This is a genomic window from Kitasatospora sp. NPDC057936, assembly GCF_042887525.1.
In the GTDB taxonomy this organism is placed as follows: Bacteria; Actinomycetota; Actinomycetes; order Streptomycetales; family Streptomycetaceae; genus Kitasatospora.
The window spans coordinates 26,947-82,731 of sequence record NZ_JBHVPD010000030.1 but is presented as its reverse complement, the minus strand read 5'-3'; the positions used below and the strand labels follow the sequence as shown (position 1 = coordinate 82,731).

Annotated in this window: 50 protein-coding genes (1 of these 50 only partly in view); 24 read left to right on the top strand and 26 right to left on the bottom strand. The window is 74.5% G+C overall.

The window, feature by feature from the left end; translation table 11 throughout:
• The 4 genes from ACFVU9_RS18070 to ACFVU9_RS18055 form a co-directional block, all read left to right on the top strand.
• Positions 1 to 1,423, top strand: partial view of an acyl-CoA synthetase gene (locus ACFVU9_RS18070; RefSeq protein WP_387594289.1) — the 3' portion only. It extends 32 nt beyond the left edge of the window; 1,423 of the gene's 1,455 nt are visible here — the last part of the coding sequence; its start codon lies off the left edge, out of view; the stop codon is at positions 1,421 to 1,423.
• A 226-nt stretch (positions 1,424 to 1,649) separates the two neighbouring features.
• Positions 1,650 to 2,534: a C40 family peptidase gene (locus ACFVU9_RS18065; RefSeq protein WP_387594287.1), complete on the top strand. Its 885-nt coding sequence runs from the start codon at positions 1,650 to 1,652 to the stop codon at positions 2,532 to 2,534.
• Between the two features lie 563 nt (positions 2,535 to 3,097).
• A complete protein-coding gene (locus tag ACFVU9_RS18060; RefSeq protein ID WP_380445643.1) occupies positions 3,098 to 4,165 on the top strand; it encodes an NUDIX domain-containing protein in 1,068 nt (355 codons plus the stop codon).
• A 146-nt stretch (positions 4,166 to 4,311) separates the two neighbouring features.
• The gene (locus ACFVU9_RS18055) at positions 4,312 to 5,325 is read left to right on the top strand and encodes a DUF4184 family protein (protein WP_387594285.1); all 1,014 of its coding nucleotides are present in this window, start codon (positions 4,312 to 4,314) and stop codon (positions 5,323 to 5,325) included.
• Here the strand turns inward: ACFVU9_RS18055 and ACFVU9_RS18050 are convergent.
• Positions 5,276 to 6,640: a dipeptidase gene (locus tag ACFVU9_RS18050; protein ID WP_387594283.1), complete on the bottom strand. Its 1,365-nt coding sequence runs from the start codon at positions 6,638 to 6,640 to the stop codon at positions 5,276 to 5,278. The genes ACFVU9_RS18055 and ACFVU9_RS18050 overlap by 50 nt on opposite strands.
• A 389-nt stretch (positions 6,641 to 7,029) precedes the next feature.
• Between ACFVU9_RS18050 and ACFVU9_RS18045 the strand changes: the two genes are divergently transcribed.
• Complete coding sequence (locus ACFVU9_RS18045) at positions 7,030 to 8,241, top strand: geranylgeranyl reductase family protein (RefSeq protein ID WP_387594302.1); 1,212 nt, start codon at positions 7,030 to 7,032, stop codon at positions 8,239 to 8,241.
• A 64-nt stretch (positions 8,242 to 8,305) separates the two neighbouring features.
• Here the strand turns inward: ACFVU9_RS18045 and ACFVU9_RS18040 are convergent, their stop codons facing one another.
• From ACFVU9_RS18040 to ACFVU9_RS18020, 5 genes are all read right to left on the bottom strand, one after another.
• A complete protein-coding gene (locus ACFVU9_RS18040; protein WP_380445640.1) occupies positions 8,306 to 9,040 on the bottom strand; it encodes a hypothetical protein in 735 nt (244 codons plus the stop codon).
• 197 nt (positions 9,041 to 9,237) lie between these two features.
• Positions 9,238 to 9,453, bottom strand: coding sequence for a hypothetical protein (locus ACFVU9_RS18035; RefSeq protein ID WP_387594281.1), 216 nt, complete (start codon positions 9,451 to 9,453; stop codon positions 9,238 to 9,240).
• A gap of 246 nt (positions 9,454 to 9,699) precedes the next feature.
• Positions 9,700 to 12,003 (bottom strand): glycosyl hydrolase family 18 protein, encoded by a 2,304-nt coding sequence (locus tag ACFVU9_RS18030; protein ID WP_387594279.1) that lies wholly within the window; start codon positions 12,001 to 12,003, stop codon positions 9,700 to 9,702.
• 307 nt (positions 12,004 to 12,310) lie between these two features.
• Complete coding sequence (locus tag ACFVU9_RS18025) at positions 12,311 to 12,718, bottom strand: RidA family protein (RefSeq protein WP_380445636.1); 408 nt, start codon at positions 12,716 to 12,718, stop codon at positions 12,311 to 12,313.
• A 114-nt stretch (positions 12,719 to 12,832) separates the two neighbouring features.
• A complete protein-coding gene (locus ACFVU9_RS18020) occupies positions 12,833 to 13,681 on the bottom strand; it encodes an ATP-grasp domain-containing protein (protein ID WP_387594277.1) in 849 nt (282 codons plus the stop codon).
• Between the two features lie 177 nt (positions 13,682 to 13,858).
• Here ACFVU9_RS18020 and ACFVU9_RS18015 point away from each other — a divergent pair, with 177 nt between their 5' ends.
• Positions 13,859 to 14,632 (top strand): enoyl-CoA hydratase family protein, encoded by a 774-nt coding sequence (locus tag ACFVU9_RS18015; RefSeq protein WP_380445634.1) that lies wholly within the window; start codon positions 13,859 to 13,861, stop codon positions 14,630 to 14,632.
• A gap of 71 nt (positions 14,633 to 14,703) precedes the next feature.
• On the opposite strand, the gene ACFVU9_RS18010 is transcribed toward ACFVU9_RS18015, so the two are convergent.
• The gene (locus ACFVU9_RS18010; protein ID WP_387594275.1) at positions 14,704 to 15,498 is read right to left on the bottom strand and encodes a maleylpyruvate isomerase family mycothiol-dependent enzyme; all 795 of its coding nucleotides are present in this window, start codon (positions 15,496 to 15,498) and stop codon (positions 14,704 to 14,706) included.
• Positions 15,499 to 15,760: 262 nt separating this feature from the next.
• On the opposite strand from ACFVU9_RS18010, the gene ACFVU9_RS18005 reads away from it, so the two are divergent.
• A complete protein-coding gene (locus tag ACFVU9_RS18005) occupies positions 15,761 to 16,516 on the top strand; it encodes an acyltransferase (RefSeq protein WP_380445632.1) in 756 nt (251 codons plus the stop codon).
• 32 nt (positions 16,517 to 16,548) lie between these two features.
• Here the strand turns inward: ACFVU9_RS18005 and ACFVU9_RS18000 are convergent, their stop codons facing one another.
• The gene (locus ACFVU9_RS18000) at positions 16,549 to 17,214 is read right to left on the bottom strand and encodes a HutD family protein (protein ID WP_387594273.1); all 666 of its coding nucleotides are present in this window, start codon (positions 17,212 to 17,214) and stop codon (positions 16,549 to 16,551) included.
• 136 nt (positions 17,215 to 17,350) lie between these two features.
• Entirely contained in the window at positions 17,351 to 18,577 is a 1,227-nt protein-coding gene (locus ACFVU9_RS17995; protein WP_387594271.1) for an MFS transporter, read from the bottom strand.
• Positions 18,578 to 18,594: 17 nt separating this feature from the next.
• On the opposite strand from ACFVU9_RS17995, the gene ACFVU9_RS17990 reads away from it, so the two are divergent.
• Both ACFVU9_RS17990 and ACFVU9_RS17985 read left to right on the top strand, forming a co-directional pair.
• Positions 18,595 to 19,872: an ROK family protein gene (locus ACFVU9_RS17990; RefSeq protein ID WP_380445629.1), complete on the top strand. Its 1,278-nt coding sequence runs from the start codon at positions 18,595 to 18,597 to the stop codon at positions 19,870 to 19,872.
• A gap of 167 nt (positions 19,873 to 20,039) precedes the next feature.
• Positions 20,040 to 21,194: a PLP-dependent cysteine synthase family protein gene (locus tag ACFVU9_RS17985; protein WP_380445628.1), complete on the top strand. Its 1,155-nt coding sequence runs from the start codon at positions 20,040 to 20,042 to the stop codon at positions 21,192 to 21,194.
• A 107-nt stretch (positions 21,195 to 21,301) separates the two neighbouring features.
• Here the strand turns inward: ACFVU9_RS17985 and ACFVU9_RS17980 are convergent, their stop codons facing one another.
• From ACFVU9_RS17980 to ACFVU9_RS17955, 6 genes are all read right to left on the bottom strand, one after another.
• A complete protein-coding gene (locus ACFVU9_RS17980) occupies positions 21,302 to 22,498 on the bottom strand; it encodes a hypothetical protein (protein WP_387594268.1) in 1,197 nt (398 codons plus the stop codon).
• Positions 22,499 to 22,572: 74 nt separating this feature from the next.
• A complete protein-coding gene (locus tag ACFVU9_RS17975) occupies positions 22,573 to 25,035 on the bottom strand; it encodes a right-handed parallel beta-helix repeat-containing protein (protein ID WP_387594267.1) in 2,463 nt (820 codons plus the stop codon).
• A 280-nt stretch (positions 25,036 to 25,315) separates the two neighbouring features.
• Positions 25,316 to 26,209 carry an MOSC domain-containing protein gene (locus ACFVU9_RS17970; RefSeq protein ID WP_387594265.1) on the bottom strand — a complete coding sequence of 298 codons (894 nt, stop codon included), beginning with the start codon at positions 26,207 to 26,209 and terminating at the stop codon, positions 25,316 to 25,318.
• Between the two features lie 307 nt (positions 26,210 to 26,516).
• Positions 26,517 to 27,311, bottom strand: coding sequence for a DUF6643 family protein (locus tag ACFVU9_RS17965; RefSeq protein WP_387594263.1), 795 nt, complete (start codon positions 27,309 to 27,311; stop codon positions 26,517 to 26,519).
• Between the two features lie 437 nt (positions 27,312 to 27,748).
• On the bottom strand, positions 27,749 to 28,198 hold the full coding sequence (gene mscL / locus ACFVU9_RS17960; RefSeq protein ID WP_380445622.1) for a large conductance mechanosensitive channel protein MscL: 450 nt from the start codon (positions 28,196 to 28,198) through the stop codon (positions 27,749 to 27,751).
• A 318-nt stretch (positions 28,199 to 28,516) separates the two neighbouring features.
• A complete protein-coding gene (locus tag ACFVU9_RS17955) occupies positions 28,517 to 29,647 on the bottom strand; it encodes a glycosyltransferase family 4 protein (protein WP_387594261.1) in 1,131 nt (376 codons plus the stop codon).
• Positions 29,648 to 29,988: 341 nt separating this feature from the next.
• On the opposite strand from ACFVU9_RS17955, the gene ACFVU9_RS17950 reads away from it, so the two are divergent.
• The 3 genes from ACFVU9_RS17950 (at position 29,989) to ACFVU9_RS17940 (ending at position 33,306) form a co-directional block, all read left to right on the top strand.
• Complete coding sequence (locus tag ACFVU9_RS17950; RefSeq protein WP_387594259.1) at positions 29,989 to 31,398, top strand: glycosyltransferase family 4 protein; 1,410 nt, start codon at positions 29,989 to 29,991, stop codon at positions 31,396 to 31,398.
• Positions 31,399 to 31,584: 186 nt separating this feature from the next.
• Positions 31,585 to 32,331: a thiol:disulfide interchange protein DsbA/DsbL gene (locus ACFVU9_RS17945; RefSeq protein WP_380445618.1), complete on the top strand. Its 747-nt coding sequence runs from the start codon at positions 31,585 to 31,587 to the stop codon at positions 32,329 to 32,331.
• A 99-nt stretch (positions 32,332 to 32,430) separates the two neighbouring features.
• Entirely contained in the window at positions 32,431 to 33,306 is an 876-nt protein-coding gene (locus tag ACFVU9_RS17940) for an alpha/beta fold hydrolase (RefSeq protein WP_380445616.1), read from the top strand.
• Between the two features lie 18 nt (positions 33,307 to 33,324).
• Here the strand turns inward: ACFVU9_RS17940 and ACFVU9_RS17935 are convergent, their stop codons facing one another.
• Together ACFVU9_RS17935 and ACFVU9_RS17930 are read right to left on the bottom strand one after the other, a co-directional pair.
• Positions 33,325 to 34,071, bottom strand: a complete 747-nt coding sequence (locus tag ACFVU9_RS17935; RefSeq protein ID WP_387594257.1) for an SAM-dependent methyltransferase — start codon at positions 34,069 to 34,071, stop codon at positions 33,325 to 33,327.
• A gap of 224 nt (positions 34,072 to 34,295) precedes the next feature.
• A complete protein-coding gene (locus tag ACFVU9_RS17930) occupies positions 34,296 to 35,447 on the bottom strand; it encodes a glycosyltransferase (protein WP_359970735.1) in 1,152 nt (383 codons plus the stop codon).
• Between the two features lie 57 nt (positions 35,448 to 35,504).
• Between ACFVU9_RS17930 and ACFVU9_RS17925 the strand changes: the two genes are divergently transcribed.
• Positions 35,505 to 36,281, top strand: a complete 777-nt coding sequence (locus tag ACFVU9_RS17925) for a glutamate racemase (protein WP_380445612.1) — start codon at positions 35,505 to 35,507, stop codon at positions 36,279 to 36,281.
• A 138-nt stretch (positions 36,282 to 36,419) separates the two neighbouring features.
• Here ACFVU9_RS17925 and ACFVU9_RS17920 read toward each other — a convergent pair whose 3' ends face one another.
• On the bottom strand, positions 36,420 to 37,448 hold the full coding sequence (locus tag ACFVU9_RS17920; protein ID WP_387594255.1) for a polysaccharide deacetylase family protein: 1,029 nt from the start codon (positions 37,446 to 37,448) through the stop codon (positions 36,420 to 36,422).
• Here ACFVU9_RS17920 and ACFVU9_RS17915 point away from each other — a divergent pair.
• From ACFVU9_RS17915 to ACFVU9_RS17900, 4 genes are all read left to right on the top strand, one after another.
• Positions 37,441 to 37,968, top strand: coding sequence for a hypothetical protein (locus tag ACFVU9_RS17915; protein WP_387594253.1), 528 nt, complete (start codon positions 37,441 to 37,443; stop codon positions 37,966 to 37,968). The genes ACFVU9_RS17920 and ACFVU9_RS17915 overlap by 8 nt on opposite strands.
• A 98-nt stretch (positions 37,969 to 38,066) precedes the next feature.
• On the top strand, positions 38,067 to 38,339 hold the full coding sequence (locus ACFVU9_RS17910) for a hypothetical protein (protein ID WP_380448608.1): 273 nt from the start codon (positions 38,067 to 38,069) through the stop codon (positions 38,337 to 38,339).
• A 347-nt stretch (positions 38,340 to 38,686) separates the two neighbouring features.
• A complete protein-coding gene (locus tag ACFVU9_RS17905) occupies positions 38,687 to 39,244 on the top strand; it encodes a sugar transferase (RefSeq protein ID WP_380498528.1) in 558 nt (185 codons plus the stop codon).
• A 10-nt stretch (positions 39,245 to 39,254) separates the two neighbouring features.
• A complete protein-coding gene (locus tag ACFVU9_RS17900) occupies positions 39,255 to 39,743 on the top strand; it encodes an NUDIX domain-containing protein (protein ID WP_359970746.1) in 489 nt (162 codons plus the stop codon).
• A gap of 100 nt (positions 39,744 to 39,843) precedes the next feature.
• On the opposite strand, the gene ACFVU9_RS17895 is transcribed toward ACFVU9_RS17900, so the two are convergent.
• Positions 39,844 to 40,383: a PTS-dependent dihydroxyacetone kinase phosphotransferase subunit DhaM gene (locus ACFVU9_RS17895; protein ID WP_380448602.1), complete on the bottom strand. Its 540-nt coding sequence runs from the start codon at positions 40,381 to 40,383 to the stop codon at positions 39,844 to 39,846.
• A gap of 290 nt (positions 40,384 to 40,673) precedes the next feature.
• Here ACFVU9_RS17895 and ACFVU9_RS17890 point away from each other — a divergent pair, with 290 nt between their 5' ends.
• From ACFVU9_RS17890 to ACFVU9_RS17880, 3 genes are all read left to right on the top strand, one after another.
• Positions 40,674 to 40,928 carry a DUF397 domain-containing protein gene (locus ACFVU9_RS17890; protein ID WP_380448617.1) on the top strand — a complete coding sequence of 85 codons (255 nt, stop codon included), beginning with the start codon at positions 40,674 to 40,676 and terminating at the stop codon, positions 40,926 to 40,928.
• A 906-nt stretch (positions 40,929 to 41,834) separates the two neighbouring features.
• The gene (locus tag ACFVU9_RS17885; RefSeq protein WP_329926780.1) at positions 41,835 to 42,329 is read left to right on the top strand and encodes a hypothetical protein; all 495 of its coding nucleotides are present in this window, start codon (positions 41,835 to 41,837) and stop codon (positions 42,327 to 42,329) included.
• A 366-nt stretch (positions 42,330 to 42,695) separates the two neighbouring features.
• On the top strand, positions 42,696 to 43,904 hold the full coding sequence (locus ACFVU9_RS17880; protein WP_387594251.1) for an acyl-CoA dehydrogenase family protein: 1,209 nt from the start codon (positions 42,696 to 42,698) through the stop codon (positions 43,902 to 43,904).
• A 77-nt stretch (positions 43,905 to 43,981) separates the two neighbouring features.
• Here ACFVU9_RS17880 and ACFVU9_RS17875 read toward each other — a convergent pair whose 3' ends face one another.
• Positions 43,982 to 45,196, bottom strand: a complete 1,215-nt coding sequence (locus tag ACFVU9_RS17875; RefSeq protein ID WP_387594249.1) for an aminoglycoside phosphotransferase family protein — start codon at positions 45,194 to 45,196, stop codon at positions 43,982 to 43,984.
• 531 nt (positions 45,197 to 45,727) lie between these two features.
• Here ACFVU9_RS17875 and ACFVU9_RS17870 point away from each other — a divergent pair.
• Positions 45,728 to 47,209, top strand: a complete 1,482-nt coding sequence (locus ACFVU9_RS17870; protein WP_380445710.1) for a hypothetical protein — start codon at positions 45,728 to 45,730, stop codon at positions 47,207 to 47,209.
• Between the two features lie 114 nt (positions 47,210 to 47,323).
• On the opposite strand, the gene ACFVU9_RS17865 is transcribed toward ACFVU9_RS17870, so the two are convergent.
• Positions 47,324 to 47,884 carry a hypothetical protein gene (locus ACFVU9_RS17865; protein WP_387594247.1) on the bottom strand — a complete coding sequence of 187 codons (561 nt, stop codon included), beginning with the start codon at positions 47,882 to 47,884 and terminating at the stop codon, positions 47,324 to 47,326.
• 291 nt (positions 47,885 to 48,175) lie between these two features.
• On the opposite strand from ACFVU9_RS17865, the gene ACFVU9_RS17860 reads away from it, so the two are divergent.
• Positions 48,176 to 49,681, top strand: a complete 1,506-nt coding sequence (locus tag ACFVU9_RS17860) for a HEAT repeat domain-containing protein (RefSeq protein WP_387594245.1) — start codon at positions 48,176 to 48,178, stop codon at positions 49,679 to 49,681.
• 159 nt (positions 49,682 to 49,840) lie between these two features.
• Here the strand turns inward: ACFVU9_RS17860 and ACFVU9_RS17855 are convergent, their stop codons facing one another.
• The 3 genes from ACFVU9_RS17855 to ACFVU9_RS17845 all read right to left on the bottom strand — a co-directional run bounded on the left by ACFVU9_RS17855 (position 49,841) and on the right by ACFVU9_RS17845 (position 52,232).
• Positions 49,841 to 50,683, bottom strand: a complete 843-nt coding sequence (locus tag ACFVU9_RS17855) for an undecaprenyl-diphosphate phosphatase (RefSeq protein ID WP_387594300.1) — start codon at positions 50,681 to 50,683, stop codon at positions 49,841 to 49,843.
• A 169-nt stretch (positions 50,684 to 50,852) separates the two neighbouring features.
• Positions 50,853 to 51,614: a class I SAM-dependent methyltransferase gene (locus ACFVU9_RS17850; RefSeq protein ID WP_387594243.1), complete on the bottom strand. Its 762-nt coding sequence runs from the start codon at positions 51,612 to 51,614 to the stop codon at positions 50,853 to 50,855.
• A gap of 66 nt (positions 51,615 to 51,680) precedes the next feature.
• Positions 51,681 to 52,232: a PadR family transcriptional regulator gene (locus ACFVU9_RS17845; protein ID WP_387594241.1), complete on the bottom strand. Its 552-nt coding sequence runs from the start codon at positions 52,230 to 52,232 to the stop codon at positions 51,681 to 51,683.
• 213 nt (positions 52,233 to 52,445) lie between these two features.
• Between ACFVU9_RS17845 and ACFVU9_RS17840 the strand changes: the two genes are divergently transcribed.
• Positions 52,446 to 53,213 (top strand): alpha/beta fold hydrolase, encoded by a 768-nt coding sequence (locus tag ACFVU9_RS17840; protein ID WP_387594239.1) that lies wholly within the window; start codon positions 52,446 to 52,448, stop codon positions 53,211 to 53,213.
• Between the two features lie 55 nt (positions 53,214 to 53,268).
• Positions 53,269 to 54,186 carry an aminoglycoside phosphotransferase family protein gene (locus tag ACFVU9_RS17835; protein ID WP_387594299.1) on the top strand — a complete coding sequence of 306 codons (918 nt, stop codon included), beginning with the start codon at positions 53,269 to 53,271 and terminating at the stop codon, positions 54,184 to 54,186.
• Positions 54,187 to 54,201: 15 nt separating this feature from the next.
• Here the strand turns inward: ACFVU9_RS17835 and ACFVU9_RS17830 are convergent, their stop codons facing one another.
• A complete protein-coding gene (locus ACFVU9_RS17830; protein WP_380503545.1) occupies positions 54,202 to 54,831 on the bottom strand; it encodes an allophanate hydrolase subunit 1 in 630 nt (209 codons plus the stop codon).
• Positions 54,828 to 55,604, bottom strand: a complete 777-nt coding sequence (locus tag ACFVU9_RS17825) for a LamB/YcsF family protein (RefSeq protein ID WP_380498670.1) — start codon at positions 55,602 to 55,604, stop codon at positions 54,828 to 54,830. The genes ACFVU9_RS17830 and ACFVU9_RS17825 overlap by 4 nt, the downstream gene beginning before the upstream one ends.
• Positions 55,605 to 55,785: the final 181 nt, after the last annotated feature.

Genomic DNA, 55,785 nt, shown 5'->3' with positions numbered 1-55,785 from the left:
CGGGGACTCCGCCGACGCGCTGCGGATCGACGGGCGCGCGTTCTCGCGGGAGGACCTGCTGGGCGCGGCGACCGCCGTGGCCGACCGGGTCGCCGGTGCCCCCGCGCTCGCGGTGCTGGCGCGGCCGAGCGTCGAGACCGTCACCGCCGTGGTCGGCGGCCTGTTGGCGGGCGTGCCCGTGGTGCCGCTGCCGCCCGACTCCGGGCCGAAGGAGCGCGAGCACATCCTGCGCGACTCGGGGGCCGCGCTGCTGGCGCACGCCATCGGGGACAGCGCGGTCGAGGACATCGCGGTGGGCGCCGCGGCGGCGGGCGCGGCGGGCGGCGTCGAGGCGCTGCCGGTCGATCCGGCGGCGCGTTCCGCGACGACCTACGCCGAGCCGGCCGGGGATGCCGCCGGGTTCGTCCTCTACACCTCCGGTACCACGGGCGCGCCGAAGGGCGCGGTGATCCGCCGCGAGGCCGTCGCCGCCGACCTGGACGCGCTCGCCGCCGCCTGGCAGTGGACCGCCGGGGACACGCTCGTCCACGGTCTGCCGCTCTTCCACGTCCACGGCCTGGTGCTCGGCGTGCTCGGCGCCCTGCGCACCGGCAGCCGCCTCGTCCACACCGGCCGGCCCACTCCCGCCGGGTACGCGGCCGCCGGTGGCAGCCTGTACTTCGGCGTGCCGACCGTCTGGTCCCGGCTGGCGGCGGACCCGGAGGCCGCGTCCGCCCTCGCCGGCGCCCGGCTGCTGGTCTCGGGCAGCGCGCCGCTGCCCGTCCCGGTGTTCGAGAGGCTCGCGGAGCTGACCGGCCACGCGCCCATCGAGCGCTACGGGATGACGGAGTCGCTGATCACCGTCAGCACCCGGGCCGACGGCGAGCGCCGGCCCGGCAGCGTCGGCCTGCCGCTGGACGGCGTCCGCACCCGGCTGGTCGGCGAGGACGGCGCGCCCGTGCCGTCCGACGGGGAGACCGTCGGCGAGCTGCAGGTCGCCGGGCCGACCCTCTTCTCCGGCTACCTCAACCGGCAGGACGCCGACGCCGAGGCGTGGACCGCGGACGGCTGGTTCCGCACCGGCGACGTCGCGGTGATCGGCCCGGACGGCTTCCACCGGATCGTCGGCCGCGCCTCGGTGGACCTGATCAAGAGCGGCGGCTACCGGATCGGCGCCGGCGAGGTGGAGGCCGCGCTGCGCGACCACCCGGCCGTCGCCGACGCGGCGGTGGTCGGCGCGCCGGACGAGGACCTCGGGCAGGCCGTCGTCGCGTACGTCATCGCGGACGGTCCGGTGACGGGGGACCAGCTGACGGCGTTCGTGGCCGAGCGGCTGTCCGTGCACAAGCGCCCGCGGCGGGTCGTCCTGGTGCCCGAACTCCCAAGGAACGCCATGGGAAAGGTGCTCAAGAAGCAGCTGCTGGCGGAGTCCGGCGAGCGGTGATGAGGGGGCGTCGGGAACCGCTCCGGTGACGGGGGCTCACCCTGATGCCCCGTTCGGTGCTCACCCTTCGTGACCCTTCCTTTGGCTCACTCCACTGCGCGCCGGGTGCGGACGCGTGCCTAACGTGACACGCGACAGGACCGAATCGTCCGGTCCGTCCCCTTTGGGGTCGGTTCGACGGCTCGGACCACTCCGCGTTTCCGCAGCAGTGAAGGAAGTCAGCAGGATGACCACGGTCAACACCGGCGCACCGGATGCCTCCGACGAGCCGACCCGGCAGCACGCCACCACCCCCACCGCCGACCGCAGGGCCGCGGCCCGTTCCTCCCGGGCCGGGCGGGTGCGCCGCGGGATAGGCATGGTGGCCGTGATCGTCGCCGGCGCGGGTGTGATCGGCCTCGGCACCGGCGTGACCCCCGCGTCCGCCGAGTCGGCGCCGGCCCACGCCGGCTGGGACGGGTCGCGGTACTGGTTCAAGAACAGCAAGGGCGAGTGGCGCTGGACGACGCACTACAGCGTCTACAAGGCGCGCACCGGGGGCGGCTCGACGGCCAAGACGTCGTCCTCGACTTCCGGCGCGAAGTCCAACGGGGGGATCAAGCAGGGCTGGGACGGGTCGCGGTACTGGTTCAAGAACAGCAAGGGCGAGTGGCGCTGGACCACCCACTACGACATCTACCTCAACCGCACGGGGGGAGGGGGCTCGTCCTCGTCGTCCTCCTCCAGCGCGGCGCCGCCCGCGGCGGACCGGAACGTCGAGACGGCGATCCAGTTCGCGCTCGCGCAGCTCGGCAAGCCCTTCGAGATCGCGGGCAACGGGCCGGACGGCTACGACTGCTCCGGCCTGGTGCAGCAGGCGTTCCGGCGCGGCGGCATCGACCTGCCGCGGGTGGCCAACGACCAGTACGAGGCGACCACGCCGATCAACGCGGGCCAGCTGCGCCGCGGCGACCTGCTGTTCTGGTCGCCCGACGGCACGAGGCGGGGCATCCAGCACGTGGCGATCTACCTGGGCAACAACCAGTACGTCGAGGCGGCCCGGCCGGGGACCAACATCCGGATCTCGGGCATCAGCAGCGGCTACTACCCGGCCTACATGGGGCGTCCGTAGCCGTGTGAGCGGAGGGCGTTCGGACCTGTTCGGGCCCGAACGCCCTTTCCGTGTAAGGACATTGACCTCGGGAGGTGACGGGTCAGAGGTCCGTCGGGCGGGGGAGGGCCCCGCGGGCGCCGGTGGTGTCGACCACGGTGACGGCTCGGCTCGGCTCGGTGGCGGTGCGGGTCGGCGGCGGGTGTCGGGGGATCCGGTGCGAGGGCGGGGACGTGGAGGGCGTACGGTCGTGCGCGGGGGTGGTGCGCGTGGGGCGTGTGCCGTTGTGTGAGCGCCGTTGTATCGGCGCGCGAGCCGGCTTGATGGGGCGCGGCGGGGGCGGGCCGTAGGCGTGCGAAGCGCGCACGGAGGCCTGCGCGAACGGTCGGCGCTGTCCGCCGCCGGGGCTCCTGGCCTGGGCACATGCCGCTGTCACAGGGCAGGCCGGGGCGGCGCAGTGGAGGGCGCGGGAAGGTATGGGGAGCCGCGCGGCGGGGGTACCACCACGGGTGGCGCTGGTTCGACGACGGGGGGCGCCGCCCGGTGCGAACGGCATCGGGGGAAGTCGAGGGGCAGGGGACGTTGTGATCGTCTGGGTCAATGGCACGTTCGGGGCGGGCAAGACCAGCGCCTGCCGCGAGTTGGTGGAACTGCTTCCCGGGAGCACGCTGTTCGACCCCGAGCTGGTGGGGGCCGGGCTGCGGGGGATGCTCCCGGCCGACCGGCTGTCGGCGGTGTCGGACTTCCAGGACCTGCCGGCCTGGCGCCGGCTCGTCCCCGAGGTGGCGGCCGCGCTGCTCGGCGAGGTGCCGGGCCCCCTGGTGGTCCCGATGACCCTGCTCAGAGAGGACTACCGGGACGAGATCTTCGGCGACCTGGCCTCGCACGGCATCGCGGTGCACCACGTCGTCCTGGATCCCGAAGAAACGATCCTGCGCGAGCGCATCGAGCAGCGCGACGCGTGCCCGGGCGACCCCGAGGCCAGCGACCGGGTCCGCCGGTGGGGCCTGGAGCACCTGCCGCGCTACCGCGCCGCCCGGCGCTGGCTGCTGCGCGACGCCCGCGCGCTCGACACCGGCGGGCTCACGCCGCGCGAGACCGCCGAACGGATCGCCGACCTCGTCCGCGACGGCGCCGCCCGCTGCCCGATCGTCCAGACGCCCGACCCGACCGAGGACACCGTCGCCTCCGCCGTCCTGTTCTTCGACGAGCAGGACCGCGTGCTCCTCGTCGATCCGGTCTACAAGCCCGACTGGGACTTCCCGGGCGGCGTCGTCGAACGCGGCGAGGCCCCCACCGACGCCGCCCTGCGCGAGACCGCCGAGGAACTCGGCCTGCGGCTCGACCCGGCCGCCCTGCGGCTGCTCGCCGTCGACTGGGAGCCGCGCACCGGGCCCCGCCGCGGCGGCCTGCGGCTCATGTACGACGGCGGGCTGCTGGACGCCACCGCCCGGCAGGGGCTCCTGCTCCAGCGGGAGGAACTGCGGAACTGCCGCTTCGTCACGCTGGACGAGGCCGCCGACCTGCTGCCGCCGAGCCGGTACCGGCGGCTGGCCGCGACGCTGGACGCCCGGCGCAGCGGGGAGCTGCGGTACCTGGAGGCGGGGCGGCGGGTCGCGGCGGGGCTGGCCAGGGCGGCGGACGCGGCGTAGGCGGTGCGCGGGGCGAGGGGCGAGGGGCGAGGGGTGGAGGAGCAGTGGGGCGCGGGGCGGCGGAGTGCCCCGGAACGGCGGAGCGCCTCCAAACGGTAGGGCGTGGGCGGTCGGCGGGCCGGGGCGGGAGCGGGCAGGATGGGCGCATGCCGTTCACGTTCAGCCACCCCGCCGCCGTCCTGCCCCTGCTGCGCGCCGCCGGGGAGCGCGGGCCGCTCGTGGCGTCGGCGCTGGTCGCCGGGTCGATGGCGCCCGACGTGCCGTTCTTCGCCGAGTCCCTGCTGCCCGGGGTGTACGGGCACGGCGGGTTGACGCACCGGTGGTGGGCGGTGCCGACGCTGGACGTGGCGGTCGCGGGCGCGCTGGTGGCGGGCTGGCACGGGCTGCTGCGGGGGCCGCTGGTGGCGCTGCTGCCCGAGCGGTGGGCGGGAGCGGCGGAGGCGCTGACGGTTCCGCGCGGTGGCGTGATGGCGGTGGCGCGCCGTGGCGGCCCGGAGGCGGCGGCACGAGCGGGGTGGTTCGCGGTGTCGGCGGCGGTCGGCGCGGCCACGCACGTGGGGTGGGACGCCTTCACCCACGAGGGGCGGTTGGGGGTGCGGCTGCTGCCGGTGCTCGACCGGGAGGTGGCCGGTGTGCCGCTCTACTCGGCTCTGCAGTACGGGAGTTCGGCCCTCGCGCTCGCGGCCGTGGGCGGCTGGGCGGTGCGCGCGGCGCGGACCGTCGAGCCGGTGCGGCCCGCCGTCGCGCTCTCGCCGACGGGCCGGAGGGCCGCCGTCGTGGCGCTGGGCCTGGCGACGGCGGCCGGGGTGGCGCACCGGATCAGCCCGTTGCGCCGCGGCCTGATCCCGGAGTTCTGCTTCGGCGCCGGGGCCGGGCTCGCGGTGGGTGCGGCCGGTTACGCGGCGGCCGTCGCGGCCGTGGTGGCGGCCAGGGGCCGGCGACTGGGAGCAGCCGCCGGCCGGGCGGCGGGCGCGGTGCCCGGTGCGTCCCCGGGGGCACCGGGGGCACCGGGGGCACCGGGCGGCGCATCGTCCGATGGGTCGTCCGGTGGGTCGGCCGGTGGGTCCTCGGGGCGGCGCGTGCCCGCCGCGGGGGCGGGCACAACGTCCGTCAGGCGGAGCGCAGCTCGGCGTAGTGACGCAGGAACAGGGCCTCGCTGAGGGCCATCAGCTCCAGCTCCTTCGGGTCCACGCTCTCGTTGACCGCGTGGATCTGGGTGGTCGGCTCCTCCACGCCGATCAGCACGATCTCGGCCTGCGGGTACAGCGTGCGCAGCGTGTCGCAGAGCGGGATCGAACCGCCCTCGCCGGAGACGACCATCGGGGTGCCGAAGGCCTCGGCCATGGCCTTGCCCATCGCCTCGTAGGCCGGGCCGGTGGTGTCGGCGCTGAACGCCGCGCCGTTGCCCTGGCGCTCGACCGTCAGGTGCGCGCCGAGCGGCACGTGCGCCTCCAGGTGGGCGACCAGCAGGTCCTGGGCGGCGGCCGAGTCGGTGCCCGGCGGCACCCGCAGGCTCACGAGCGCCTTGGCGGCGGCCTGCACGGACGAGGTCGCGCCGATCACCGGCGGGGCGTCGATGCCGAGGACGGTGACGGACGGGCGGGCCCAGAGCCGGTCGGCGACGGAGCCGGTGCCGGTGAGGGCGACGCCGTCCAGCACCTTGGCGTCGGCGCGGAACTGCTCCTCCGGGTACTGGACGCCCTCCCAGGTCTGGCCGGTGGTCAGCCCGGCGACGGCGACGTCGCCGTTCTCGTCGTGCAGCGAGGCGAGCACCTTCACGAGGGACTGCAGCGCGTCCGGGGCGGCGCCGCCGAAGGCGCCGGAGTGCAGGTTGCCGGCGAGGGTGGTGAGGGAGACCTCGACGACCGTCATGCCGCGCAGCGACGCGGTGACGGTGGGCAGGCCGGGGGCGAAGTTGCCGGTGTCGCCGATGACGATGACGTCGGCGGTGAGGAGCTCCGGGTGCGCCTCGGCGTACTGCTGGAGGCCGCCGGTGCCCTGCTCCTCCGAGCCCTCGACGATGATCTTCAGGCCGACCGGGTACGCGTCCCCGTACACCTGGCGCAGGGCGCGCAGGGCGGTCAGGTGCATCAGGATGTTGCCCTTGCAGTCGGCCGCGCCGCGGCCGTACCAGCGGCCGTCACGCTCGGTCAGTTCGAAGGCGGGGCTCAGCCAGGCGTCCTCGTCGAGCGGCGGCTGGACGTCGTAGTGCGAGTACAGCAGGACCGTCGGCGCGCCCTCGGGGCCGGGGAGCTCGGCGTAGACGGACTGGGTGCCGTCCGGGGTGTCGATCAGCTGCACGTTGGTCAGGCCCTCGGCGGCGAACGCCTCGGCGGTCCAGCGCGCGGCCTTCTCGCACTCCTCGACCGGGAACTGGCGCGGGTCGGCGACCGACGGGAAGGCGACCAGCTCGGCGAGGTCGGTGCGGGCGCGGTCCATCAGGGACCGGACGGCGTCGGCCAGGGGCTGTGACATCGAGGCTGCTCCGGGGACGGGGCCGCCCGAGGGATGGTCCGGGCGGGTACGGGCGGTTGGGGTACCGCCGATCATAGGCGGAGCGGCGGGCGGGGGTGGGCGGGTGAGGGTGCGGTGCGGGTGCGGCGGTGTGGTGCGCCGGTGTGGTGCGGGGTGGTCGCCGTGGTGTGGTGCGGCTCGGCAGGGACCGGTGCGGACGCATAGGATTGCTCGACGTGACTGACTCCGGAAGCTCCGATTCCCGCAGCCCGCTCGACGCCGAGGCGTCCGAACTGCCGACGGCGTCCGAGGCGTCGGAAGCGTCCGAGGCGCCCGAGAGACTCGTCCGGCCTTCCGACGGTCCGTCGGATCCGGGGCCCGACACGCTCGACTCGGGTGACGCAGCCGACGTGGTCGACTCGCGTGACGCAGCCGACGCGCTCGACGTGGTCGACGGCGTCTGGGACGTCGTGGTGGTCGGCGCCGGACCGGCCGGGGCCTCGGCCGCGCACGCCGCCGCCGTCCAGGGCCGCCGGGTGCTGCTGCTCGACAAGGCCGAGCACCCCCGCTACAAGACCTGCGGCGGCGGGATCATCGGCCCCTCCCGGGACAGCCTGCCGCCGGACTTCCGGCTGCCGCTCCAGGACCGCGTGCACGCCGTCACCTTCGCCTACCGGGGGCAGTACACCCGGACGCAGCGTTCGAAGCGGATGCTGTTCGGCCTGGTCAACCGCGACGAGTTCGACCTGCGCCTGGTGCAGGCGGCCAAGCAGGCGGGCGCCGTGCTGGTCACCGGTGTGACCGTCACCGGCGTCGAACAGCGCGGCGGGGACCACCGCACGGCGCTGGTGACGGCCGCCGACGGGCGCCGGTTCGAGGCGCGCGCGGTGGTCGGCGCGGACGGCAGCGCCAGCCGGATCGGCCGGCACGTGGGCGTCACCTTCGACCAGATCGACCTGGGCCTGGAGGCGGAGATCCCGGTGCCGCCGCAGGTCGCCGCCGACTGGGCGGGCCGGATCCACCTCGACTGGGGCCCGCTGCCCGGCAGTTACGGCTGGGTCTTCCCGAAGACCGAGTCGAGCAGCCTGACCGTCGGCGTCATCTCGGCGCGCGGCGACGGGGAGGGGACGAAGCAGTACCTCGCCGACTACGTCCGACGGCTGGGCCTGTCCGGCTTCACGCCGAGCGTCGAGTCCGGCCACCTGACCCGCTGCCGGGCCGAGGACTCGCCGCTCTCGCGCGGCCGGGTGCTGGTCGCCGGGGACGCGGCCGGCCTGCTGGAGCCGTGGACCCGCGAGGGCATCTCGTACGCGCTGCGCTCGGGCCGGCTGGCCGGCGAGTGGGCGGTGAAGGTCGCCGAGGCGGGCGACGCGGCCGGGGTGCGGCGCGAGGCGCTCAACTACGCGTTCGCCATCAAGGCGGGCCTGGGGGTGGAGATGCGGGCGGGCAAGCAGCTGCTGGCGGCCTTCGAGCGCCGGCCGTACCTGTTCCACGCCGCGGTCTGCCTGGTGCCGGCCGCCTGGCGCGCCTTCGCCCGCACGACCCAGGGGCACACGACCTTCGCCCAGGTGCTGCGCCAGTACCGCGCGGCGCGCAGGCTGTCGGCGCTGGCCTCGCGGTAGTCCCGCAGGGCGTTGCTCCTGTAGGGCGGGAGGGCCGGCGTTCCTCGGAGGGGAGCGCCGGCCCTCAGCTCTGTTCCCGTGGGGAGGGGAGCGCGTCGAGCGTCCGGGCGATACCGGCGCGCAGCCGCTCGGCGGACGGTTCCTCCTCTCCTTGCTCGTTCACGGAGCGGAGAAAGGACTCGAGCACGGCATGGGACCGGCTCAGTTGGTCGGTGAGTTCGCGGTTCCGCTGCTGCGCGGCGATGAGCTCGTCCATCAGGGCGATCACGCGTTCCTGGGCCGCGATCAGCTGCTGTTGGACGGTCGCGAGGGCCTCGCCCGGTTCGGGCGCCGTGATGTTGATGCCGCCGTGGACCGTGCCGGAGATGACAACGCCGCCACCACTGCTGAACTGGCCCTCGGAGGGCGGATCCTGCTCGGCAGGAAGGCGCGTCGCGATGGCGATGGGCGGATCCTGTTCGGCCGGGAGGCGGGTGAGGGTAGCGCTGTGCGCAGCCCGCTCCCAGAGCTGTCGCGCGCCTGCGCGCCGGCGTGCGCGGAGCTCGGACTCGGGCACGGTCGTCGCCCTGAGGAGGTCGACGACGAAGTCCCAGTCACTCGCCAGATTGGTACCAGCGAGCCGGCGGGCGATCGTCGCCCGGCCGTGCGGCAGGCGCTGCGCGAGTTCGCTGATCGAGAGGCCGGCCTTGTCGACCCATGACCGCAGCTCCATTGCCAGCGCCCTGACTTCGGGCGACTCGCCCCGGATCGGGCCCCACGGGCGGCCGCGCCGTGTGACGTCCTGCGTTTCCTCGGCCATGGCCCGCCGTTCCCCCGATCCGTTCGCCGTCCTGTCTCGCGGTGTCTCGCGGTGTCTCGCCGTCTCGCATTGTCTCGTGATGGTCGAGCGACAATGCGCTGGGCGTGGTGCGCCGATGGCGGACCGCGTATCGTGGCTGGTTGAGCAACACGAACCCGCCCCGAGGGTCCAATCTGCAGGGCGGGGCCGTGGTCATCTCACCGCTCGAGGGGGTCGGTGCCGGACGGCAGTTCGGTGTCGATCCCCTTGGCGCGCACGTACAGCTTCAGGAGATCGACCGCGATCCGGACCGTGAACCTTCCGGCGGGCGACTGCAGCCACGTTCCCGTGGCCTCGTACGCCCGACGCAGGTGCATCCCCGCCGTGCGGGCCTTGCCACGCAGGTCGCCGGGCGGCGACGAGCGCTTTCCCATGGTCCCTCCCCGGGAGGTTCGGCTCCGGGAAACCCGGGGCCGCGAGCCCGACCCTGTGCCGGGCCCGGTCAGGGTGGGGAGGGGTGACGCCGTCTCAGCGTAGCGTGCCGCGCCCGTCTTGTCTCTCGGGTGTCGTGAGACGTGCGTCATCTGATGGTGACTCAACTCATTTGATTTGTCCCGGACATGGAAGTGCCGGGGCCTGGCGAGGCGGTTCCCTCGCGGCCCCGGCAGGTGCCGGCCCGGCTACTGGAGGCCGGTGTCGATCGCGGACATCAGGGTGCCGGTCGGGGTGTCGCCGGACATCTCCCAGATCATGCCGCCCAGGAGGTTCTTGGACTTGAGATAGGCCGTCTTCCCGGCGATCGACCAGGCGTCGTCGAACGTCCACCACTGGCCGCCGGCGCCCGTGTAGCCGTAGGTCGCGACGGCCTGCGGGTCGTGGTGGACGGTCAGGTCCGGGACGCTGGTGATGAGGTTGCCGTACCCGCGGGTGCCGGCCTCCTCCGCGAACTGGCCCGGCGCCGCCCCGTTCGCGGACTGCCAGGCGCCGGACGCGCCGCCGTCGGCCACGCCCTGCCAGCCGCGGCCGTAGAACGGGAAGCCGATGGTGAGCTTGCGCGGGTTGACGCCGGCCCCGAGGTAGGCCTGGACCGCCGCGTCCACGCTGAAGTGGAACGGGTACGGGTCCTTGGGGTCGGCGTTGAGGTTGGCCTGGTGGCCGGTGCGGTTGGGCTCCCACGAGTTGTCGCTGCCGGAGCCGTGGAAGTCGTAGCCCTGGACGTTGGCGATGTCGAGGGAGTCGAAGATCTTCGTGAGGTCCCAGCCCGCGCCGATCTTCGCGGGGTCGGCCGGGGTGAAGGCGGTGAGCAGCCGGTGCGGGCCGCCCAGCGCGTCGAGCTGCTTGCGGAACTCGGCCAGCAGCAGGGTCAGGTTCGTCTTGTCGTCGGCGCTCCAGTGGTTGCCCGCGTGGCCGTCGCCGGAGCCGGGCCACTCCCAGTCGAGGTCGATGCCGTCGAAGATCCCGGCCGCCGTGCCGGGGCCGCCCGCGCCGTTGTAGGCGGGCAGGTTGCCCTTGATCCACACGTCGATGCAGGACCGGACGAACTTCTGCCGGGAGGCGTCGCTCGCGGCGACGTCCGAGAAGAACGTGGAGTACGTCCAGCCGCCGAGCGAGACGACCACCTTCAGGTTCGGGTACTTGGCCTTGAGCTTCTTCAACTGGTTGAAGTTGCCGCGGAGTTTGCCCCAGCCGTCGTCGGCGACGCCGTCCACCGACTGGTCGGCGCTCATCGGGCGGGCGTAGTCGGCGTCGGCGTCGCCCGCGCCCGTCCCCTGGCCGGGGTCCTGGGGGTTGGACGTGGTGCCCTTGGTGACGCCGGCCAGGCAGGTCAGGTTGGTCGGATCGATGTTCTCGAAGGCGTAGTTGACGACGTCGAGCTTGGCTGCGCTGCCGGAGGTGTCGAGGTTCTTGACGAAGTACTGGCGGCCGTAGATGCCCCACTGGACGAAGTAGCCGACGCGGGCGTACTTCCCGGCACCGACCAGGTCTGAGGTGGTGACGGCGAGCGGTGCGGACGCGGGCGAGGAGACGTCGCCCGGATTGCGGGCCTTGACGGTGAACGTGTAGGCGGTGGACGGGGAGAGGCCGCCGACGGTGGCCGTGAGCGTGCTCCCGCCGACCGTCACCGCGAGGGTGCCCCCCTGGTAGACGTCGTACGCGGCGACGCGGACGCTGTCGGTCGAGGCGTTCCAGGCGAGCGTGACGTCGGACGAACTCACCGCGGTGGCGCGGAGGTTGGCAGGTGTCGTGGGCGGATTCGGGTCGGTCGACGGGTCGAAGGTGGCGGCGGTGACGGGCGCGCTCGGCCCGCTCGTGTTGCCGCGGGTGTCCTTGGCGCGGACGGTGAGCGTGTACGTGGTGGCCGGGGTGAGGCCCGTGGCCACGGCACTGGTGGCGGTGCCGGAGCCGACGACGGTGGCGCCGTTCAGCACGTCGTACGAGGCGACCGGGAGGTCCCCGGCGGTCGCGGCCGGCCAGCCGAGCGTGAGCGTGTGCGCCGTCGACTCGGTGACCGACGGCGTACCGGGCGCGGACGGCGGGACATCGGCGCTGCCGTCGCACTTGTCGCCGTTGACACGACAGTTGAGGGGCGTGGCGACAGGGCCGCTGCCCACGAACCAGAAGCTGTACGGCTCGGTGGTGCCGTGCGCGGGGACGGTCGCGTTGTAGAACGCGTTGGTGGCCGTGACGTGCCGGCCGTTCACGGTGGCCGTGCCGTTGTAGGTGTTGCCGATGGTGACACCGGCCGGGAGGTCGAACTCCAGCGTCCAGCCGGTGACGGCGGCCGCGTTGTCGTTGTGGACGACGTATGTGCCCTGCCACCACGAGCCGTTGTCGGCGGTGGTGAAGACGGCGGTCAGCCTGCCCGTGGCCTGGGCCGGGGTGGCCAGCGCGGTGAGCGCGGCCAGGGGGAGGAGCAGGGCGGAGAGCAGCGCGAGCAGCCTGCTGCGCACGCGTGGGCGCCCCGCCCGGGATCGAGCGGACATGGTTCTCCCTGTGTCTGTGGGGGTTGGACAGGGTGGAGTAGAACCGGTGCTGGTGATCCGTGTGCGATCGGTGCCCGCGCCGTGGGGGGCGGGGCATGGGCACTGTAGGAGGACTGGACCAATGCGTCAACAGGTCTGAACCACTGGGGAGTTGCTTGGTGGACGGCGCCGCGGGTGGGGGCGGGCGAGTGGGGGCGGACCTCGCCAAGGTTCCCGCCGTCCGGTGGGCGCGGGCGGCGGGAACCAGGGGTGTGTCGGGGGCTTGGTGGGCGGGAACCCAGGGGTGTGTCGGGGGCTTGGTGGCGGCCTACTCCTGGACGAGGGCGAACGCCTCGATCTCGATCAGCACCTCGGGCAGGAACAGCGCCGCGACCTGCACCGCGGAGCTGGCCGGCGGGTTGGCGGTGTTCACGTGCTCGTCGCGGGCCTCGCGGATGGCGGGCAGGTAGGCGATGTCGGTGACGAAGATGGTGAACTTCACGACGTCGTCGAAGCCGGCGCCGGCCGCGGCCAGGCAGCGGCGCAGGTTCTCGAACACCTGGCGCGCCTGCGCCTTCGGGTCGCCCACGCCGACGAGGTTGCGGTGCTCGTCGAAGGCCACCTGGCCGGAGACCTGGACCAGGCGGCCGGTGCCGGTGACGACCTGGGTGTAGCCGGTGCCGGGGGCGACGCCGGGCGGCTCGGTGATGTGGGTGAGGTGCTGGTTGGTGGTCATGCGGGCCATCGTGGCGCATGGCGGGACGCTGCCGCACCCGCCTTTCGCCTTTCCTCGGAGGAGCGTGACGTACGGGCGGGCGGGGCGGCTGCGGGACGCGCGACCCGCCAGGGATCAGCGCACGATCTCGGGCAGGTCGCGCAGGAACGGGCGGTCGGCGGCGGGGAGTTGCGCGAGCGGTCCGGCGGCGCGCAGCACGACGTCCAGGACGCCGTCCGGGTCGGCGGCGTAACCACCGCTGGCCCAGGCCGCGTTGGCCTCGACCACGGCCCAACCTCCGTCCGTCGGGCCGACGTCCACCACGGCGGCGCTGGGCAGACCGGGCCCGCCGGCGGCGAGGACGTCGGCGGCGAACGCGAGGACCTCGCCCGCGTCCGCGCCGAGCGGCGCGACGCTCAGCTCCCCGTCCACCGCGTACCGGGAGGCGGCCCGGACGGTGCCGTCCAGGACGAACAGCCGGTACTCGCGCCGGAACCGCACCACCTCGCTCACCTGCACCGGCGTGTCACCGTCCAGCACCTCGGGCCCGGGCAGCGCGGCACCGTCCTCGTAGACGCGGGCGGCGAACACCTTGTCGGCCGGCGGCTTGACGAACGCGGGACCGCGCAGCTCCCGCGCCTCGGCCAGCGTCGTGCAGGACACCCGGCGCCCGGTCAGCTCGCGCGGCAGGTCGCCGAGCCAGGTGGCGGACGGCTCCAGGAGCGCGAGCCCGAGCGCCCGTCCGACGGCGTCGCCGAACAGCGGCCCGCCGTACACGTGCACGGGCGGCGTCGAACCGAGCAGTTCCTCCGGCGCCTGCCAGGACGTCGCCGTGAACGCGCGCAGGCCGCGGCGGCCGGCGGCGGTGCGCAGCTGGAGGCCGGTCTCGTTGATCCGGGGAGCGAGGAGCAGGACGGCGCCGGCGGCCCCGGTCCCGGGCGTGGCTCGGGGCGGCGTGGGTGCGGGGGCGTTCATGGTGCTCATGGCGTCGATGGTGCCGCCGGCGGTGTGGCGCCCACCACCGGTTTTCCGCCCATTGCGTCCCCGGTGGCTCTGGCCGAGGGGCCGGTGGGCGTGCCAGAGTCGTGCGGGCGCCGTCCGGGCACCCCCGGACGGCGCCCGCGGTCCGACCCACCCTCAGCCGGAAAGCAGGCCCCGCCGATGACCAGCGAAGCGCCGTTCGTCCACGTCACCACCGCCGACGCCGTCACCACCTTGACCCTCGACTCGCCGCACAACCGCAACGCGCTCTCCACCCGCCTGATGGCCGAGCTGCACGCCGGCCTGGCGCTCGCCGCGGCCGACCCGGACGTCCGGGCGGTGGTGCTCGGGCACACCGGCAAGGTGTTCTGCGCGGGCGCGGACCTGTCCGAGGCCACCGGCGCCGACCCGACGGTCGGCCCGCGCGGCCTGGTCGAGCTCCAGCGGGCGATCGTGGACTGCGCGAAGCCGGTGATCGCCGTGATCGACGGGCACGTGCGGGCCGGCGGCCTCGGCCTGGTCGGCGCGGCCGACCTCGCCGTCGCCGGACCGGCCGCCACCTTCGCGTTCACCGAGGTCCGGCTCGGCCTCGCGCCCGCCGTCATCTCCCTGCCGCTGCGCCCCAAGCTCGACCCGCGCGCCGCCTCCCGCTACTACCTCACCGGCGAGGTCTTCGACGCCGCCGAGGCCGCGCGGATCGGGCTGATCACCCGCGCCACGGCGTCCGCCGAGGACACCGGCACCGCGCTGAAGGAGCTGCTGGACGCGCTGCGCCAGGGCTCGCCGCAGGGGCTCGCGGAGTCCAAGCGGCTGGCGAACGCCGAGGTCGTGCGCTCCTTCGAGCGTGACGCGGACGAGCTGGTGGAGCTGTCGGCGCGGCTGTTCGGCTCGGCGGAGGCGCAGGAGGGGATGCGGGCGTTCCTGGAGAAGCGGCCCGCGCGCTGGGTGCGCTGACGCGGCGGGCCGTCCCCCCCCGTTCTCCCGATCTCCCGTTATCCGGTTCTTTTGTGCGGCCGGACCGGTTCTCAGCCGATGCCGGCCGTCTCGCGCCACAGGCGCAGCAGGTCCTCGTCCCCGGTGTACGTGGTGGCTCCGGCGTGGTCGGCCGGGAGACGGTTCCAGAGCAGCGGGTAGAGCTCGTGGGCCGGGCCGGCGATGGTCAGGTCCGCGGGCTCGGCCGGGGCTCCCGGTTCGCCCGGGCCGTTCGGCGCGTCCGCGGTGGCGGTCACCACCGGCTCCTGGCTGATCGTCACCCGCCAGGCGCCGGGGCCGTCGGTGGCCCGGACCAGGACGGTGCGGGGCTCCTCGCTGCGCAGCTTCGAGCGCGGGCGGACGAGGAACCCGCGCAGCAGCTCGTCGACGCCGTCCAGGGCGAGCGCGGTGTCCGCCCGCGGGCCCTCGGTGCCGGCCGCCGCGTCGGCGTCGAGGCGGTGGATGGCCGTCTCGTGCGCCTGGCGGCGGGCCCAGAACGCCAGTGGGCTGGGCGCGGGGAGGAAGAACCAGCAGTCGACGTCGGCGGGCGCGGCCACCAGCGTGTCCACCAGCGCGGCGTGGCCCTCGCGGTACCAGTCGAGCAGCGCAGCGTCGGACGGCACCGGGCCGACCGGCTCGCTCCCGCCGTCCAGGTCGAGCGGTTCCCGCAGGCCCCGGGCGGGGTGGGCGGCGGCCCAGCGGTGGACCGTGCCGACGTGCCGCAGGAGGTCGGCGACCTGCCAGTCCGGGCAGGTCGGGACGGGGGCGGTGAGGCCGGCGCGGGCGGCGGCGTCGGCCAGCAGGGCGCCTTCGAGGCGCAGGGCGTCGATGTGCTCGGAGATGTCCATGGTCCGGAGTGTTCCACGGCGGGCGGACATCGGGTCTGGGTTATCGGGGGGCGGATGTGTCTGCGGGCTGCGGGGGTTGAGGGTCGGCGCGGGTGTGGGGCGTGCGTGCGGTGGCGAGTGCGAGTGCGAGTGCGGGTGTGGGTGTGGGTGCGGGGCGTGCGTGCGGCGGGTGTGGGCCGGGGTGCGGGGGTGGCGTGTGGGCCGGGTGTGATGTTGGCCGCCCGGTGGCCGGACGGACCCTACGGGCCGGTAACGTGAGCGCATGCCGAAAACCCGTTCCCTCGTCTCCGCCGTCCGGGCCGGCGGCCGGCGTGCAGCCGGACGCCTCGTGCACCGGGGCTGGCGCTGGGTGCAGCGGACCGGCGCGGTCAGCAACCAGAACCCGGGCCCCTACCGCTTCGGCGAGTTGGGGGACGGGACGACGCTCGCGTTCCCGCTCGGGGCGGTGTTCAACGAGCAGTGGATCACGATCGGACCGTTCTCGATCATCGGCGAACGGGTCACCATCAGCGCCGGCTTCCTGCCCGGCCTCGACCTCGGGCCCGATCCGATCGTGCGGATCGGCGGCGGCTGCGTGATAGGCCGCGACAGCCACATCGTCGGGCACCAGTCGATCGTCCTCGGCGACGACGTGTGGACCGGGCCCGGCGTCTACATCTCCGACCAGGCGCACGAGTACCGCGCCACCGACTTGCCGATCGGCAAGCAGTGGCCGCGCAACGAACCCGTCGAGATCGGCTCGGGCAGCTGGATCGGCACCGGCGCGGTGATCCTGCCGGGCGCCCGGATCGGCCGGAACGTGGTCGTGGCCGCGGGCGCGGTGGTGCGCGGCGAGGTGCCCGACCACAGCGTCGTCGCGGGCGCGCCGGCCAAGGTCGTGCGGCGCTGGACGCCCGAGGACGGCTGGCAGCCGCCGCTGCGCCACGAGCCGCCGCAGCCGGTGCCGGACGGTGTGACGGCGGAACAGCTGCGCGCCCTGGTGGGGTGGGACCTGCGCCTGCCGGGTGAGTCGGCCTGAGGGTGGGGCCGGGCGCCTGACGTCCGGCGCCGTCAGGCGGCGGGGCGGAAGGTGATGACGGCGGTGACGCCGTCGGGCCGGAGCCGGAGCGGGCCGGGGTGCCGGAGCAGGGCGGCGTCGTACCGGGCGAGGTCGGTGGCGTCGTCGGTGGCGTCATCGGTGGCGGTGGCGGTGGCGGTGGCGGTCGCGGTGGCTGTGCCGGTCGCGGTGTCGACTGAGGCATCGGTCGAGGCGTCGATGGTGGTGGAGCCGGCGAGGCAGACCACGAGGACGGAGCCGCCCGGCGGCACGTCGGCGGATGCGGGCGCGGTCACGAGGGCGACCTCGGCGGTGACCCTTCCGCGACGGGTCATCACGTTGAAGTCGACCACCGGGCCGGCGAGCAGGCGGCAGTCCGTGCTGGCGTCGCCGGGGAAGGCGAAGGGCCGGTAGGGCGCGTCGATCCGGTGCTCGGCTCCGTCGACCGTGAGCACCATGCCGGGGCCCTCGACCAGGGTGATCACCCGGTCGATGCCGGGGAACGGGGAGAACGGACCGGCGGTGGCGACGTCCGCCAGGCTGACCCGCCACTCGAAGCCGTCCAGCGCGGCCCCGGCGGGGAAACCGGCGACCTCCCGGGTCACCCCGCCCCCGTTGAGCCATGCCGTGGCCGGGCGCTCGCTCGCCCGGAGTGTCTGGATCCGCCCGGTGGTCGTCATGGGCGGCATCATGCCACTGCGGGTGGGGGCGGGTAACGGCGGACGGGCGACGGCGGACAGATGACAGAAAACAGATAACAGAAAACAGATGTTGAAATCTGTCAGCTGTTATCTGTCCGCCGTCCGCCGTCCGCCGTCAGCGCCGCCGCACCGTCAGCGGCAGGAGCGCCCCTGCCGCCGCCGCGACCGCCACGGTGGTGAGTGCGAGCGGGAGGCCGGCCGCGTCGGCGAGGAAGCCGATGACCACCGGCCCGATCAGCATCCCGCCGTACCCGAGCGTCGACGCGAGCGCGACGCCCTGCGGCCCGCCGGCCGAACCCGCCCGGGCGATGGCGAGCGGGAACAGGTTGGCCAGGCCCAGGCCGACCAGGACGAACCCGCCGATGGCGAGCGGCACCGACGGCGCGAGCGCCGCGACCAGCATGCCGGCCGCCGCGGTCAGGCCGCCCAGGAGCATCAGCCGGGTCTGCCCGAGCCTGATGGACAGCCAGGTGCCGCCGACCCGCCCGCTGGTCATCGCGAACGCGTACGCCGCGTAGCCCGCGGCGGCCGTTCCGGCGCTCGCGTGCACGTCGTCGGTGAGGTGGAGCGTCGTCCAGTCGGCGATCGCGCCCTCCCCGTACGCGGTGCACAGGGCGGTGAGGCCGAGCAGGACGACGATCAGCCCGGCGCGCGGGCCGGCGCCACCGGTCTCGTCCGCGCTGCTCCCGCCCGCGACCTGCGGCGCGTCCGGGCTGCGCAGCAGGACGACGCCCGCCGCCGCCGTGATCACGAGGCCGAGCAGCCCGCCGAGGGCGAGCGTCCAGGAGGCGCTGAGGGTGCCGGCGAGGAGTCCGCCGACGCCCGCGCCGACCAGGCCGCCGAGGCTGTACCCGGCGTGGAAGCTGGGCATGACGGGCCGCCGGAGCTGTGCGACCAGGTCGACGGCGGCGCTGTTCATGGCGACGTTCGCGCCGCCGTATCCCGCGCCGAACAGCAGCAGGACACCGCCGAGCGCGGCCACCGAGTGCGCGTGTGCGGGCAGCGGCACGGCGAGGCTGAGCAGGGCGAGCGAGCCGACGGTGACCGGCCGCGAGCCGTACCGCAGGCAGAGCCGGCCGACCACCGGCATGGTGAGGACGGCGCCGATCGACAGGCAGAGCAGGGCGAGTCCGAGGGCGCTGTGCGAGGCGTTGACCTGGCTGCGGACGTCCGGGATCCGGACCACCCAGGTGGCGAAGAGGAAGCCGTCGACGGCGAAGAACGCGGTCAGTGCGAGGCGCGCCGGACTCCAGGGGCTGTCCGTTCGCGGGGGTGTGCTGCGAGACTGGTGGGAGTTCCGGTCGGTGGGGGCAGAGGCACGGATTTTGTTTCGAAGCGGCACAAAGTCACAATAGGGTCGTGCAGCTCTCATCATCAAGTCCGAAAGCGGGCCCAGGGACCGACTCCGAGGCGCAGCGCGACGCCCACCGCCGTGCCGCCCCCGATCGCGGTCGGACGCTGCTCGGCCCCGCGCTCTCGCTCATCCACACCGGTCAGACACCGACCCGTTCCGCGCTCACCCGGGCGCTGGACGTCACGCGCGCGACCGCCGGCGCCGTCACGGCCGAGCTGGAGGCGCTGGGCCTGATCACGGTCGACTCCCGTCCTGCGGGTGGCGGGCGCGGGCGCCCGTCGCACCGGCTCGCGATCGACCCGCAGGGCCCGGTGGTGATCGCGGGGCAGATCCACACGGACGGGCTGAGCGTCACGCTGGCCGGGCTCGGCGGGCTGCTGGACCCGCCGGTCCACCTGCCGCTGCCCGCCGCGACCGACCCGGTCCGGATGCTGCGCGCCGTCGCCCAGGCGGGCGCCGAGCTCGCCCGCTCCACCGGCCGCCGCTGCCTCGGTGCGGCGCTCGCGCTGCCCAACCCGGTCACCGAGCCGGACGGCACCGCGCTCGCCGCCCTGCACTTCGCCTGGCCGAGCGGCACGCCCGTGGCGGACCTGTACGACGTCGAGGTCGGCCGCGCCGACCACGGCCCGCACGCGCTCGACCCGCTGCCCACCGCCATCGCCAACGACGCCAACCTCGCCGCGCTCGCCGAGTACCGCCACGGCGCCGGGCGGGGTGCCCGTCACCTGCTCCTGGTCACGTCCGGGCACAGCGGCGTCGGTGGTGCGCTGGTCATCGACGGGCGGCTGCACACCGGCAGCGCCGGGCTCGCGCTGGAGGTCGGCCACCTCACGGTGGATCCGCAGGGCCGGCCCTGCGTGTGCGGCAACCGCGGGTGCCTCAACGCGGAGACGGATCCCGACGCGCTGCTCGCCGCCGCCGGGCTCACCCCCGAACCGGGGCGCGCGGTGCTCGACCAGGCGCGTGACCTGTGCCGGGCCGCGGCGACCGACGAGCGCGCGCGGGCCGCGGTCGAGCACGTCATCGACCGGCTCGGGCTCGGGCTGGCCGGTGTCGCCAACATTCTCAACCCGGACCGCGTCGTGCTCAGCGGTCTCCACCTCGACCTGCTGGAGGCGGCGCCCGAGCGGCTGCGCGCGGTCGTCGCCGAACGCTGTCTGTGGGGGCGCAGCGGACGGGTGCCGATCGTCGGCGCCGAGCTGGCGGACAGCGCACTCGCCGGTGCGGCGGAACTGGCGTGGCGGCCGTACCTGGCGGACCCGCAGTCGGTGCAGGTGGGCTGACAGCGGTCCCACGGGCCGGCGGCTCGGGTGGCTGGTCGGGGCATGGGGGCCGAGGCAGGGAGAGCCGGGCAGAGATAAGCGGAAGCTGGCGATCCGAAAAACGTTACTTATTGTGACTGTCATACACTCGTAGTGAGCAGAGGGGGGTCAAGACGAGGAGAGTGACCATGAGCACCGAGCTGGGCGCCGAACTGGGCAGCGCGCCGGGCGGCGGACGCGGCATCGAGCCGACCGTCGACGTCGACCGCTCCGACGCGGACTACCGGGCCTGGCTCAAGGAGGCGGTGCGCAAGGTCCAGGCCGATGCCAACCGCTCCGCCGACACCCACCTGCTGCGCTTCCCGCTGCCGACCGAGTGGGGGATCGACCTGTACCTCAAGGACGAGTCCACCCACCCGACCGGCTCGCTGAAGCACCGCCTCGCCCGCTCGCTCTTCCTCTACGGGCTCTGCAACGGCTGGATCCGCCCGGGCAAGCCGGTGATCGAGGCGTCCAGCGGTTCCACGGCCGTCTCCGAGGCGTACTTCGCGCAGCTCGTCGGGGTGCCGTTCATCGCGGTGATGGCCAAGAGCACCAGTCAGGCCAAGATCGACCTGATCGAGTTCCACGGCGGCGAGTGCCACCTGGTGGAGCGCTCGGACGAGGTGTACGCGGCGTCCGCGCGGCTCGCGGAGGAGACCGGCGGCCACTACATGGACCAGTTCACCTATGCCGAGCGCGCCACCGACTGGCGCGGCAACAACAACATCGCCGAGTCGGTCTTCGCCCAGCTGCAGCTGGAGCCGCACCCGGAGCCGGCCTGGGTCGTCGCGACCGCGGGGACGGGCGGCACCTCGGCGACCATCGCCCGCTACGTCCACTACATGCAGTACGACACCCGGATCTGCGTCGCGGACCCGGAGAACTCCTGCTTCTTCGACGGCTGGGTGGACCACGACCCGGACGCGGTGTGCGCGAGCGGTTCGCGGATCGAGGGCATCGGGCGGCCCCGGATGGAGCCGAGCTTCGTGCCCGGCGCGATCGACCGGATGATGAAGGTGCCGGACGCGGCCTCGATCGCGGCGGTGCGGGTGCTGGAGCAGGTGCTCGGGAAGAAGGCGGGCGCCTCCACCGGGACGGGGCTGTGGAGCGCGCTGAAGATCGTCGCCGAGATGCGGGCGGCCGGTCGGCACGGCAGTGTCGTCAGCCTGATCTGCGACCCGGGCGACCGTTACCTGGACAAGTACTACTCCGACGACTGGCTGGCCGGCGAGCGGATCGACATCGCGCCGTACCGGGCAGCCCTGGAGTCGTTCCTGGCGGGCGGGGCCTGGGAGGGGTGACGGGGTAGGACGAACGGCTAACAGCTGACAGATGACAGATTTCGAAATCTGTTATCTGTCAGCTGTTATCTGTCAGCTGTCGCGCTTCCGCGAGTCCCTTCCCGCGTCTACCGCCACTCGAGGAAGTGGGCGTTCCAGCCGGCCGAGGTGAGGCTGTCCGGCGCCGGCACCTTGGTCGGTGCGGCCGGAGGTGTGGCCTGCGCGGTGTTCGCGAGGTAGACGGACACCTGCGGGGATCCCGGCTCGCTGGAGGCGAAGAGGAAGCGGTGGCTGTCGGGCGAGATCAACAGCCCGTGGTTCTCGTGGTCGTTGGCGGGCAGCAGGTTCTGGCCCGGCGTCGTCGCGTCCGGAGCGGCGGTGTAGAGGTTGCGGGCGTCCTGGCTGTCGCAGAGCAGCGTGTCGGGTCCGGTCCAGCCGACCGGGTCGCAGACCGCGGGCTTCCCCTTCTTCTCCTCGCTCATGCCGTTGACCGCGGGCCCCACCGACGCGGAGTCGAAGAGCGTGGCACCGACGGTCATCCGGCGGCCGTCGGGGGAGTCGAACCGGCTGCGGCCCAGTGCCACGGGCCCCTTGCCGGACGGCGGCGGGATCACGAAGGGCTCGGTGCCGGACTCGCCGTGCCAGTGGTCCACCAGTGCGTGGTCCCCGCTCACCGAGCGGCTGCCCAGGTGCGTCTCGCTCGCGCTCCCGTCGCTGCTGGTCGCCTCGTAGGTGAACCACATCGTCGAACCGTCGGCGGAGAACGCGGCGTCCGTCTCCCGCGGCGTCATCCCGAAGCCCCCGTCGCCCGTCAGGTCGGTGAACTTCCGTGACCGGTCGACGTAGCCGACGTGCCGCGATTCACCTCCCGCGTTGATCGCGACGGCCATCCGCGTGTAGTCCCGGTCGAACAGCGCCCGGATGCCGGAGGCTTCGCCGGCGACCTGGTACGGCGAGTGCTGCTCGCACAGTTCGTGCGTCACGTTGGTCATCACGGTGGGGGCCGGCAGGACGAAGAGGGCCTCGGCCAGCGGATGCCAGTCCCGCGTGTCCCAGCCGGTGACCTGGACCGCGCCACCGCTGGAGTTCTTGGTGCAGACGGCGGTCACCACCATGTTCGTCTTCTTCGAGAAGTCGCCGCTTCCCGCACCCGAGTTGCCCGTGTCACCCGCTCCGCCCGCGGCTCCCGCACTGGTCGCGGCGGGCGGGGCCGGCCGGCCGTTCCCGCCCTGGGTGCCCAGGGCCGGGTTGTTCCCGGACGAGCAGCCCGCAACTCCGGCCAGTACCAACAGGATCGAGGCGGCTATTCGCCTGCCGTGTGTCATCGTGTTTCCCCCGTCGCCGACTGTCGTGCCGTCCGGCAGTATGACGTACATGGGGCAAGAAACGTGACGGAATGTCAGGATGCGCGGGCTGCCGGAAGATCGGCCGGGACGAGGATCTGGAGCTCCTCGGTCGACGGGTCGGCCAGCTGGGCGACGCGCATCGCGTGCCGTTCGACCATCGTCTCGAAGACTTGCCGGGCCGTACGCCCGTTGCCGAAGTTGGGGCCGCGCTCGATCGTGGCGAAGTGGTGCAGCAGCGCGTCCTCGGTGGCCTCGGTGAGGGCGTACTCGTGCTCGGCGCACTGGGCGCGGGCGATGTCGAGGAGTTCGTCCGCCGAGTAGTCGGCGAATCTGATGGTGCGTGAGAAGCGGGACGAGACACCGGGGTTGGCGGAGAGGAAGCGTTCCATCTCGGCGGTGTAGCCGGCGACGATGACGACGACCTCGTCCCGGTGGTCCTCCATGAGCTTGACCAGGGTGTCGATCGCCTCCCGGCCGAAGTCGCGGGCGCCGTCCTCGGGGGCGAGCGCGTACGCCTCGTCGATGAAGAGGACGCCGCCGCGCGCGCGGTCGAAGGCGGCGGCGGTGCGGATCGCGGTGGAGCCGATGTGTTCGCCGACGAGGTCGACGCGGGCGACCTCGACGAGGTGTCCGCGCTGGAGCACGCCGAGGGAGGCGAGGATCTCGCCGTAGAGGCGGGCGACGGTGGTCTTGCCGGTGCCGGGGGCGCCGGTGAAGACGAGGTGCCGGCGCAGCGAGGGGGCCTTGAGCCCGGCCTGGCGGCGGCGCCGGCCGACCGAGATCAGGTCGATGAGGGTGCGCACCTCCTCCTTCACGGTGGCGAGGCCGACGAGCGCGTCGAGTTCGGCGAGGGCTTCGTCGGCGGGCCGGCAGTCGGGGATCGGCGCGATCCCGGGCATGGCGGTGGGCGGGGCCAACGCCGCTACGGCGGTGGTCAGTTGGGCGGAGCGCGGTGCGGGTAGGTCCGTTGCGCCGGCGGCCGGTCCGAAGGCGGACCCGGGGGCCGTCCCGAAGGCGGCCCCCGGCGCCGCGCCCGCGGCCGGCCCGACGTCGTCGGAGGTGCAGCCCTCGGCGACCGGCCCCGGTTCGGAGAACTCGAAGCCGGCCCGCTCGTTCTGTTCGGCCCGGCAGCGCAGGAGTTGGCTCCGGCAGCCGTCGATGATGTGGAAGCCGAAGCCCTTGCCGTGCGAGACCCGGCAGTCCTCGAAGGTGCCGCGTCCCTGGGCCGAGACGTACACCCCGGCGTCGGTGCTGGCGCGGACGGTGCAGTCGCGCAGCACCGGGTCGGCGCCCTTGGTGACGATGACGCCGGTGGCGACGTCGGAGATCTCGCAGTCGGTGAGGATGCCGCCGCTGCCGTGGTCGCGGAACCACAGTCCGGTGCCGGCCTCCTGGACCCGGCAGGCGGTCAGTGTCACCTCGGCGCCGCCGCTGACGGAGACCGCCGAGCTGCGGATCCGGCTGAACGAGCAGCGGTCGGCGGTGGCGGCGGAGTCGCGGTCGAGGACGAACAGCGCGTCGGGCAGGTCGTGCAGGGCGCAGTCGGTGAGGGTGAGCCGGGCGCCGTCGCTGACCCACAGTGCCGGGTACTCGCCGGTGGAGCCGTGGATCTGGCTGGACTCGGCGACGGCCTCGGTGCCCTGGTCCCAGACGGAGAGCGCGCCGCGCCCGAAGTCGCGGACGGTGCTGTGGGAGAGGGTGAGCCGGGCGCGGCCGCGCAGGTCGGCGCCGTTCTCGGGCAGGTCGTGGACGCGGCAGCCGGTGAGGGTGAGTTCGGCCTCGCCGTCGAGGGTCAGGCCGTTGCCGGTGACGCGGTGGATCTCGCAGTCGACGAGCCGGCCGCCGGCGTGGGCCTCGGCCTGGACGCCGCTGCCGCGGATCTCGTAGATCTCGCAGCCGGTCAGTTCGGCGGCGCTGCCGGGGTCGGAGAGCAGGACGCCGGCGCCGGCGGTGTGGTGGACGCGGCAGCGTTCGAGGGCGGCGGTGGCGCCGCCGAGGACGGCGAGTCCGGCCTGGGCGGCGGCGGCGACCTCGCAGTCCTCGAACGCGGCGGCGGTGCCTTCGCCGCGCAGCCGCAGGCCGAGGCCGCCGGGGTTGGCGACGACGCAGCCGCGCAGGGTGGGGCGGGCGCCGCCGGTGATCTCGAACCCGCTGGCGGAGCGGCTCTCCACGCGGCAGCCGCTGAAGGAGGGGGCGGCCTCGGGGCCGGTGACGAGGACGGCGGGGACGGAGGTGTCGCCGCCCTCGACGACGAGGTCGCGGACGGTGGCCGAGGCGGTGACGGTCAGCGGCACGCCGGAGGGCGGGTCGATGCGGACGGTGCCGGGGCCCTGCGCCGGGACGATCGTCACGGGCTTGTCGAGCAGCACGTTCTCGCGGAAGGTGCCGGGGCGGACGGTCACGGTGTCGCCCGGTTCGGCGGCGGCGAGGGCCTCCGCGAGCGTGTCGTACTCGCCGGCGCGGCGTCGCCAGCGGGATGCGCTGTCCTGGGTGACCCGGACCCTGTGCTCAGCCATGACGGTCTGTCGTCCCCACCTTCGTCGAGCCGGCGATCATCGGGCCGTGCGCGCTGCGGTGCGCGGGCCGTCCGCCCACCGTAGCGCGCCCGCGGGGGTGCTCCGGCCGGTGCCCGGCCGGTGCCCGCGATCGTGCGGGCACCGGCGGATCCCGTCTTCACCACATGTTCCGCCCACCGGTTTCAACGAGCGCACACACTCCTGGTTCCGGAGCGGGAGTTGCGCGGTGGGGGTGGTGGGTCGCGTGGTGCGCGCGGGAGCGCGTGCGGCGGTGCTCAGCTCAGGCGCGGGAGTCGACCGGCCACCGCCGGCCGTCCTCCAGGACCTCGACCTCGTCGCCGAGCCGCAGCGTGCCGAGGACGTCGCCGCCCTGTCCCGGGAGACCGGTGGAAGCCGGCCGCTCGGGGATGAGGTTCATGCCGAACGCGGCCTGCTTGCGCAGCCGGTGGTGCTTGGCGAGGGTGCGCAGCGGTTCGGGCCCGCGCCGCTCGCCGCTCTCCTGGTCGGTGGTGGTGACGACGCAGCGGCCGCAGGGCTTGACGACCCGGAAGGTCAGCTCGCCGATCCGGATCCGGCGCCAGCCGTCCTCGGCCCACGGTTCGCTGCCGTCGACCACGACGTTGGGGCGGAAACGTTCCATCGGCAGCGTCTCGTGGCCGTCGGGGTGCGCGGCGGCGACGAGTTCGTTGAGGCGGGCGAGCGAGGCGGTGGTGGCGAGCAGCAGCGGGAACCCGTCGGCCATCGAGACGGTGTCGCCGGGCTCGCCGTACTCCGGGTCGACGGGCCGGGCGTGCGGGTCGTCCAGGTGCACCAGGCGGTACTCGCCGAGGTGCTCGGCGATCCACTCGTGCGCCTCCTTGGGCGCCTCGGCGGCGCGGAAGCGGGTGCCCCAGACCTCGACCTCGGCGAGCGGGTCGCCGGCCGCGACGGTGGGGGCGGTGATCTCGATCCGGTCGCCGCCGGGGGCGGTGAGGGTGAGCGTCCCGTCCCGGCCGAGGCCGGTGCGGATCTGGCCGAGGGCGGGGTTCTCCCGCTGGCTGACGAAGCGCCCGGTGGGGTCGGCGAGCATCCAGCGGCGGTCTCCGGCGAGGCCCCAGGGTTCGACGGGGGCGCTGTCGGGGCTCACGCGGTACATGGACTTGACGGGGTAGACGTGGAGTCCGGAGAGCTGCATCCCTCCATCCTGCCAGCCGCGATCGCGCCGGTCGGATCGCCCCCCGTGCGTGCGCGCACTTCCGTGGGCGCGCCGGGCGGTCCGCGTACCCGCCAAAGCGTGCGCCCCTTCGCGCCCCTTGTGTGTGCCCCCTGAACGCGCACGGACCCCTGAACGCGCACGGACCGCCCGGACGCCGTGGGGGGCGTTCCGGGCGGTCCGTGGATGACCCGTTTCTCCGTTCGCCCGGCGTTCAGGGGGCGCCGGGTGGTACTCAGGTGGTGCGGGTGCGGGCCGCGTGGGGGTTCGGCCCTGGGAGGTCAGTGGCTCAGTAGCCCTGGCCCTGCGGCTGGTAGCCGTTCTGCTGGAACTGACCGGGCTCGCCGTACGGGCCCGGACGCTGCGGCTGCATCGGGCGCACCGGCGCGACCGGGGCCATGGCCGGGCGCAGCGGGCCGCCGCCGAAGGACTGGTCGCCCTGGCCGGGGAAGCCGGGGCCGGCCTGGCCCGCGCCGTTGAACGACTGCTGGCCGCCGAAGCTCTGCGGGCCGCCGTGCTGCTGGCCCGGCTGGCCGGGCCCGAACGCGCCCGGGCCGCCGATCGGCTGCGCACCGAACGACTGCTGGCCGCCCTGGCCGCCGACGAAGGTGTTCTGGCCGCCGAAGCTCTGGCCGCCGGACGGCTGGTAACCGCCGCTCGCGGTCTGGGCGAAGCCGGGTGCGGACGGCTGCGGACGCTGGTACGCCTGCTGGCCGCCGTAGCCGGGAACGGGCGGCTGGGGCGCGGAGGCGTACGCCGGCGCGGACTGCGCCGGGATGTACGCCGTGGCGGGGCCGGCGGAGGGGGCGCTGCTCGGGCCGGGACCGAGGGCGAGGCGGGCCGGCGGCAGGGCGGGGAGGTTGGAGGCGGCGCTCTCGTAGCCGGCGCCGTAGCGGTTGTCGTAGGACGGGCCGAGGCTTGATCCGTACCCGGACGACATGGCCGGCGGCAGGGCGGCCGGCACATTGATGGGGGCGATCTGCGGGACACCGCGTTCGGCGACAAGGCTGTCGTAAATCGGCGTGCCGGAGGAGAAGGACGGAGAGGGGTAGCCGACTCCGTCGTAGGAGCGGGGCGAGGTCATGGGGCATACGGTAAGCCCACAATGCGCCTGCTGAGGAGAGCGGGAGGGGGAGCAGTTCGAGTGTTTACACAGTCTTCGCTCGCACAAAGGTTTCGAAAGTAGGAAGAACGGACATACCGGCGTTCAGATCCGGACAACCTCGACACCCCGTCAGTGATCGAACAGCGCCCGGACGCACGACCTGCGGGGCCTTGTGGTGACTGGCCGGTGACGGCCCGGGTACCTGGCGGAGAAACTTTTACGGACGGGGCGTGCGCGGGCGCGTTCGAGCCCCCGCCGAGGGTGCGGCGGGGGCTCGTGAATGTTTCGGGGATAAAGTCCCCGTCAGCGTGTGCGCGGGCCGACTTCTCGCCCGTGCGGCCCGACTTGTGCGAGGCCGGGCCGGGCAGTGGGCCCGGTCGGCGCGCCCGCCGGGGGCGCCCAGCTGGTGTGCCTCGTCAGTGTGACTGCAGGGCCTGGGCCTGGGCCGGGAGGCCGGGGTGGCCGGTGACCTCGGAGGTGCAGAACGAGCAGCGCCGCGCCGCGGCCGGGATCGCGCTCAGGCACTCCGGGCAGTCGACCTTGGCGGCCGGCGCCGGCTCGCCCTCCTCGAACCGGGCCTGCAGCTTGCCGACCGGCACCACCACGACGAAGTAGATGACGGCGGCGACCAGGACGAAGCCGATCAGCGCGTTGACGAAGACGCCGTAGGGGAAGCGGGTGCCCGCGACGTCGAAGGTCTTCTGGGTGAAGTCGCCGACGGCGCCGGTCGCGACCCCGATGAGCGGAGTGAGGAAGGCGGTGACGAACCCGGTGACGACGGCGGTGAAGGCCGCGCCGATCACGATGCCGACCGCGAGGTCCACCACGTTTCCGCGCAGCAGGAAGCTGCGGAATCCCTTGAACACCGAGTACTCCAAATCCGTACGGGGGAGGGGGAGATGGGGTACACGGAGGCGCCCCGGCCGGACATCCTGCCGACCGGTCGGGGCTGAGGTCCAACCGCGTTCACCCGATTCGCGTAACGGGCCTCGGAGGGGAGCAGGCCGTACGCAGTCGGCGCCCGGGCGCTCCGCGTACGGGGCGATCCGGCGGGGTCGGTGTCGTTCGGTGTTGTTCGGTGTGGTGTGGTGCGGTTCGGCGGGTTCGGTCCGGTCCGGTTCGGTGCCGTTCGCGGCTGACCGGGGGGCGGCTGCGTGACCTCGTGGTCCGGGCTCCGCCCTCCCTCACACCGGTCGCACGCGCAGTGAGCGTTCGTAGAACTCGACCATCTGGGCGGACACTTGGTGCAGTGTGAACGAGGTGAGGAAGCGCGCCCGGGCCGCCGTCGCCCGCGCGCGGGCCGCTGACCGGTCCGTGAGCGTGTCGGCGATGGCCGCCGCGAGGTCGGCCGACCGCTCCGGCGGGACGAGCCGGGCGTAGTCCCCGGACCCGACGGTCTCGCGCAGACCGGGCAGGTCCGTGCAGACCAGGGGCGTGCCGATGCCCATCGCCTCGATCGCCGCACCGCCCTGGCCGTCCCGCCGCGCGGGCACCGCGACCGCGTCGGCGGCGGCCATCAGATCGGCGACGTCCTCGCGCGGCCCGAGGAAACGGACGTTCCCGGCGGCGTCGGCGAGTGCGCGCAGCCGCGCCGTCTCGGGGCCCTCGGCACCCGCGAGCAACAGGACGGCCGTCGGCTCCGCGCACCGGATCACCGGCCAGGCGTCGAGCAGCACGTCCAGGCCCTTGCGGTGGTACTGGCCGGCGGCGACGAGCACGACGGGCACGTCCCCGGGCAGGGCCAGCGCCCCGCGCACGGCGGCCCGGCGCTCAGGGGTCGCGGTGCCGAGCAACTCCGGGTCCCGTCCGCGCGGGACGACGTCTATCCGCCGGCGGGGCACCCGGAGGCGTTGCGCCGTCGCCGCGGCGACGTACCGGGTGAGGGCGTGGAAGCGGCGGGTGCCCCGGGCGGTCGCGGCGTCCAGCGCCTGGGACGGGCCGAGCCCGGCCGCCCCCGCCGCGCCGGACGGCGGATCGGCCAGGCTGGTGACCACCGGCGTCCGGGCAGCCAGCGCGGCGGCGCGGGCGAGCAGGTCGGAGCGCCGGGCCCCGGCGTGGCGGGTGGTGTGGACGAGGTCGGGGCGGCGCTCGCGGATCAGCCGGTGCAGCGCGGCCGCGGTGGCGGCCCGGCCCGGGCGGCCGACGGCGAACACGGCGGCGCCCGCCTCGGTGAGCTCGGCCTGACAGCCGCCGGGCACGTCGTGGAGGTAAGCGACGTCCAAACCGACGCCCGCGCGCACCAGTTGGGGCGTCATCGCGAGCAGGGCCCGCCCGGCCGCACCGAGCCGGCTGACGTCGTCGATCACCTGAAGCACGTGCACAGGCCACCCCCGCCCTTCACCGGGTGCGTCCGTTCTCCCGTGCCGGACGCGCCCTGACTGCCGATCAGCATCGCAGGTGGCCCGCGCGGCCCGCCAGGGATTACGCGCGAGGGGAACGCCACACGGTGCCGACCGGCGCCGTGTGGCGGGGAACGGGCCGGACCGGGGTGGAACAGGGCCGAACGGTGGGGCGAACCGGGGCGCACAGCGGTCGCATCCGGCGCACGACGGCGGGCTGCCAGCGCACGCCGGGGGTATCAGCGCGGGCGCACGGACCACCACCGGGTGGTGCGAAGGGGCTGTCGCGCGCGTGACGCTGTGCCAAGGTCGTTGCCATGCCCGACGACACGTGCGATACGTCGGCCGACCCGGCCGAAACCCGTCCCCGCATCCTGCACCTGATCAGCGATTCGCGCCGCAGCGGCGCCCAGAACTTCGCCCGGGACCTCCACCACGAGATGCGCCGGCGGGGCCAGTCCTCCGCCCTGATGGCCCTCGCGCCGAACCCCGGCTCACGCTCCTCCCCGGGCTCGCGGTCGGGGCAGCGTATCGAGCAGCAGCCCGACGGCGGGCCGGACCACGGCCCCGCGGCGCGGGCGATACCGCCCGGGGCACGTCCGCAGACGTCGCCGGCGGCCCACGAGCCCCTGGCGCCGGACCAACCGGGCACAACGTCCACGTCCTCGTCCACGTCCTCGCCCGTGTCGCTCCCCTCGCAGTACCGGCAGTACCCGCAGTACCCGCAGCACTCGGAGCACTCGCCCTTCGCGCCTGACGCCCCCGGCGCGCGCACCGCGACCGTCCTCGGCCCCGGCCGGCTGCGTCCCTCCACGCTGCTGGCCCTGCGCTCCGCCGCCCGCGCCGCCGACGTCGTCCTCGCCCACGGCTCCGACACCCTCGCCGCCTGCGCCCTCGCCCTGGCCGGGACCCGCACGCCGTTCGTCTACGTGTCCGTCGGCCACCCCCGCTACTGGACGGGGACGGCGCTGCGCCGGGTCCGCGGCAGCACCCTCCTGCACCGGGCGGCGGCCGTCACCACGCTCACCGACGAGGCCAGGACCGTCCTGGAGGAGCACTTCCGGCTGCCCGACGGAAAGGTGCGGGTGATCCCCAACTCCCGTGCAGCCGAGAGTTATCCGCCCGCGGAGGGGAAGGACGAGCGGCGGGCCGCCCGGCACGCGCTCGGGCTGCCCGTGGACGTCCTGCTGGTGGCGTGGATCGGCGCGATCGCGCCCGAGAAGCGGCTGGACCTCGCGCTCGACGTGCTCGACCGGCTGCCGGACGTCCGCCTCGCCGTCGCCGGGGACGGCCCGCTGCGGGAGGTCCTGGCCCGGCACCCGGCCGCGGCCCGGGCCCACTTCCTCGGTGCGCTGCCCGACCCCGTTCCGCTCTACCGGGCCGCCGACGCAGTGCTGCTGACGAGTGACAGCGAGGGCGTGCCCGGCGCGCTCATCGAGGCGGCGCTGGCCGGGGTGCCGGCGGTGGCGACGGACGTGGGCTGGGTGCGGGAGGTGGTCCGGGACGGGGCGACCGGCGCGCTGGTCGCCCCGGGGGATCCGCTCGCCCTCGCGGAGGCGCTGGCCAAGGTGCTGGCCTGCAACCGAGCGGGCCTCGGCGCGGCGGCCCGGGAGCACGCGCTCGCGCACTTCGAGCTCGGCGCGGTCGTGGACGCCTGGCAGCGGCTGGTCGCCGAGGTGTGGGCGGAGAGCCGGGGGCGGGCGAGACGGGTGACGGCGAACAGATAACAGATGACAGATTTCAACATCTGTTATCTGTCATCTGTTAGTTGTCCGCCGTCGCCCGTCGCCCGTCGTCGGTCCACCGCCGCACGTCACCATCCGTACGCCCCGGTACGCCGATCGGGCGAATCGGGCCCTACCTGCCCTGCGACGACTCGCCGGTAACGAACCGTCACGGCCAGACTGCCCGATGTGAATCCTGCGAAGTCCGAGAAGCCCGAGGCGCCGGCGAAGCCCCTCAAGCCCGTGAAGCCCGCGAAGCCCGCGAAGTCGAAGGCGCTGCTGAGGTCCACCGTCCTGCTCGCGGTCGCCGCCGGGATCGCCGCGTCGCCCGTCCAGGCCGGCGCGGCCGTCCACCGCCAGCCCGCCGAGGGCGTCCAGTACGTGAAGCTCGACCACCCGCAGCCGGTGCGCGAGTCCGCCCGCACCGAGGCGGTCGAGTTCTTCTGGTACGACTGCGGCCACTCGCAGCAGCTCGAACAGCCGCTCCAGGCCTGGTCGGACAAGCACCGCTCGGACGTCGCCCTGCGGCGGGTCCCCGCGATCTGGCAGGGCGGCCCGGAGGAGGCCGTGCAGCGCGGCCACGCGCGCCTGTACTACACGCTGGAGCGCCTCGGCCTGGTCGAGAGACTGCAGGTGAGCGCGTTCCGCTCGGTGCACAACGACAAGGCCGACCTCACCACGGAGGTCGCTGCCACCGACTGGGCCGCGCGCCACGGCGTCGACCCGCAGCGGTTCCGCGAGGCCTACCGGTCCGCCGAGGTGGCGCGGTCGGTCGACGACGCGGCCGCGCAGTTCGTCCGCTACGGCGTCAACGAGCTGCCCACGGTGGTCGTCCAGGGCGAGTACCGCACCTCGCCGAGCAAGGCCGGCAGCGTCGACGCGATGCCCGAGGTGCTGGACTACCTGGTCCAGCAGGAGCAGCAGCGCAAGCACTGATGCCCGGGCCCGGTCGGGCCGGTGACGTGGAGTCAGTGACATGGAATCAGTGAGCTCACCCTTGCCAACTAACCATCTCAATGCTGTTTAATGGTTAGCATGAGCGAGCTGACGATCCCGCACGTCCACCACCGCCACGTCGATCTCGACGGCCTGCGCGTCTTCTACCGCGAGACCGGCCCGGCCGACGCCCCCGTTCTCCTCCTGCTGCACGGCTTCCCGTCCGCGTCGCACCAGTACGCCCGTCTGTTCGACGCGCTCGGCACCCGCTACCGCCTGATAGCCCCCGACTACCCCGGCTTCGGCCACAGCGACAGCCCCGCGCCGGACGCCTTCCACTACCGCTTCGACACCCTCGCCGACGTCGTCGAGCGGTTCTGCCTCGCGCTCGGCCTCGACCGCTTCGCGCTGTACGTCTTCGACTTCGGCGCCCCCGTCGGGTTTCGCCTGGCGACCCGCCGGCCCGAGTGGATCACCGGTCTGGTGGTCCAGAACGGCAACGCCTACGAGGAGGGACTCTCCGACCAGGCGCGGGAGTTCATCGCCAACCGGCACGGCGTCGAGGGTGCCGGCGAACGGGCCCGCGCGATCCTCACCCTGGAGATCACCCGCGGCCAGTACGAGGGCGGCACCGGCGACCCGACCCTCGTCGCCCCCGACGGTTGGACGCTAGACCAGCACTTCCTCGACCGGCCCGGCCGCAAGGACATCCAGGTCGAACTCGCCCTGGACTACCACTCCAACGTCGAGCTCTACCCGGTCTGGCAGGAGTGGCTGCGCGCCGACCAGCCGCCGGCGCTGATCGTCTGGGGCCGCAACGACCTGTTCTTCACGGAGGCCGGCGCCCGCGCCTACCTGCGCGATCTCCCCGGCGCCGAGCTGCACGTCCTCGACACCGGGCACTTCGCGCTGGAGGAGAAGCTGCCCGAAATCGCCCCGCTGATCGACGACTTCCTCGCGCGCACCCAGAAGTGACCTGCGTGGTAGGAGGGTTCAGCCACGCCGCAGCAGGTAGGTGACGAACCCGAGCACGCCCCGGTAGCCGTGCAGCCATGCGGCGCGGTGCCGGTCGGCGGCCTCGCGGGCGGAGGCCGCGCCGGGGTCGTCCGGGTGGTCGAGCGCCCACTCGGCGAGCGTGCCCGTCCACGAGAACTCGTAGGCGTCCCACTCCTGTTGGCTGCTGACGTGCCCGTCCACCGGTGTCCAGCCCTCGGCGATCAGGCGGTCGGTGGTGGTCGCCAGGTCCGCGTAGTCGTCCCGGTCCGCGCCCAGCCCTTCCAGCGCGGCCCGGGACGGCTCGCGCTCCCAGAACGCCTCGCCGACCAGTACCCGCCCGCCCGGCGCGAGTTGATCGCGGACGGCGGCCAACGTCGGCAGCAGCCCGCCGAAAGCGTGCGTCGCACCGACGTTCAGGACCAGGTCGAACGGTTCCGCCGAGCCGAACTCCCGTGCGTCGACGTGGTGGAGGCCGATCCGTCGCACCACGCCCAGCGCGGTCGCCGTCTCCCGGGCCCGGGTCAGCGCGTCCGCGTCGAGGTCGACCCCGACGGCCCGCCACCGCGGGCGCGCGGCCAGCGCTCGGACCAGCCAGGCGCCCTCCCCGCAGCCGAGGTCCAGCATCCGGCCGGCCTCGGCGTGCCCGGTGGCGCGCTCCAGCAGTCGGGCCACCGACTCGTCCGCGAGCGGCGCGGCGACCGGGTGGCGGGCATGGGCGAGACGGGAGAGCCGTTGACGGTCCATTCGAGCAGTATGGATCCGCGACAGCCGGTCGCGCGCGGAATCCCGCGCGGAATCCCAGCCGGATCCCCGCCTCGGAATCCCGCCCCGGATCCCCGCCCCGGATTCCTGCCCCGGCTCCCGAGCCGAACCACGTCAGCCCGCGCCGGTCCCAGAGCCGGACACCCGCCAACCCGGACACCCGCCAACCCGGACACCCACCAACCCGCCAACCCGGAGCCCGGGTGTCAGGCCTGCTGCGAGTACGTCCGGCCCTTCCAGGCCGCTCCCCGCCCGCGCCAGTGCTGGACGGCCGAGTCCACCGTCATCAGCAGGTACATCGCCGCCGTGAACGGGAGCAGCAGCACGGCCGGAGCCGGCTGCCCGTAGTACCGGACCATCGGCAGGTACGTGCCGGCCATCAGCGCCCACGCCGCCCCGCCCGCCACGGCGACCGCCGGAGCCCCCGCGAGCAGGCCGGTCACCGTCGCCACCGGCGGGACCAGGTACACCAGCGCCAGCCCGAGCACCGTCCCGAGCAGGAGCAGCGGCGAGTGCCGCAGCTGGGCGTACGCGCTGCGCGAGACCATCCGCCACAGCTGCTCCAGTCGTGGGTACGGCCGGACGCTGTCGACCTCCCCGGCGAGGCCGAGCCAGGTCCGCCCGCCCGTCGCCTTCACCGCGCGGGCCAGCGACACGTCGTCGATCACCGCGCCCCGGATCGCGGCCACGCCGCCCGCCCGTTCCAGCGCCTCCCGCCGCACCAGCGAGCAGCCGCCCGCCGCGGCCGCCGTCCGTCCGCCGGGGCGGTTGCTCCGGCGGAACGGGTACAGCTGTGCGAAGAAGTACACGAACGCGGGCACGATGAGCCGTTCCCAGCCGGTCTGGACCCGCAGCCGGGCCATCTGGGACACGAGGTCCAGCCCGTTGCTCTCGGCCGCGGCCACCAGCTCGGCGAGCGAGTCCGGGCCGTGCGCGATGTCCGCGTCCGTCAGGAGGAGGTACTCCGCGTCCGGGCCGGCCAGTTCGACGCCGTGCCGCAGCGCCCACAGCTTGCCCGTCCAGCCGGGCGGCAACGGGGGAGGGGTGGTGACGGTCAGTTCCAGGCCGTCCATCGTCCGCAGCTCCGCGGCGAGGGCGCCGGTGCCGTCGGAGCTGTGGTCGTCCACCAGGATCACCCGTGCGCGTCCCGGGTACTTCTGCGCCAGCAGCGTCGGCAGGCTGACCGGCAGCACCCGCGCCTCGTCCCGGGCCGGCACCACGACGGCCGCCTGCGGCCAGCGCGCCGGGGGCCGGCGCGGCGGGAGCCGCACGTCGGTGCGCCAGAAGGACCCGTGGCAGCACGCCAGCCAGAGCCAGACCAGCAGGGAGGACGCGGCGATCCACAGCAGGACGGTCACTCCGGCAGTCTGCCGCAGAACGGGCCCGGAAGGGGGGATCGACTAAAGTCTCGTCCCGTGAAGATCGCACTGATGGACTCCGGAATCGGCCTGCTCGCCGCCGCCGCCGCGCTGCGGAAGCTGCGCCCGGACGTCGACCTCGTGCTGTCGTCGAACCCCGCGTCGATGCCGTGGGGCCCGCACACGCCCGAAGAGATCACCGAGCTCGCGCTCGGCTGCGCCCGGGCCGCGGCGGCGCTCGGGCCGGACGCGCTCGTGATCGCCTGCAACACCGCCTCCGTCCACGCGCTCGCCACCCTGCGGGCCGAGCTCGAACCGGAGCTGCCCGTCATCGGCACCGTCCCGGCCATCAAGCCCGCGGCGGCGCTCGGCGGGCCGGTCGCCATCTGGGCGACCCCGGCCACCACGGGCAGCGCCTACCAGCGCGGCCTGATCCGCGACTTCGGGGGCACGGCGGACGTGACGGAGGTCGCCTGCCCGGGGCTGGCGGACGCGGTCGAGCACGGCGACGACGACGCGATCACCGCGGCGATCGCGGACGCCGCCGCCCGGACGCCCGCCGGCACGTCGGCGATCGTCCTCGGCTGCACCCACTACGAGCTGGTCGAGGACCGCATCCGCGCGGCCGTCGCCGCCACGGTGGCCCCGGGCTTCACCTTCTACGGCTCCGCCGACGCGGTCGCTGCCCAGGCGCTGCGCCGTGTCGCGGACCCGAGCCGCATCGGGACGGGCACGACGACGGTCCTCCACGCGGGCGTCCCCACCGTCCTCCCGCCGGCCGCCGCCCTCTACGCCGAGTCGCGCGCGCTGGTGGCCCCGACCCTCGCGGTGTAGCTCCGCACGCGGGCCCGCCAGGGCCCGGGACGCCGATGGGCGCCGCGTGGAAAGTCGACCCGATCGACTTCCCGCGCGGCGCCCATCGGCGTCCCGGTCTTTTCCCGGCCCCGTACGCGAGGAAGAGGAGTCCGCCCCCTATCCGACCGGCCGGCGGCGCCAGCGGCGGTAGGCCGGCTCCAGGCCGGACAGGATCGTGTCGAACCGGCGGGTGCTGGTCGTGGAGTCGACCTGGAGCCGGCTGATCTGGAGCGGGTGGGAGGGGATCCGCGGCCCGAGGCGGTGGTCGGAGAGGAAGCCAAGGCGGTAGCCGAGCTCCTGCAGGACGGTCTCGGCGCGGGGGTCGTGGCCGCCGTCGGGGTAGGCGAAGGCGATGGGGGGCTCGCCGAGCCACTGCGTGAGGGCCTCGTGGGCGCCCGCGATCTCGGCGCGGACGGTGTCGTCGTCGCAGCGCCCGAAGCACGGGTGCCCCTGGGTGTGGTTGCCGATCGCGATGCCGCCGTCCCGCAGGTCCCGCAGGTCGGCGGGGGTGAGCTGCTCCTGGCTCGGCGGTCGGCGGTCGGCGCTGACCCGCAGTTCGTGCAGGCTGCGCCGGCGGTCGGGGTCCGGCATGGCCTTGAGCCGGGGGAGCAGCTGCGCGGGGTGGCCGGAATCGAGTGAGCGGGCCCGGCCGCCGTGCCGGGCGAGGAAGTCGGCCTCGTGCCACCAGAACGGCCGCTCGGTGCCGATGAGCTCGGAGATGACGAACGCGGCGGCCGGGATGCCGCGGGCATCGAGGGCCGGCAGCGCGTGGGTGAGCACGCTGCGGTCGGCGTCGTCGAAGGTCACCAGCACGCTGCGCGGCGGCAGCGGCCGCTGCTCGGTGACGGCCTGCAGGACGGCGGCGAGGGAGACGGGGGTGGCGAGTCTTCGCAGCCGGTCGAGCTGGGCGCCGAACGAGCCGGGGTCGGTGACGCCGTGGTAGGCGAGGACGGCGAGCCGCTGGGCGGCGCGGGCCCGGAAGACCGGCTGGACGGGGGCGAACCGCAGCCAGTCGACGGGCTCGTTGCGGCGCCGGGTCCCGGCGGTCGCGCCCGCCGTCCACCCCCCGTGCGGCTCGCCCAGGCAGCCGGCGAACGGCGCCAGCGCGCGCACGCCGGGGGCGGTGGTGAACGCCGCGGTGGACATCGACGACCCGGACCTGGACGACCCGGACCTGGACGGCCCGGACCTCACCGGCACGGACCCGGTCGAGACGGACCTGGGCGAGACGGACCCGGACGAGAAGGAAAGCGGCGAAGCGGACCTCGACGAGACCGGCGAGACCGACGAGATGGACGAGGCGGACGACACGGACGACACGGACGACATGGACGAGGCGGACGACACGGATGAAACGGACAACGGTGATACGGACATCGGCACGACGGACATCGGCATGGCGGACATCGACGTGGTGGGCTGGGAATGCGGCACGGTTCCCCCTCGGTCGCCGAGCGGCGTGGCGGTACCGTCGGAGGACGGAGCCCGGCCTCCGACTCCAGTGGGCGGCGGCTCCGCCCCCTGGGTATTCCGGTCCTCGGCGGGGGGACGAACACCCGCACCGCGGACGGCTCCTGGATCGCTCAATGTAGTGGGAGACCCCCACCCCCGGCGGATGGTTGTGCTGGGTGGACGAGGATTTTTCGTGGACCGAATGTGGAGGTGAATTGCATGCTCACGGCAGGTGTGAAGGGTTGCGCTGAGTGCCGGGGGCATCACCGCCCGCGGGCTGCTTCCGGCGTCCGGCCGGGGTACCTTGGGCTCATGGCAGATGCGGACCGTGATCCCTTCCACCTGCACGGCGCGACCCGGATGGCGCGCGCATGGAGCGGCGGTGCCCTGGTGACCCACCAGATTCCGCTGGCCGTGGTGGGTCTGGCCTGCCTGGCGCTGGGGATCGTCGTCGCGGTGATCGTGCCGGACAGCGGCGGGCCCGCGTGGGCGATGGCCGTGGCCGGCTGCCTGGCGGCCGGGGTCCTGCTGCTCGGGCGGATCGCGTTCGGCCTGCTGCGCGACCGCCGCGGCGCCGCACTCTGAATACCGGTCCCGATAGCGGCCGGACGGCGGCCCGATACCGTGCTGATACCGGTCTGAGCGCCGCCCCCGAACACGGTGGGTGAACACCGGAACCGAACACCGCGAGACGCACCGAACTCGCGGAAGTGCGTACGCACGGTGAAGTCGGCGAACTCGGCGAACTCGACAAAAGCAGCCGAAGCGGCCGGATTTCGGCTGGTTCGGTAAAGCGTTCCCCACTTCTTCCACCATTCCCGGGCGACGCCTTCAAACCTCCCCTTACCGTGAATGCGTTCTCTTGGAGGGGTTGCGATGAGCGGCAGCGCCGGGACCGGTGGGTCGGAACCCGCCAGACATGCGCCGGGATCATGAAGCGCGGCGGCGACCTCGCGGTCGCGGCCCTGGCCGGGATCGTCGCGGTGCCGCTGGCGCTGGCGATCGCCGTGCTGCTGCGCTGGGCGGCCGACGGGCCGGTGCTCCTGCGCCTGCCCAGGGCGGGCCGGCACGGCCGCGTGTTCCACGTCCTGCGCTTCCGGACCGACCGGCGCGGACGGATCGGGGAACTGCTGCGCCGCACGGGCCTGGACGAACTGCCCCGGCTGTGGAACGTCGCCCGCGGCGAGATGGGGGTGATCGGCCCCCGGCCCGATCACCCGGCGCAGGTGGTCCACTACGACCGCCGCGAGCGCGCCCGGCTGGCCGTGCGGCCCGGCCTCACCGGCTGGGCGCAGCTCCAGGCCCGCGGGCCGTCCGCCGGGCTGAGCCGCCCGCAGTGGGCGGAGCTGGACCTCTGGTACGTCGAGCACCGCTCGTTCGGGCTCGACCTGCGGATCCTCGGTCTGACGGTCAAGGCGTTGCTGTGCCCGGACGACGGCGCGGTGGGCGACCCCGTACGGCCCGGCCGCCGAACCGGTCGGCCTGGGTAGGCTGCGGTTCATGGCCATTCCTCAGTTTCTCGCCGAGCTCCGTTCCGTGGTGGGCAACCGCCCGCTCTGGCTGAGCGCCGTCGCGGGCGTCGTGCTGGACGACCGCGACCGGGTGCTGCTCGCCAGACGGTCCGACGACGGGCGGTGGGCGGTGGTGGGCGGCATCCTCGACCCCGGGGAGCAGCCGGCCGACGGCGTGGTGCGCGAGGTGCTGGAGGAGACGGGCGTGGTGGCGGTGCCCGAGCTGCTCGCCTCGGTCTCCGTCACGGAGCCGGTGACGTACCCGAACGGCGACGTGACGCAGTACCTGGTGCTGACCTTCCGCTGCCGGGCGATCGGCGGCGAGGCGCGGGTGAACGACGACGAGTCGCTGGAGGTCGGCTGGTTCGCGCTGGACGCGCTGCCGCCGATGATCGACCTCGAACACGAGCGGCTGCGGCACGCGCTGGAGTGCGAGGGGCCGGCGGTGTTCTCGTGGGAGGGCAAGGAGCGCCCCTGACGGTGCCGGGCGCCGGACCGGTCACCCGGGCGATGATCACCCGACGAGTCCCGGGTTACCGGCCGGCCGGTTCGCCCACCGATCGGTTTGCGCCAAAACCTCAGCCCTTGTGCTGGCGGTAGGCCTCCTCGGCCGCGTCCAGGACCGCGGCGAGGTCGCCGCCCGCGGTCGCGGTGGCGACGGCGGCGACCGTGCCCTCGACGAAGGGGGCGTCGGCGAAGCGGACCGGGAACGGCAGGCCGTGCTCGTCGGCCTCGGTGAGCAGGGCCCGTACGGTCGTGACCGCGCTGCCCAGGTCGGCCAGCACGACGACGCCGTGGCCCTGGTCGACCCGGCGGGTGGCGGCGGCCACCAGGACGGCGCTGATGCCGGGTCCGGCGGCCGGGTCGCCCCCGGTGGCGGCGACCGGGGCGGGGGAGTCGGATCCGGTCAGCGCGAGCGCCAGGGTGCGGACGGCGGTGGCCAGTTCCTGGCTGTGGGACACCAGGACGATGCCGACCCGGCCGTGCGCGGGCGGCCGGCCGCGGGTCGGCCGGGGCAGCGGGGCGCCGGAGGGCGGGGTGCGGGGCGCCGGGGGGTGGGCCGAGGGGGCGTCCGAGATGGGGATGACATCGGCGCGGGCGCCGTCCCGGCGGTTCATCGGCTGCTCCCTGCGGGGGTCTCGGGTCGGGACCGGTCCGGGCGGTGTGCCGGGCGGGGCGCCGGGCCGCGGACCGGACGTCGGGTCGAGGTCCTCCTCACTCTGGCAGCTGCCCGCGGCCCCGCCGGGCGGACACGCCCGCCGCCCGCCCGCCGCCCGCCGCCCGCCGCCGGTGCCCGGCCGGGTGGAGACCTCGTCAACCCGCTGACCGGGGCGGGCGGGTGTGGCTAGGCTGGCCGGGAAAGCCGTCGGGAGGAGACCGAGCAGTGGCATCGAACAGCGGGACTGACGTGGAGACGGCCGGCGCCCGGGGAGCCGGGGCGGGGCCCGAGCTCGCGCCCAGCGGGAAGCCCAGGGTGGACTTCACCGGCGCGACGTGGCTGTGCAGCAGCCAGGGGGTCGGGGACGTCCAGATCGCGTTCGTGGACGGGTACATCGGGATGCGGGACGGCCGTCAGGAGGACGGGCCGGTACTGGTGTTCACGCCGGGCGAGTGGCGGGCCTTCGTGCTCGGCGCGCGGGACGGCGAGTTCGACCTCACCTGAGTCGCGGCACGGGCCCGGGAGGGCGAGGAGTGCGGTCGTGGGGCGGCCCCGGGGACGGGGTTCGCCCCACGGGCGTTCCAGGAGTCCCTCCGAGGAGCGGCGCGGGGTTCGCCACGGGCCGCCGCGGATCCGATACGGAAGGGCCGCTGACGGCACGGAAAGGCCGCTGACGGGTCGTCGGAGGGTCGCCGCAGGGCCGACTCGCAGCCGGCTCACGGCCGGTTTCGGGTAGCGATCATCACAACAGATGATCTATTGAGCGTGCCTCGTCAGAATTTCTGTTGACTGTTAGACAAACGCAGCTCAGAGTATGAGCACAGGCAGACGCCGTGCCCACCGCCCCCACGCGGCCAGACACGGCGCCTGCTGTGCGGCCCGGCAGCGTTGCCGGGCCATCCTCCCAGTAGTCCCCTGCGCACCGGGGTGCGTCGGCCGGTCCCGGCCCACGAGGGGCCGGCAGTCGCCGGGAGGTCGGCGCCGAATCCGAGAGCGACTCGGACCGCGGCACCATGTGCTCGGGACCCGCACGCCCCCACGCGGCGGCGTCCCGAGCAGATCCACGGGAGCGACGGGCCGGGGCCCCGCGGATCTGGTCTCTTGTTGCGTGAACTGCACGGAACTGCAGGAACTGCATGGAACTGTTGGCTTGTGGCTGTGCTGTGTGCGACGACGAAGCTGGGTGCTCGGCGGATCGGCACGACGATGTGCACAGTGAGGGATACGCGTGTAGGGCCGCGTATGCGACATGCCGTCCCCCCGGAGGGTGAAACCCAGAACGGCTGTCGTGCTGAACCGAACGTAGCCCGGACGGTTGCTCAGAGTCAACATTGGTCTCTGAGCGTGGATCTCCCGCCGGTGCCCCACCCACCCCGCGAGCGTGGTGTGCCGGACACGTACGATGTTCCCATGTCTTTTCTCCGCCGTCGCTCCGGACAGCCCGCCGGCCCGGACTTCGACGTGCTCGCGATGGACCCGGGCGACTGGCCCGGCGACTTCGGTGCGGCCATGATGACCGGCCCGGACGGCTCCTGCCAGGGGATTTTCCTGCGCTACGACCTGTTCGGCGGCAGAGGCCCGGCGATGTTCATCGGCAACCTCCCCGAGGGCTCGCCGGCCCGGGAGACCGGTGACGACGTCCCCTTCGAGGTGCGCCAGCTGCTCGCGGCCCTGGAGAACGACGAGCCGGTCGACTTCGTCTCGGCCGAGGACTTCCCGGTCATGCTCGGGGACGACCTGCTGATCGTGAAGAAGGTCAAGGTCAGCGAGGAGCGCGTGTTCTGCGCCCAGTTCGGCCGCAGCGACGGCGTCCAGGTCACGATCGCGTCCTGGGACCGACCGATTTCGGACGACCTGTATCAGCTCCTGAAGCCGCTCCCCGCGGACATGTTCCAGCAGGGCTGAAAACCGCCGTCCGCCCCTCGTTCGTCCGCCGTCCACCCGGTGCTCGTCCGGCGGCCGTCCGCCGTCCGGTCCCCGGGCCGCTGCTTGACGGTTTCGATCACCGGTTCGTACAGTCGCGGACATGTCGTGCCGTCTCCCGCTGCTGACCCGCCGCAGCTATCTGGACCTGCGGCGCACCGCCAGCGCGGCGTGTCCGGGCCGCTGAACGGCGGAAGCGCGTCCGGCCGAGCGGCCGGAACCGATCCGGGGTCGGACCCCGTGCCGAACCGGGTCCGGACCTGCGCGCCGCCGACCGACGGTGCGAGCCCGCCCGGCGGGCCGCCCGCAGTTGCCGAGCCCCTGCTGCCGCCCGGAGGCACCCGCACCATGACCACGACCGCCGCCGACCCGTCGCCCGTCGCCGCCGCCCTCGCGGGGCTGCCCCGGGTGGTCGACCTGCTCGCCGCCCGCGCCGAGGAGCACGACCGGGACGCGACCTTCCCCTACCAGGGCATCGAGGCGGTGCACGAGGCCGGGCTGCTCACCCTCACCGTGGCGCAGCGGTACGGCGGCCCGGGCGGCACGCTCGCCGACACCGTCCGGGTGCTGTCCCAACTCGGCCGCGGGGACGCCTCGGTGGCCGTCGTGACCGCGTTCACGCTGCTCCAGCACGCCGAGCAGGCCCGCCGGGCGCCGTGGCCGGCGGCGGGCTACCGGAGGCTGCTGACGGAGTCCCGGCGCGGGCCCGCCCTGGTCAACACGCTGCGCGCGGAGCCCGGCGGCCGGCCGGGGGCGCTGCCGGGGACGGTGGCCCGGCGGGACGGGGACGGCTGGCGGCTCACCGGGCGCAAGACGTACTGCACCGGGGCCGAGGCGCTGGCCTGGATGGCGGTGACGGCGCGGACGGACGAACCGGAGCCGCGGGTCGGTACGTTCCTGGTCCGCGGCGAGAGCGAGGGCGTGGAGATCGATCCCACCTGGGACCAGCTGGGCCTGCGGGCCAGTGCCAGCCACGACGTGGTGCTGGACGCGGTCCGGGTGCCCGCCGAGCTCGCGCTCGGGCTCACGGTCGCGCGCCGCGCCGAGGGCGGGCAGGACGCGCCGGAGCGGACGGCGGGGGACCGCGTCGCGGAGGCCGAACTCGCCCGCGCCTGGCACGATCTGGCCCTCTCCGCGGTCGCGGTCGGGGTGGCGAGGGCGGCCCAGGCCTGGCTCGTCCGGTTCCTGAACCAGCGGACTCCGGCCAATCTGACCGAGCCGCTCGGCGTCCTGCCGCGCTACCGCTGCGCGCTCGGCGAGATCGAGGCCCAGCTGATCGGCGCCGAGGAACTGGTCGAGGGGCTGGCCGCGCGGGTGGACCGGGGCGAGCGGGCGGCCGTCGTGCGGACCGGACCGGCCCACCTGCTGGCGACCAGGGCCGCGACCGCCGCCGTCCAGCAGGCCGTCGCGCTGACCGGCAACCCGGGACTGAGCCGGCGTCACCCGCTGGAGCGCTACCTGCGGGACGTGCTCAGCAGCCGGGTGCACCTGGCACCCGAGGAGGCCGTCCTGGAGTCCGCCGGCCGGGCCGCCCTGGAGCGCGGCGCCCGGCCGTAGGGCGGCTGCCGTCCGGCCTGGTCACGGGGCCGCAGCGGCACGGGTGCCGCGCTCCAGGGCGGCCCGGGACCGGTCGGTCAGCGGGTGCCCACGGCGGCCCGGACGGCCCGGCGGGCCAGCGCGGCGTCGTCGTAGAGGCGGCGGATCATGATCCGCTGCTCCTCGCCCGCGCCCGGGACGTCGTAGAGCCGGATCTCGCGCATCAGCACGAGCACCAGGTTGATCAGGAACGCGTCCCTGGCCATCGTGCCGCCGCTCTGGGCGAGTTGGCTGATCTGACGGCGCGCCGCGGTGTCGCCGGACAGGACGCTCCACAGGACCGCGAGGTCGTAGCCGGGCAGGTACCAGCCGGCCTGCTCCCAGTCCACCAGCACCGGACCGGACGGCGCCAGCAGCATATTGCTGAGCAGGGCGTCGCCGTGGCAGAGCTGGAGCGGGGTGTGGCCGAGGCCGTGCAGCAGGCCGCGCAGGTCGCCGGCGTCCCGGTCGGTCAGCTGGCCGACCGAGTGGTAGCGGGCGATCTCCATCTGGTAGTCCAGCCGGGGCTGGAACACGTCGCCCGGCGGGCGCCACAGGTTGAGCGTCCGGACGGCGGTGAGCAGGGCCCGGACCTCGCCCGGGGTGGGCGCGTTGACGGGGTGGCGTTCCCGGGCGGCCGGCCGCCCGGGAACGCGCTCCAGGACGAGCACGCACCGGTCGTGGTCGGCGGCGACCAGCCGGGGCAGGCGCACCGGCGGACGGTGGCGCACGAACGCCCGGTAGACCGCGACCTCGTGGTGGAAGTCGGCCACCAGCTGCTCGAAGTACTCACTCCGCACGGCCTGCGGCGCGAGGCACTTGGCGACCACCGGGGCCCGCCCGATGGTGCCCGCCACCAGGATGTGGCGGCTGCCCTCGCGCAGCACCTGGCGCGGGGTGAACGCGGGACATATCCGCGCGACGCTTGCCAGGGCGGCCCGTACCGCCGGGGTCTGGAGCGCCGAGGGGTCGATCCGCTCGGGGCCGATCGGGGTGCCCGGCCGGTGCGGGCCGCGTAGCAGGCGGCCGTCGACCTGGCGGGCGAGGGGGACCCGGCCGCCGGCCGGGGGGGCGGCCTCGGGGCCGCGCAGACCCAGCGCGCTGCGGCCGGCCGGAACCCGGGCGTCCGCGGACCGGCCCTCGGCGCCGCGCGGGGCCGCCGGGCGGCTCGGCGGGGGCGCCTGCTTGGGGCCGGGACGGCCCGCGGCCGCGGTGGGGGGGCGCAGCGCGGTGCGGGTCGGGCTCGGCGTGGGGGTCGTCGCTGAGGAGTACATGGGGTGAGGGTGGTCCCTTCCTGTCCGTCGGCGGGTGCGCCCCGCGGGGGCGGGGGAGGGCCGGTGCCCCGTGCTTCCTGGTGTGCCGGGGCCCTGCTTCGGGGGGTGGTGCTGCGGTGGTGCGGGGGGTGCTGCGAGGGGTGTTCGGGTGGTGTCCGACGGCCGGGTGGTGCGCGGGCGCCGGGCACGGACGCGGGGAGGGGTCCCCTGCTCCGGCGGTGTCCCGGCCGTCCGCACCCTGGGGAATGCGGTCGGCCGGAGCCGCCGTGGCCGTGCCCGGCGCTCCCGCGCCACCCGGCCGCGCCACCCCCTCGGGTGAGGACCGGGCGCGCCCCTCGCCACGGTCGGGGGATGCCCCGACGCCGGTCCGGAGCGCCTCCCGCCCCGGGGGCGAGGTGGCACACCCCTACAACACACCCGCGCCGCACTGGCTTAGTAGTCTGGCGGGCCCTGGCGAACGGTGGCGAATGCTCGCCTGGCACTTGCCGGAGCCTCTAGCCTCGAACCAGCCGAGGAACCTGGGGGCTTCACGTGAGCAGGGGACCCAACACCCGACTCGCCGATCTGTTCGTCCTGACCGGATGGTCGAAGGGCGAGCTGGCGCGGCTGGTCAACCGTAGGGGCGCCGCGCTGGGTCAGCAGCAGCTGTCCACCGACACCTCGAGGGTACGGCGCTGGATCGAGCAGGGGGAGATTCCCCGCGATCCGGTGCCGCGGGTGCTGGCGACCGTGTTCACGGAGCGGCTCGGACGTGTCGTCACCACTGAGGACCTCGGTCTGGAACGACACCGGCCCACCAGGAGCGGGGCGGCGCAGTCCGCAGCGGAGCCATGGTCGCCGGATCGAACGGCCGCGGTCCTCACCGAGTTCACGGGAATGGACCTCATGCTGAACCGACGTGGATTGGTGGGCGCGGGCGCCGCGCTCACGGCCGGGGCGGTCATCGCCGACTCCCTGAAGGGCTGGCTGGGCGGGGACGCGGTCGCGTACGCGGCCTCGGCTCCCGGGCCGCGCCAGGTGATCACCGGGGCGGGCGCGCGCCCGGTGGTGGACGTGTACGACGCGGGCCCGGTCGGGCTCGACGAGGTGGAGGCGCTGGAGCGCTCGGTGCAGGTGTTCCGGGCGTGGGACGCGGCGCGCGGCGGCGGGCTGCAGCGCAAGGCGGTGGTCGGTCAGCTGAACGAGGTGGGCGGGCTGCTGACGCACCGGCACCCGCCCTCCGTGGAGCGGCGGCTGTGGCTGGTCGCGGCGAACCTCGCGGTGCTGGCCGGCTGGATGTCGCACGACGTGGGCCTGGAGCCCACCGCCCAGCGGTACTTCATGATCGCCGCGGAGGCGGCCAAGGAGGCGGGCGACCGGCCGCGGGCGGGCGAGGCGATCTCGCGCGCGGCCCGGCAGATGGTGCACCTGGGCCGGGCGGACGACGCGATCGACCTGATGGCGGCGGCGAAGGCGGCGGGCGGCCGGCTGCTGCCGAGGACGCGGGCGATGCTGAACACCGTCGAGGCGTGGGCGCACGCCTCGATCGGGCACACGCAGGACACCTACCGGCTGCTCGGCGAGGCCGAGGACCTGTTCGCCGAGGACGCGCCGGAGCCGCCGCCGTCCTGGATGCAGGTGTTCGACGAGGCCGAACTGCGCGGCATGCAGGCGCTGGTGCTGCGCACGCTCGCGGAGCACGACCTGTCGGCGGCGCCGCAGGCGCGGCGGCACGCGGAGCGGGTGATCGCCCTGCGGGAGGGCACCGGGCAACTGCGCTCGGCGCTGTTCGACCGGATCACGCTGGCCTCGGTGCACTGGATCACCGGGGAGCCGGACGCGGCGGAGCTCCAGGCCAAGATGGTGATGAACCTGATCGGGCAGAACTCCTCGCACCGCACGTGGGACCGGCTGCGGGAGATGTACCGGCTGACGGCGCAGTACCGCGGGCTGCCGGCGGTCGACGAGCTCCGGGTCCAGCTGGGGCAGGAGCTGCGGGTGGCGGACGCGAAGAACCGGCCGCGGGCGACCTGAGGGGACGGACGTCCGGGAACGGGACGTCCGTTCGGAGCGGGGCGCCCGTTCGGATCGAAGCGCGGGTGGGGCGGACGCGGGGCCGGACCGGCGGGTGTGTTCGCCGCGGCGCGGTCAGCGGTGCTCGCCGGCTCCGGCGCGTGCGGCCGGCCGCAGAAGCATGCGCAGCGCGGTGACGGTGCCGTCCGGGCCGAGTACGGGCTCGCCCGCGCACTCGACGCTGTCGTGCGTGCCGTCGAACCGGCGGACTCGCAGGGTGCCGCACGTGGTGCGCCCGTGCACGAGGGTGTCGGTCATCATCCGCCGCAGCAGCGGCCGGTCGGCCTCCGGGAGGCGGTCGGGCAGCCGGTCGAGGCTGAGCGGGCCGTGTCCGGGGTCGCAGCCGAGGAGCCGGAAGGTCCCGGCGTCCCAGCGGACCCCGTCGGTGAGGAGGTCCCATTCGGCGGAGCAGACCGTGGGGCCGGACGGCTCCTGCGCCGTGCCGTCCACTCTGCCGCCGTCCGTTCCGCCGTCGGACGCGCCGGACTCCGGCGTGCCCGCTTCCGCCGCGCCCGGGGCCGGTCCGGCGCTCGGGGCGGCCGTGGCGGTGGCCGCGCCCGCGCCCGTGCCGCCCGTCGGGGTGCCGTCCGCGAGGGCGGTGCCCGGCGGGCGCGCCGGGGCCGAGGACATGTTCATGACCGGTCCATCGATCTGGGGCGCTCGCTCGGTGTGAGCGGGCCGTGGCGGTTGGTGAGACGACTGTCGCACAGCCGCGTCCTCTCCGTGGGGTTTTGGACAGAACGTGGGCAAAATTCCTCTGGCATATGCCACTGTGGCCGAAGCGTTCGTCGCCCTGTGTGCGGACCGGGGCCCGAGGCGGTAACCTTCGGTGATTCCGGCGCCCGGGCGCCCACCGCAGTACCCACCAGAGACCCCGGCGACGGAAATCCCGTTGCCACTACGACCGCCGCAACGGATGCTGACCTCATGTTCGAGCCAGTGATAGCACCTAGTGCCAGCCTCCTCGGCCTCCTGCAGCGGGGCCGCGGTGACGGGCAGCTCCACGCGCTGGCCGCCGACCGTACCGAGGCCATCGCCGCGCTGGAGGAGTGTGTCACCAGGGACCCACGAGCCGACTGGCAGGTCGAGAGCCGCTCGCTGTACTACGCGCGCCTCTACATGGAGCTGGAAGCCCCCCTCGACGGCATCGAGGACCACCTCCACTCCGCGGAGGACCTGGTCAGCGACGACGAGAACCGCACGGGCCTCGCCCTGTCCGTCCTCGGCCACCTCGCCGCGTACGGCCGGCGCGACGCGCTGCTGATGCTGCGCGAGTACGCCGCCACCGGCGCCAACTGGGCCTGGGCCCTGGACGAGCTCGCGCTGCGCGACGACGACCGCGGCCTGCTCCTCCTCGGCACCGCCGTGCTGGACCGCTTCCCGCCGGGCCCCGAGGGCGACGCCGAGCTGCGCGAGTTCATCCGCAACGCCTACGAGCCCCGGCCCTGGCGGCTGTGGGCCGCCTACCACCCGAGGGTCGCGGCGGCCAGCGAGCAGTCGCCCTTCGACGTGTGGCAGCGCCAGCTCAACCGCAGCGGCGTCACCCCCGGCTGGTCCACCGCCGACGTGCTCGCCTGGGCCGACCAGGGGGAGCTCGGCGGCCTCGGCGCCGGCGCCTTCCTCGGCCGTCCGGAGCCGTCCGCCCAGGTGGGGCGCGGTGACACCGCCGGGCCCGACGCCGTCGACCGCCGCGCCGCCGCGGCCGCCCGCTGCCTGACCGCCGTCGTCCGTCCCGAGGACCGGCCCGCGCTCATCGAGGCCGCCCGCGACGGCCTGCCCGGCGCCCGCAGAGCGGCCCTGCGCTACCTCGTCGACCAGCGGGATCCCGCCGCCGCCGAGCTGATCGAGGCCGCCGCGGCCGACGTCGACGACCGGATGGTGCGCTCCGCCCTGGAACTGCTCGGCCGGATGCGCGGCCCCGAGGCCCTCGCGCACGCCCGCCGCTGGGCCGACCCGGCCACCGGCGGCGCCGACAGCGCCCTCGGCGAAGCCGCCGTCCAGCTGCTCGCCGACGCCGGGGGGCCGGACGACGCACCCCTCGTGGTCGCCGGACTGCGCCGCTGGGTCTCCGTGCGCGGGGTCGCCGGCGCCGGGCTCGGGTCGCTGGTCGACGGTGCGGGGCGGCTGGCCGCCGCCGACGCCGTCCCGGTCCTGCGCCACATCTACGGCGAGGCCGCCTCCTCCGAACTGCGCGGACGCGCCGCCCGGGCGCTCGCCACGACCGACGTGCACTTCCCCGAGGGCCCGGCCGTCGAGTGCCTGTGGGACTGCGAGGAGACCACCCGTGAGCTCGCCGCGCGGCACGTCGCCACCACCGGCGACGCGCGTGTGCTGGAGCGATTGCGGCGACTCGCCGCCGACCCGGCCGAGGAGGCCGAGGTCCACGCCGCCGTCCGCGGCCGGCTGACCGCCGCCCGGGAGTTCGGGCGCTAGATACCTTTTCGGCCGCGTCGGGCCGGGGCACCCTGTCGGGGTGTCCCGGCCCGACTGCTTTCCCCAGCTTTCCCCTGTTTCCCTCTGCTTCTTGCTGCTCCCCGCTGCTTCCCGCTGCCTTCCGAGTGGGCGTTGAGGGCCCGGAGTTGAAAGCCCGTTCTACTTCACGACGCCCGCGTCCGGGGCGAGGACGCCACCCGCGACCAGTCCGATGATCAGGATGCCGAGCAGCACCCGGTAGACCACGAACGGCAGGAAGCTGTGGTGCGAGATGTACTTGAGGAACCAGGCGATCGCCGCGTAGCCGACCGCGAAGGCGATGACGGTCGCCAGGACCGTCGGCCCCCAGGCCGGGGCCGGGCCCTCGCCGATCTTGAACAGCTCCAGCGTCCCCGAGGCGAGCACCGCCGGGATCGCCAGCAGGAACGAGTACCGGGCCGCCGCCTCCCGGCTGTAGCCGAGCAGCAGGCCCGCGCTGATCGTGCCGCCGGAGCGCGAGACGCCCGGGATCAGCGCCAGCGCCTGGGCGACGCCGAACGCGCCGGCGTGCGGGAGGGTCAGGTCGGTGATCGGACGGGCGTGGCGGATCGCCCGGGTGCGGTCGGCGAAGGCCAGGACCAGGCCGAAGACGATCAGTGTGGTGCCGATGATCCGCAGGTCGCGCAGGTGGGTCTCGATGGTGTCCTGGAAGAGCTTGCCCAGGATGCCGATCGGCAGGGTGCCGATGATCACGAACCAGCCCATCCGGGCGTCGTGGTGCGAGCGCAGTGCCGGGCGGACGAGGGACAGCGCCCAGGTCCGGATGATCGAGGCGATGTCGCGGCGGAAGTAGATCAGCACCGCCGCCTCGGTGCCGAGCTGGGTGACGGCGGTGAAGGCCGCGCCCGGGTCGTCCCAGCCGAGCAGGGCGGAGAAGACCCGCAGGTGGGCGCTGGAGGAGATCGGCAGGAACTCGGTGAGGCCCTGGATCAGGCCGAGCGCGGCGCCGTGGAGCCAGTCGATCGTCACCGGACACCCGCCCGGGGTATCCGTCGGTCCTGCTGCATGTGGGTGTCCTCGCGGGTCGGAACGGGCGTGCGGGCATGCGTGCCGCCGCGACCCGCCCGGCCCTCGGGCCGCGCGCGGCCCGGCGCGCGGCCGATGGTACGGGGTGAAAGTGACGATTCTTTGTTCACCCTTTAATCGGGCTTTGCGCACCGGGTCCTTTCGTGGTCAGCCGGCGGGCCCGGACCCAGGTGCGGTCCTCCGTCAGGTAGCGCTCTACCGCCAGACCGGCCTCCGCCAGGGCTCCTTCGAACTCCTCGGTGCTCAGCGGCCGGGAGCGGAAGGTGTGGGTCCAGCGGCCGTCCGGGAACTCGTACTCGGCGAGGACGGTGTTCGAGCCGTCCCCGTTCGGCGTCGACGAGACCATCCGGGCGACTCCGTCCGTGCCCGCCAGCCTGCTCTCGCGGGGCACGTTGCGGTGCCAGTCCTCGCCCTCGCGCTGCATCAGTACGCAGCCGTCGTCGGTGACGTGGCGGCGGCAGGTTTCCAGGAGCCCTTGGCGGACGGCCACGTCGCCCGCGTGCACGAGGAAGGAGGCGAGCATGACGACGTCGAAACGCTCGCCGAGGTGCAGGTGCTCGATCGGGCTGCGAACGGTCCGGACGTCCTCGCGGACCCGGGCCAGCATCTCGGCGGACTCGTCGACGGCCGTCACGGTGAACCCGCGGTCGGTCAGCGGGTGGGTCATCCGGCCCACGCCGCAGCCCAGTTCGAGGATCCGGGCGCCGGTCGGCACGGCGCCCTCGATCAGGTCCGGGATGTCGCCCACCGGGAGGCGGGACCAGAGCTCGACGGCGCAGCCGTCCGGGGTGATCGCGCCCGGACCGGTGCCGTCGTAGCCCTCGCGGCGCACGGTGGGGCCCTGTGGGGTGGGGAGTTCGTCGCTCATGCCGATCATCGGAACACGGGTGCGGCGGGAGGGGAAGGAGTTCCCGGGAGCCCGTACGGGTTTCGGTCAATTCGCCGCCGGGTGCTGCGGATCAGCGCCCGCCAGGTCGGCCAACGTGGCGTTCAGCCAGGCGAGTTCGGCCTCCGTGGTGGCGCGGGCGATCAGCAGCAGGCCGCGGCGGAAGGGGTCGGCGAACTCCTCGGCTCCGACCGGGCGATCGCCCTCGTAGAAGAAGCTCGCCGGTTCGGCGAGGAAGGCGAGGCGGCGGCGGAGCACGGCGGCCTGGTCGGCGGGGCGGTCGAGGTGGCGGAGGAACGCGAGGAGGGTGAACCAGCGGTTCTCGTCGCTGATGTCGAGCCGCTCGGGCTCGCGCAGCCGGTCGAGCAGGGCGGTGCGGCCGGCGGCGGTGAGGTGGAGGGTGTGGCGGGGGGCGGCGGCGGTGCCGGGCTCGGTCTCGCGGACGAGCAGGCCGTCGGACTCCAGGCGCTTGATCGCCGGGTAGAGGGTGCCGTCGCTGATGGGGCGGACGTGGCCGGTGAGCGCGGCGAGGTGGCGGCGCAGCTCGTAGCCGTGCAGGGGGCGGTCGTACAGGAACCCGAGGATGGCGAGCTTCAGCATGGGGTCACTCTGCCAGAAGGATCCCTCGGGGCGTTGGTATATCGATGGCGTGATACCTCGGCGCCGAGGTATGGTCCATGTCGATCGGCGGGCAGGTGACGGCGAACAGATGACAGATTTCAACATCTGTTATCTGTCATCTGTCTGCTGTCATCTGTTCGCCGCACGCCCGACCCTCGCCACCTCGTCGCCCGCCGCAATAGGAGCCCCTCGATGCGCCACGCCCCCGTCACGCCCGACGGTCACCGGATCCGCTGGGTCGAGCTGCCCGGCGCCGAGCCGGCCCGCGTCTACCTGCACGGCCTCGGTGCCAGCTCGCCCGTCTACTTCGCCGCAGCCGCCGTGCACCCGCTGCTCGCCGGGCGCCGCAGTCTGCTGCTCGACCTCCTCGGCTTCGGCATCAGCGACCGGCCCGCGGACTTCCGGTACGCGCTGGAGAACCACGCCGACGCCGTCGCGGCCGCGCTGCGCGCCGCCGGCGTCGCGGGAGCGGAGGTCGTCGGGCACAGCATGGGCGGTGCGGTCGCGATCGTGCTGGCCCACCGGCACCCCGAGCTCGTCGCGAAGCTCCTCCTCGTCGACGCCAACCTCGATCCCATCGCCCCGGCGGCGCAGCGGCCCGGCAGCAGCGGGCTCGCCGGCTACACCGAGGAGGAGTTCCTGGCCGGAGGACGGGACGAAGTCGCCGAGCGGGTCGGCCCGTCCTGGTGGGCGACGATGCGGCTGGCGGGCCCGGAGGCGCTCCACCGCAGTGCCGTGCACCTTGCCCGCGCCACGGTGCCGACCATGCGGGAGATGCTACTGGACCTGGACGTGCCGCGCACCTTCCTGTACCCGGCACCCGATGGCGAACCCCACGGGGCGCCGAGGCTGCGGGCGGCCGGGGTCCGGGTGGTGGCGGTGCCGGAGTGCGGACACAACGTGATGCTCGACAACCCGGACGGCTTCGCGGCGGCCGCGGCGGAGGCGCTCGCAGGGTAGACGGGGGTCCGACGGCAGGGCCTAGGGTGGAGGCGTGCTCGAAAGACAAGCGTCCGTGGAGGTTCCGGACGCGCTGGCCGCGTCGCTCGACGAGTTCTTCGGCCCGGAGGGGAACGCCTGGGTCGCCGGACTGCCCGCACTGGCAGGGGAGTTGCTGCGGCGATGGGGGCTGCGCCTGGACGGTCCGCCCGCGCACGGGGCCGTCGCACTGGTGCTGCCCGTGCGGCGGGCGGACGGTGAGGCCTGCGTCCTCAAGCTCCAGCCGGTGGACGAGGAGACGGCGGGAGAGCCCGCGGCCCTGCGGGCCTGGGGCGGACACGGCGCGGTGCGGCTGCTCGACCACGATCCGGCCTCGGGCTCGATGCTGCTCGAACGGCTCGACGCGGGGCGCTCGTTGCTCACCGTCGAGGACGACCGGGTGGCCCTGCTCGTGCTGGCCGAGCTGCTGCGGTCGCTGACGTCACATCAGGCCATGCCGGGAATACGAGGATTGGCCGATCTCGCGGACACCATGCTCGCGGAGGCGGCCGGGGCCGCGGCTGTCCTCGCCGACCCGGACGAACAGCGGCTGCTCGCCGACTGCGCGGCGGCACTGCGCGAGGTCAGGGCCGATCCCGGCGGGCAACTCCTGCACTGGGACCTGCACTTCGGCAATGTCCTCGCCCCGCTCGACCGCGCGCGGCGCGGCCCGTGGCTCGCCATCGACCCGAAGCCGCTCGCCGGACACCCCGGCTTCGAGCTGCTCCCCGCGCTGCGCAACCGCTGGGACGACGTCGTGGCCACCGGAGACGTGCGGCGGGCGGTGCGCCGGAGGTTCGATCTCCTCGTGGACGTCCTGGAGTTGGATCGGGCGGAGGCGGCGGGGTGGACGCTCGCAAGGGTGCTGCAGAACGCCGTATGGGCGGCGGAGGAAGGGGAGGTGGCGCTCGACCGGGCCCAACGGGCCATCGCGGAGGAGCTGTTGGGGCGGTGAAGGGCCGCCGGAGTCTCACTGCCCCCGTACGGCCGTGAACTTCACCCGGACGCCCGGCGCGAGCAGGGCCGCCGGTTCGCGTTCCGCGTCCCACAGTGCGAGCGCCGTCCGGCCCAGGAGCTGCCAGCCGCCCGGGGACGGGCTCGGGTAGACGCCGGTGTACGGGCCCGCGAGGGCGACCGAACCGGCCGGGACGGCGCTGCGCGGAGTGGCCCGGCGCGGCACCCCGTACTCGGCGGGCAGTCCGGTCAGGTAGCCGAAGCCGGGGGAGAACCCGCAGAAGGCGACGACGTACTCGGGCCCGGTGTGGATCCGGACGGCGGCCTCCTCGGAGACGCCCCACAGCGCGGCGACCTCGCCCAGGTCGGCGCCGTCGTACACGGTCGGCACTTCGAGGAGCGGGCCGTGCGCCGTGTCCGCGGCCGCCGGACGCGCGGTGGCGAGCAGCGCGGTGAGCGCGTCGACGTCGGCGACGCCGTCCAGCAGGACGGTCCGGGCCGCGGGCACGATCTCCTCGACGGCGCCGAGCGCGCCCTCGGCCTGCCGCTCGCGCAGCCACCCGTACAGCGCGGCCACCTCGGCCGGTCCGGCCACCTCCACGAGCAGCGCGTTCCCGCCGACCGGCCGGACGGCGGCGGCCGTCACGCGAAGGCCTCCACCCGGACCCCGGCCGAGGCGAGCGCGCCCCGCACCCGCCAGGCGAGCTGGGCCGCGCCGGGGGTGTCGCCGTGCACGCACAGGGAACGGGCCTCGACGCCGATGTGCTCGCCGCCGACGGCCTCCACCGTGCCGTCCCGGGCGATGCCGACGGCCCGGGTGATCACCGACTCGGGGTCGTGCACGACCGCGTCGGGCTCGCGGCGGGGCACGAGCGTGCCGGACCGCGTGTACGCGCGGTCCGCGAAGGCCTCGGCGACGACGGGCAGTCCGACCCCCTCGGCGACGGCGAGCAGCCGCGAACCGGGCAGACCGAGGACGGGCAGCGGCCCGTCGCAGACCGCCCCGGCGCGCAGGACGCCGGCGACGACGGCCTCGGCCTGCTCGGAGTCGGAGACCACCCGGTTGTAGAGGGCGCCGTGCGGCTTGACGTACGAGACGCGGGAGCCCGCGGCGCGGGCGAACACCTGGAGCGCGCCGATCTGGTAGGCGATCTCGTCGGCCAGTTCCTCCGGCGGGACGTCCATCGCGCGGCGGCCGAAGCCGGCGAGGTCGCGGTAGGAGACCTGGGCGCCGATCCGGACGCCGCGCTCGGCGGCCAGCGAGCAGACCCGGCGCATCGTCGACGGATCCCCGGCGTGGAAGCCGCAGGCGACGTTGGCACTGGTCACCACGGACAGCAGGGCCTCGTCGTCGGTCAGCGTCCAGCGCCCGAACCCCTCGCCGAGGTCCGCATTGAGATCGATCACCGCATCGGCCACGCCCGTCCGCCTCCCAGCAGCTGTTGAGCGAGATGGTAGGGCCTGCGCGTGAAGGCCGCGGACCGTGACCCGGGCGGGGGGCGCCCGCCCCCGCGCGCCCCCCCGGGGGTGGCGCCCCGGGGGGCCCGCCCCCCGGGCGTGTGTTGTGTTTGGGGCCGCCGGGGCCCGGGAGGGACCGTGC

What these genes read in the sequence shown, in the direction of transcription:
- ACFVU9_RS18065 (WP_387594287.1), top strand. Translation starts at nt 1,650, where the DNA reads ATGACCACGGTCAACACCGGCGCACCGGATGCCTCCGACGAGCCGACC.
- ACFVU9_RS18055 (WP_387594285.1), top strand. Translation starts at nt 4,312, where the DNA reads ATGCCGTTCACGTTCAGCCACCCCGCCGCCGTCCTGCCCCTGCTGCGC.
- ACFVU9_RS18050 (WP_387594283.1), bottom strand. Translation starts at nt 6,640, where the DNA reads ATGTCACAGCCCCTGGCCGACGCCGTCCGGTCCCTGATGGACCGCGCC.
- ACFVU9_RS18040 (WP_380445640.1), bottom strand. Translation starts at nt 9,040, where the DNA reads ATGGCCGAGGAAACGCAGGACGTCACACGGCGCGGCCGCCCGTGGGGC.
- ACFVU9_RS18035 (WP_387594281.1), bottom strand. Translation starts at nt 9,453, where the DNA reads ATGGGAAAGCGCTCGTCGCCGCCCGGCGACCTGCGTGGCAAGGCCCGC.
- ACFVU9_RS18030 (WP_387594279.1), bottom strand. Translation starts at nt 12,003, where the DNA reads ATGTCCGCTCGATCCCGGGCGGGGCGCCCACGCGTGCGCAGCAGGCTG.
- ACFVU9_RS18025 (WP_380445636.1), bottom strand. Translation starts at nt 12,718, where the DNA reads ATGACCACCAACCAGCACCTCACCCACATCACCGAGCCGCCCGGCGTC.
- ACFVU9_RS18020 (WP_387594277.1), bottom strand. Translation starts at nt 13,681, where the DNA reads ATGAGCACCATGAACGCCCCCGCACCCACGCCGCCCCGAGCCACGCCC.
- ACFVU9_RS18015 (WP_380445634.1), top strand. Translation starts at nt 13,859, where the DNA reads ATGACCAGCGAAGCGCCGTTCGTCCACGTCACCACCGCCGACGCCGTC.
- ACFVU9_RS18010 (WP_387594275.1), bottom strand. Translation starts at nt 15,498, where the DNA reads ATGGACATCTCCGAGCACATCGACGCCCTGCGCCTCGAAGGCGCCCTG.
- ACFVU9_RS18005 (WP_380445632.1), top strand. Translation starts at nt 15,761, where the DNA reads ATGCCGAAAACCCGTTCCCTCGTCTCCGCCGTCCGGGCCGGCGGCCGG.
- ACFVU9_RS18000 (WP_387594273.1), bottom strand. Translation starts at nt 17,214, where the DNA reads ATGACGACCACCGGGCGGATCCAGACACTCCGGGCGAGCGAGCGCCCG.
- ACFVU9_RS17985 (WP_380445628.1), top strand. Translation starts at nt 20,040, where the DNA reads ATGAGCACCGAGCTGGGCGCCGAACTGGGCAGCGCGCCGGGCGGCGGA.
- ACFVU9_RS17980 (WP_387594268.1), bottom strand. Translation starts at nt 22,498, where the DNA reads ATGACACACGGCAGGCGAATAGCCGCCTCGATCCTGTTGGTACTGGCC.
- ACFVU9_RS17975 (WP_387594267.1), bottom strand. Translation starts at nt 25,035, where the DNA reads ATGGCTGAGCACAGGGTCCGGGTCACCCAGGACAGCGCATCCCGCTGG.
- ACFVU9_RS17970 (WP_387594265.1), bottom strand. Translation starts at nt 26,209, where the DNA reads ATGCAGCTCTCCGGACTCCACGTCTACCCCGTCAAGTCCATGTACCGC.
- ACFVU9_RS17965 (WP_387594263.1), bottom strand. Translation starts at nt 27,311, where the DNA reads ATGACCTCGCCCCGCTCCTACGACGGAGTCGGCTACCCCTCTCCGTCC.
- ACFVU9_RS17950 (WP_387594259.1), top strand. Translation starts at nt 29,989, where the DNA reads ATGCCCGACGACACGTGCGATACGTCGGCCGACCCGGCCGAAACCCGT.
- ACFVU9_RS17940 (WP_380445616.1), top strand. Translation starts at nt 32,431, where the DNA reads ATGAGCGAGCTGACGATCCCGCACGTCCACCACCGCCACGTCGATCTC.
- ACFVU9_RS17935 (WP_387594257.1), bottom strand. Translation starts at nt 34,071, where the DNA reads ATGGACCGTCAACGGCTCTCCCGTCTCGCCCATGCCCGCCACCCGGTC.
- ACFVU9_RS17920 (WP_387594255.1), bottom strand. Translation starts at nt 37,448, where the DNA reads ATGTCCACCGCGGCGTTCACCACCGCCCCCGGCGTGCGCGCGCTGGCG.
- ACFVU9_RS17910 (WP_380448608.1), top strand. Translation starts at nt 38,067, where the DNA reads ATGGCAGATGCGGACCGTGATCCCTTCCACCTGCACGGCGCGACCCGG.
- ACFVU9_RS17905 (WP_380498528.1), top strand. Translation starts at nt 38,687, where the DNA reads ATGAAGCGCGGCGGCGACCTCGCGGTCGCGGCCCTGGCCGGGATCGTC.
- ACFVU9_RS17900 (WP_359970746.1), top strand. Translation starts at nt 39,255, where the DNA reads ATGGCCATTCCTCAGTTTCTCGCCGAGCTCCGTTCCGTGGTGGGCAAC.
- ACFVU9_RS17895 (WP_380448602.1), bottom strand. Translation starts at nt 40,383, where the DNA reads ATGAACCGCCGGGACGGCGCCCGCGCCGATGTCATCCCCATCTCGGAC.
- ACFVU9_RS17885 (WP_329926780.1), top strand. Translation starts at nt 41,835, where the DNA reads ATGTCTTTTCTCCGCCGTCGCTCCGGACAGCCCGCCGGCCCGGACTTC.
- ACFVU9_RS17880 (WP_387594251.1), top strand. Translation starts at nt 42,696, where the DNA reads ATGACCACGACCGCCGCCGACCCGTCGCCCGTCGCCGCCGCCCTCGCG.
- ACFVU9_RS17875 (WP_387594249.1), bottom strand. Translation starts at nt 45,196, where the DNA reads ATGTACTCCTCAGCGACGACCCCCACGCCGAGCCCGACCCGCACCGCG.
- ACFVU9_RS17865 (WP_387594247.1), bottom strand. Translation starts at nt 47,884, where the DNA reads ATGAACATGTCCTCGGCCCCGGCGCGCCCGCCGGGCACCGCCCTCGCG.
- ACFVU9_RS17860 (WP_387594245.1), top strand. Translation starts at nt 48,176, where the DNA reads ATGTTCGAGCCAGTGATAGCACCTAGTGCCAGCCTCCTCGGCCTCCTG.
- ACFVU9_RS17850 (WP_387594243.1), bottom strand. Translation starts at nt 51,614, where the DNA reads ATGAGCGACGAACTCCCCACCCCACAGGGCCCCACCGTGCGCCGCGAG.
- ACFVU9_RS17845 (WP_387594241.1), bottom strand. Translation starts at nt 52,232, where the DNA reads ATGCTGAAGCTCGCCATCCTCGGGTTCCTGTACGACCGCCCCCTGCAC.
- ACFVU9_RS17840 (WP_387594239.1), top strand. Translation starts at nt 52,446, where the DNA reads ATGCGCCACGCCCCCGTCACGCCCGACGGTCACCGGATCCGCTGGGTC.